This is a genomic window from Novosphingobium aquimarinum, from assembly GCF_009746585.1.
Taxonomy (GTDB): domain Bacteria; phylum Pseudomonadota; class Alphaproteobacteria; order Sphingomonadales; family Sphingomonadaceae; genus Novosphingobium; species Novosphingobium aquimarinum.
Window position 1 is genome coordinate 1 of record NZ_WRPO01000018.1, and the last position, 56,725, is coordinate 56,725.

Consider the following 56,725-nt stretch of genomic DNA (forward strand, 5'->3'; position numbering starts at 1 on the left):
CCCTGCCAGTTGACAGCAGGTCACCGCCGCTTGGGCTCATGCCCCCTCACAGCAGAGGGCAAGGCATTCGTTCAATTCCTCCTTTCTCCTTTGCATTCCAGTCATATGCGCGCGAGGCGCACTCTATGAAATATCTGACCGCCATTGCCTTGCTGGCGTTGCCCGGGCTCGCGCTGGCGCAAGACCTGCCGGCCGACGATGCCGCGCCGAAGCCCGCCGCGATCACGGCCGACGGCATACCGCCGGTGCCGGCCGAACTCGCGGCCGAAACGCGGCCCTACTTCGAATATCGCACTGCCTCGTTCTCGGGTTGGGACCCCAAGGACAAGTCGATGCTGATCGCGACGCGGTTTGCCGATACGGTGCAGCTGCACACGGTGGCGCGGCCCGGCGCGGCGCGCGAACAGATCACCTTCGAGGCCGAGCCGGTGCGCAGCGGCAGCTATTCGCCCGAGAAGGGCGACGTCCTGCTCGCCAGCAAGGACATCGGCGGCAACGAGTTCTACCAGATCTACCGCATCGACGGCGGCAAGCTGCAGCTGCTCACCGATGGCAAGAGCCGCAACGGCATGGGGGCCTGGACCGACGACGGCAGCCTGGTCGCCTTCAGCTCGACCAAGCGCAACGGCAAGGACACCGATCTCTACGTGATGGATCCGCGCGATCCTTCGACCACGCGCATGCTTGCCGAGCGCGAGGGTGGCGGCTGGTTCGTGGTCGACTTCCTGCCCGATGGCTCGAAGGCGCTGGTGGTCAATTACATCTCGGTGACCAACAGCGAGCTCTATCTCGCCGACGTCGCGACCGGCGCGATCACGCGGGTGACGCCCAAGGGCGAGACCGTCTCCTACGGCGCCATCGCGGTGGCGAAAGACGGCAAAGTCTGGGCGACGACCGACGCGGGCTCCGACTTCAAGCGGCTCGGCACGGTAAACATCAAGACCGGCAAGTTCACCCCGGTGGTCGAGGAACCCTGGGACGTCGACGAGTTCGACGTCTCCGAGGACGGCAAGACGATCGCCTATGTCGTCAATGCCGCCGGCCGTACCGAGCTCAAGCTCTACGACGTCGCCAGTGGGCAGACGCGCAAGGTCGATCTGCCGCCGGGCATCGCCAGCGGCGTCGAGATCGCGCCGTGGGGCGAAGTGGGCTTTACCTTCATTTCCAACCAGGCCGCGGCCGATGCCTACAGCGTCTACCCCGCGACGCTGAAAGTCACGCGCTGGACCACCAGCGAAATGGGCGGGCTCGATCCCGAGGACAATGTCCTGCCCGAACTGGTCGAAGTGACCAGCTTCGACGGCGAAAAGATGTCGGGCTTTCTTTATCGCCCCGACCCGAAGAAATTTCCCGGCAAGCGCCCGCTGATCGTCAGCATCCATGGCGGACCGGAGGGTCAGGCGAGCGCCAGCTTCATCGGGCGTTCGAACTACTACGTTAATGAACTGGGCATCGCGATGCTGCTGCCCAACGTGCGCGGCTCCTCCGGCTTCGGCAAGCGCTTCGTGGGTCTCGACAATGGGCCGTTCAAGCGCGAGGATTCGGTCAAGGACGTGGCCGCCTTCCTAGATGCGATGGACAACGACCCCGGCATCGACACGGCGCGGATGGGCGTCGCGGGCGGCTCCTATGGCGGCTACATGTGCTATGCGAGCGCGATCCGCTATGCCGCCCGGTTCAAAGGCGCGCAGTGCACGGTGGCGATCTCCAACTTCGTCACGTTCCTCGAGAATACCGAGGATTACCGCCGCGATCTGCGCCGTGTCGAATACGGCGACGAACGCGATCCGGCGCAGCGCAAGAAGCTGCTCGAGATCAGCCCGTTGACGCGCGCGAGCGAGATCCGCATGCCGCTGATGGTCGCGACCGGCGCCAACGATCCCCGCGTGCCTGCCTCCGAAGCCGATCAGGTGATCGCCGCGGTGCGTGGCACCGGCAACGAGGCCTGGCACTTCCTCGCCGCCAACGAAGGACACGGTTTCCAGAAGAAGGAAAACGCCGACTACTATACCTGGGCGGCGATCCTGTTCTGGGAGAAGGTGCTGCTCGGCAAATAGGATCGGGGCGGGGTCGACGTTCGTCGATCCCCGTCCGCGCTTCGTCGAACGCTGGGCCTGCAGACCGTCGCGGCGCTTGTGGCGCGGGTGGCCTGACTGCGTCATGCCTTGCGATCGCTGCGGACGACTGCGCGCTTGCATTCACTTGCGGTTCATGGTTACAAACGTAGTCGATTACACGCGTAAACGAAGGAGGGGTCCTTGGCGCATTCGAACAGCCAGCCCGAGCGGATCAGTGATGCCGAGCACGCCGTCATGGAAGTGCTCTGGACGAAGAGCCCGCTGACTGCGTCCGAAGTGTGCGAGCGTGTCTGCGGCGAACGCGACTGGAGTCTGGCGACGGTCAAGACGCTGCTCTCGCGCCTCGTCGCCAAGAACGCGCTGGCGACCAAGCCCGACGGCAAGCGCTTCCTCTATTCGCCCGCGATCGCCCGGTCCGACTATGTCGGCACCGAGAGCCGCCGGCTGGTCGATCGCCTGTTCGGGGGGCGGGCGGCACCGCTTTTCGCGCATCTGGCCCAATCGGAATCGCTGACCAATCAGGATATTGCCGAGATCGAGGCGCTCTTGCAGGAGCTCAAGCAATGACCGCGTGGCTGCTCGATACGCTGTTGATGACCGGGTTCCTGATGGGGCTGGTGCTGCTCGTCCGCAAGCCGGTCGGCCGCTGGTTCGGCCCCAAGGCGGCTTACGCGCTCTGGGCGCTGCCGATGATCCGGCTGTTCCTGCCGCCGCTGGTCCTGCCCGAAGCCGCTGTCGCACCGCGACCTTCGCTTCAGTTCGTGCCGATGCCGGACGAGAAGCTCATCCTCGTAAGCTTTCCGGCCGAACCTGCGACGCCGATGGCGATGCCGGTCGAGACCCAGCCTGCGGGCCTGCTCGAGTCGCTGCCTTGGAGCCAGATCCTGCTGACTGTGTGGCTGGCGGGCGCCGCGATCTTCCTGCTGCACCGTTTTGTCGCCTATCACGCCATGCGCGCCGAACTGCTGCGCGGATCGCGCCGCGTCGGCCATTCGGGCAATGTGCGCATCGTCGAGAGCCCGGCGGTCGCGGCACCGCTTGCCTTCGGCGTGTTCGATCGCGTCGTCGCGCTGCCCGCGGGATTTCTCGCGACGGCCGATTCCGACGTGTCCGATTTCGCCATCGCGCACGAGTTGGAGCATCACGCCGGCAACGACCTGGTCGCCAACTTCGCAGTGCAGCCGCTGTTCGCGCTGCACTGGTTCAATCCGATCGGCTGGATGGCCTGGCGGTCGCTGCGCAGCGATCAGGAAGCCGCTTGCGACGCGCGCGTGATGGCTGGCCGGGGCCGCGCCGAGCGGGAACGCTATGGCCGCCTGATCGCCGAATTCGCGGTCGGTCCGCGGCTTGCGCTTGCCGCGCCGATGGCGGGGCCGTTGCGTGGCGACAAGCCCATCATTCATCGGCTGAAGGCACTGGTCCGCAACGACGTTTCGGAGCGGCGCAAGCTGCTCGGCCGCAGCCTCTTCGCAATGGCGGTGATCGGCGTTCCGGCGACCGCGACTGTGACTTACGCGGCGGTCGAAAGCGACGAGGCCCCCGAAAGCATGGCGGCGCGCGATCCCCGGACCGAGCACGCGGCGCTGACCGGGCGCGGCATGCGCACGATCGTGAAAGGGAACTGGGCGGCCGACTGCCCCGAGGGTCGCCATGACACCGATTGCCTGGAACGCGCCGACCACGGCCCGACGTTCGAGCGGCACGTCGAGCACAACGACACGGTCTACCGTCTCCTCACGTCCGAACCGATGAGCGACGAACAGGCTCTCGCGGAAATCGATCGGGCCGAAAGCGAAAGCGCTCGGGCCGAGCGCGAGAGCGACTGGGCCGAGCGCGAAGCGGATCGAGCCGAGCAGGAAGCCGACCGTGCCGAACGCGATGCCGATCGGGCGGAACGCGACGCCGACCGCCTGGCTCGCCGACAGGAGCGGCTGGCCGCGCGCATGGAGAAAGAAGCCGACCGCGCCGAGCGCGATGCCGAACGGCGTGCCCGCGATATCGAGCGCGATGCCGAACGGCGTGCCCGCGATATCGAGCGCGAGGCCGACCGGATCGAACGCCGCGCCGAGGCCGCGGCCGCGATGGCGCCCACGGTCGAACATTCGATGTCCTCCGATGGGAAAGTGCAGACCATCCGGATCGCCAGCAAGGACAGCACGGGCAAGCACCGCCTGGTGCAGAAGATGGTGATCGACAGCTCGTGCGCGGCCGGAAGTCGCGCGCACGCTTCGGCCAGGGACTCGCACGGCACGATGGTCGCCTACATCTGCGCCGGGGCGCCGAATACCGCCGGCTACGTCCGCCAGGCGATGTCGCAGGCGCGCGCGCAGATCGTCGCCAACGGCGCCATTCCGGCAAGCGTGCGGGCTCAGGTCCTCAGCAATTTCGACCGCGAAATGGTCCGCGCCGAGGCCGAAGCCGACTGATCGACGATCTCGACCATGGAGTGGAGGGTCAGGGCCCGCAGGTCCAGGTGCCGGGGACGGGCTCGGGCTCTTCGGCGCCGCTGGTGAAGCGCAGCGAGGCATTGCGCGTGGCGGCTTCGCTTCGATCGGCGAGCGGCTCGCCTTGCGTTTCCACCCAGATGTTCGCGTCCTCGCCTCCCAGCGCTGCGCGGGTTTCGAGCGCTCCGAAGCCGCCGCGACCAAGCCCCATCAGCAGAATCGGTCCCTGGCCGGTGCGGGCGAGGCCCATCGACCGTTCCTGCGAACCGACGTTGGCACGTGCGATCAGCAAGGTGTGGCCCTTGAGATTGGTGAAGGCACAGGCAAGCTCGCCTTTGAGCTCGGCGTTCTCGATGTCCTCGGTCCGGATCGGCAGCAGCAGTCCGCGTCTCTCGATCCGCTCGCTGCCGTCGAGCGATGCGGCTGGGGTTGGGGCGGGGGCAGGCGTCGCGAGCGTAGCCGTGTCGTCGGACGCGTCGCGGTCGCTCGGTGCCGTGCAGGCGCTCAGCAGGAGCGTGGCGGCGAGCGTGAGGCCAGGTCCCTTCATCGCGCGCCGCCCATGCCGCGGTCAGTGCTTGATCGCCTTCGTTCAGGATAGGGCAACTTCCCGAGCCTGATGAGGGCGAAACGTTCTCCACGAGCGATGAACCGTTCGTGGGCCGAAAGATTGCCAAGTGGGAGGCGCGAAATGGAAACCGAAGCCGCAGACGTCCGTCGCGAACGCTCGCCCGGAGTGAAACTGCTCTTCGCCGCGCTGATCGGTGTGGCCCTGATGATACCGCTGCTCCTGGTCTATGCGCTCGTCTACGATCGGCAGGACCAGTCGAACACCGCGCAGGCCGCCATCAATGCCGGATGGGGCGGTCCGCAAGTGATCGCAGGGCCGCTGCTGGTCGTCCCCTATCGCACCACCGAGACCCAGGTCGAGACCATCGGCGGCAAGCCGGTGCCAAAAACGGTGGAAGTGGAACGCGAACTGTTCCTCTCGCCGGTTAGCAACGACGTCACCACCAAAGTGCGGCCGCAGGAACGGCGCAAGTCGATTTACCGTGCGGTGCTGTTCGAAGCCCAGATCGCGGGCCGCGCGCGGTTCGCCTTGCCGACCGACCTGCCGCGTTTCGGCGTCGAAGGCAGCAAGCTCGACTGGAATCGCGCGCAACTGCGCGTCGGCGCCTCTGATGCGCGCGGCCTGACGCGCGGGGGCCGGATCGTCGCCGACGGCAAGCCGCTGACCGTGCAGCCGGGCAAGGGGCCTGCTGCCACAGGTGGGCAGGGCTTCTTCGCGTTCGTGCCGTGGGACGGCGCGGGCCAGCTCGACGTCGCTTATGACTACGGCTTGCGGGGCAGCGGCTCGCTCAGCTTGGTCCCGCGCGGTGGCCGCACGCAGTGGCAAGTCGCCTCGTCATGGCCGAGCCCCGGCTTCAGCGGCGGCTTCCTGCCCGAGACACGCGAAGTCGGCGACCAGGGCTTCACCGCCAGCTACGCGGTCGACAAGCTGGCGCTGGGGCAGCCGCCCGTCTCGATCGGCGAAGAACCGGGCGCCGCCGAGCCAGCCAGCAGCTATCGCGGGAGGGCCGGTCTGAGCGACCAGACCACCACGATCACGGTCGGACTGGTCGAACCGGTCGATCTCTACGCGAAAGTCGATCGCGCGGTGAAGTACGGCTTCCTGTTCATCGGCTTCACTTTCGTCGCTTATCTGCTGTTCGACGTCGTCGGCGGAGCGCGTGTCGCGCCGGCGGAGTATCTGCTGACCGGGGCAGGGCTGGTGCTGTTCTTCGTGCTGCTGCTCGCCTTTGCCGAAGTGATCGGCTTTACCGGCGCTTACTTGCTGGCGAGCGGCGCGGTGATCGGACTGCTGACGGCCTACAGCGCTGCCGTGCTGCGCAGCTGGCGGCGCGCCGGGTTCATCGGCGCCTTGCTGGTGGGCCTCTATGCGACGCTGTTCGTGCTGCTCAATCTCGAGGCGCTCAGCCTGCTGATCGGCTCGGTGCTGCTGTTCGCGGCGCTGGCCGGGGTGATGTACGCCACGCGCAAGGTCGACTGGGGCCAGGTCGGCCGACACGTGCCGGCCGAAGCCTAGCGGGAGCGCGTGCTCAGCCGTTCGGCTTTTCGGCGGCGGCGGGCTCGAGCGTGGCCGAGGTGATGTGCCAGCCCTGCGAGCGGCCCATGCCGCGGTTGGGCTGGCGCAGCACGTACTTGCCGGTAAAGCGCTGCTTACGCCCGTTCTCTAGCGTGGCTTCGACCGTCACCGGCACTTCGACGTAAAGCGATCCCGCCGCGCCTTCGACCCGGCCGGGCTTGCCGGTCTTGACCGAAGTGCTCGCGGTCTGGGCGTAGCCCTTTTGGAATTCCTCGAAGGTCTGCTCGGGATTGCCGTCCGGCCCCCAGGCTTGCCATGCCGTGCCGAGGTCGTGCGCGCCGATTGCATCGTAATAGCGCTTTACCGCCGCCACGGCGGCAGCAGCGCTGCGCGGCGGCGGCGTGCAGGCATCGGGCAGGAGGCCCTCGCCATCGTCGAACACCGCGCAGGATCGCGCGATCTCGCCTTCGATCATCGCGCAGGAATTGAGCGGGTTGCAGGGTGGGTGAGTCGCCGGCGAGACCTCGCGGCACGTGCGCGCGAGTTGCCAGGCGGTGCCTTCGCCGCGCTGCGAGGAACACGTCAGCGTCTCACGTGCCGCCGGCTGCCCGTCTTCGGCGGGCGTGGTCGCGGCGGCATCGATGGCGCTCGCCTCGGTCGAAGCGATGCCCGCCGGATCCGCGGCTTCGCTCGCCATCATCGCGGTGTCCGGCGTCTCCGTCGCGGTGTCAGTCGGCGCCTCGCCCCCACAGGCGGACAGCGCAAGCGCAAGAATGGTCGCGAGCGTTGCCGCGCGGGGCGCTGTCGCATGGTTCGGGCTGCGTCGCATCGTGATCAATCTCCCTCGACGATCCAACGCGCATGACCGCAGACGGCTCCCGCACGCGGATCGATCTAGCGCCACCGCAAACGCTCCGGCGAAAGCTGGGCGACGCTGGTGACGCCCATCAGCTTCATCCCGCGCTCGATCTCATCCTTGAGGATCGCGATCGCCCGCTCGACCCCCGGCTGTCCCGCCGCCGCGAGTGCGTAGAGATAGAGCCGGCCACCGCTGGCACAATCCGCACCGGCGCACAGCGCTTTCAGCACGTGCGTGCCGCGTCGCACGCCGCCGTCGCAGATCACTTCGATGCGCCCATCCGCGGCGTCGACGATCTCGCGCAGCTGGTCGAACGGCGCGCGGCTGCCGTCGAGCTGGCGGCCGCCGTGGTTCGAGACCATCACCGCATCCGCACCGATCGCGATCGCGCGCTTGACGTCGCTGGCGCTCATCACCCCCTTGAGCACGAAGGTGCCGCCCCAGTCCTGCCGGATCTGCTCGGCGGTCTCCCAGGTCATCGAGGGATCGAGCATGGTGTTGAAGTAGCCCGCGATCGAGACCGCTTCGCCAGTGCCCGCATCGACGTGCGTATCGAGGTTGGGCAGCGCGAACTTCTCGCGAAACACATAATCGAGCGCCCAGCGCGGCTTTATCGCGTAGGACAGCGCCGACGACGGCGTGAACCGGGGCGGCGACGTGAAGCCGCTGCGCGCGCAGCGTTCGCGCTTGCCCGAGACGATCGTATCGACGGTGAGCGCGATGGCATCGAATTTCGCGGCCTGGCAGCGCTGGATCATCGAGGCGTTGAGGCCCTTGTCCTTGTGCACATAGAGCTGGAACATCTTGGGGCTGTCGCCCATCGCGCCGATTTCCTCGATCGAGACGGTCGCGAGACTGGAGATGCCGAACCACAGCCCGAATTTGCTCGCCGCACGCGCCACCGCGCGTTCGCCTTGCCAGTGAAACACCCGCTGCAAGGCGGTGGGCGAGAGGATCAGGGGAAGAGCGGAGCGGCGCCCGAGGATCTCGATCGAGGTGTCGATCTCGGCGACGCCCGCGAGCACGTCGGGCACCAGATCGGCATCGTCGAACGCGGCGGTGTTGCGGGCTTTGGTGGTTTCGTCGTCGGCGGCGCCGTCGATGTAATCGAACACCGGCCAGGGCAGGCGCTGTTTCGCAAGGCGGCGGAAGTCGGCAACGTTGTGGCAATCGGCGAGGCGCATCGCGTCGCTCTAGGGCGGCAAGGCCTTTTCGGCAATCGCGTGGGGGGGCGTGTTGTTGGGAGGACGCGCAGGGGGACGCATGGCGGATCGTCCGCGAGAGGCAACGAGCCATGCCCTCCAACACCGTCATGCTGAACTCGTTTCAGCATCCATGTCTCTGTCCGGCAAAGCGCTCGACGTGTGGCAAGATGGATGCTGAAACAAGTTCAGCATGACGGGTGATAGAGGATTATCGACGATCCGACTGTTCAGTCCGAACGACTCAGCCTCGTCCGGCGGTCGCCAGCATGGACCCACCACCAATGGCGTCAGTCGTTGTCTTTGTTTTTCTCAGCCTCTTTCTCGGCCTTTTCGCGCGCTTCCTCAGCGTCGAGTGCGGCCTTGTATTTCGCGACGACGGCGGGCGTGGCGGGTGAGGCGGGATATTTGCAGCCCTTGGCGCCGCCCACGCCTTTGAGATACCCGCGCCGCGCCAGCCCTGCCTGGATGGCGGCCCGGAACTTGCGCTCGTGATCGTTCGCGCCCGAAACCTCGCGGATCAGCCCGCGAAACGGAATGAACGAACTCACCACCCATTTGCCGACGCGGCCCGCGCTGATGCGCTTGCGCTCTTCTTCGGGCAGATCGATGTCGGGGCCCAGGATCGCATCGAGCTGCCGCACTTCCTTGGACAGGTTGCTGCACTTCGAAAGGCCCGCCAGCGAATAGGGGCGCTCCTGCGCCGCGACGAGCATGGCCGGGATCGGGTCCTTGCTGATGTTCAGATCGCTGATCGGGGTCTTGGCGATGTCCATCGCGTTCGGGTCACGATCGGTGACTCGCGCGTTCTGGTCCTGTGCAGCCCAGGCAGGCGCCGCCATCAAGCCGGCTCCTGCCAGGATCGTCAGCATTTCGCGTCGCATATCGGGTCTCCTGTTGCCCGGCGAGGTCAGGCCCCGCCGGCGAATGTGTCGCACTGGTCTTCGTCGCCCGTTTTCAGACCGCGCTCCAGCCACTGCATACGCTGTGCGCTTGAACCGTGGGTGAAGCTCTCGGGATTGGCGGCACGCCCGGCGTTGCGCATCAGCTTGTCGTCGCCGATGCTGCTCGCTGCGGTGAGGCCTTCCTCCATGTCGCCGGGCTCGATCCGGTCGCGGTTGAGACCCGCCCAGACACCCGCATAGCAATCCGCCTGCAGTTCCATGCGGACCTGCAGCGCATTGGCGCGGCTGCGGTCCTGCGCCTGCGCGCTGCGGACCTGATCGGCGAGGCCGGTGAGATACTGCACATGATGGCCGTACTCATGCGCGATGACGTAATAGCGTGCGAAATCGCCCGGCGCGCCGAGCTCGCGGTTGAGCTGATCGTAGAAGCTGGTGTCGATGTAGATGCCCTGGTCGGCGGGACAATAAAATGGGCCCATCGCGCTTTGCGCCGCGCCGCAGCCCGATTTGGTGCCGCCGGTGTAGAACATCAGCTTGGGCGGCGTGAACTGGATGTTCGCCTCGCGAAACAGCGGCTCCCAGGTGCGGTTGAGCGAATCGAGCGCGTTGCAGGCTTCGAGCGAATAGGCATTCTGCTCGCAGATCTCGGTGACGCTGCGATTGTCGGGCGCGGATTGCGGCGCGCTGCCGCCTTGCTGCTGCACCGATTCGATGGTGCCGATCATCTGCCCGGGATCGACCCCGAAGACGAGCGCGCCGATCAGCGCGATGACCAGCGTGCCGCAGCCCAGCTTGCCGCCGCCGCCGCCCGGAAAGCCGCGTCCACCGCTGCCGACATTGATATTGGAAGGATCGAACCGATTGAGTTTCACGCCGCGAGTGCCCCCGTATTTGCGCGCCAGCCCTTCGAAAAGTGCGGACGAGCCTCGCGCCAATCCCCGCGCGTCCGGTATCTAAATCGAGAAAGGGCGCGCGGGTTCCCCACCATTGCGCGCAGGCTCACCTTGCCGGAACCGCGGGTTAGTATAGAAAAACTCATAATGAACAGGGGCATCTCCGCTTTATTGCCGCGCCTTGCGGGCGTGTGTTTTGCGCTCGTCGCGCTGGCGGGCTGTGCCCACGCGGCGACGTCACGGGTGGACCGCGACATCGCGGACCGGCTGCGCACGCATATCGAAGTGCTCGCGGCGGACGATTTCGAAGGTCGCGAGCCCGGTACCGAGGGCGAGGCGCAAACCTTGCGCTATCTTGGCCGCCAGTGGTTCGACATCGGCCTCGTGTCCGGCACCAACGATCCGGGCAACGAGTGGTTCGCCCCGGTGGAACTGGTCGCGCGCGAGCCGGCGGGCTCCACCGTCCAGTTTTTTCGTCGCGGGCGTCCGTTGTTCGTCGATCCCAGCGAAGTGATGGTGCTCACCTCCGGCCGCCGCGCGCTGGTGCGCGATGCGCCGCTGCTGTTCGTGGGGCGGGCCGAGGATCTCGACTTTACCCGCACCGAACTGGCGGGCCGCGTCGCCGTGCTGCTCGACGGCGATATCGAAGGCGGCGAGCGGCAGAACGCGCTGCTCAAGCAAGGCGCCGCCGGCGTGCTCACCGTGCTCGACGGCGAACGCACGCTCGAGCAAGTGGAGGCGCGGCGCCGCCGGTCGGGCTATGCGCTCGCCGACGACAGCCTGGGCGGAGACCTGGAAGGGTTCGTCACCGGCGAGGCGATGACGTCGTTGCTCAGAGGATCGAAATACACGCTGGCCGGGCTCGAGAAGATGTCCCGAGAACCCGGGTTCTCGCCGATCGCGTTCGAATTGACTGCCTCGCTGGAGGCCACGACGCGCGAGACCACGATCCGCACCCACAATCTGATCGGCAAGATCCCGGGCCGTCGCCCCGATGCAGGCGCGGTGCTGTTCGTGGCGCACTGGGATCATTTCGGCGTCTGCGGCGAGGAAACCGCCGAGGACAGGATCTGCAACGGCGCGATCGACAATGCCAGCGGCGTCGCCGCGCTGACCGAAGTCGCGCGGCAACTGACCAAGGGGCGCCAGCCCGACCGCGACATCTATTTCCTCGCAACGACCGCCGAGGAGCTTGGGCTGCTCGGCGCCCACGCCTTCGCGGAAAATCCGCCGCTGCCGCTCGAATCGATCGTGGCCGCGTTCAACATCGATTCGATCGCGCTGGCACCGGCGCATACGCCGGTGGCGATCGTCGGGCGCGGGATGACCGGGCTCGACAGCGAGATCGAACGCGTCGCGCGCCGCGAGAAGGTGAAAGTCGTGCCCGGCGACGAGGCCAACGAATACGTCAAGCGGCAGGACGGCTGGGCGCTGCTGCAGCACGATGTCCCGACAGTGATGGTCACGACCTCCTATGGCGAAATCGACCGGATGCGCCGCTTCTTCGACGGCGACTACCATCGGCCGAGCGACGATCTGTCCCATCCGCTCGAATTGGGCGGCGCGGTGGAAGACGTGCGCATGCTGGTCGCGCTCGGCCGCTGGTTCGCCGATGTCCGCCGCGTTCCGAAGCCGCCGTCGACACCGGCCAACTGACCCCTAGCCCAATCCCCTCCGCTTGGTTACATGGGCCGCCACGATTCCAACCGGAGGGCCATAGTGGCGCATCTCGAAATTCCCCTGGGCCTCACTTTCGACGACGTGCTGCTGCGCCCGGCGCGATCGGACATCATTCCGACGCAGGCGGACACGCGCACGCGGCTGACGCGCACGATCGAGCTCAACATTCCGGTGCTCTCGGCGGCAATGGACACCGTCACCGAAGCGGACATGGCGATCGTCATGGCGCAGATGGGCGGGATCGGCGTGCTTCATCGCAATCTCACCATTGAGGAACAGTGCCTCGCAGTGCGGGCGGTCAAGCGCTTCGAAAGCGGCATGGTGGTGAACCCCATCACCATCGCTCCCGACGCGACGCTGGGCGATGCGCAGACACTGATGGCGCAGAACAAGATCAGCGGCATTCCCGTGGTCGAGCACACCGGCAAGCTGGTCGGCATCCTCACCAACCGCGACGTGCGGTTTGCCGACAATCCGCGCCAGCCGGTGTACGAGCTGATGACGCGCGACAATCTCGCGACCGTATCGGCCGCGGTCACGCAGGAAGAAGCGCGCCGCCTGCTGCACCAGCGCCGGATCGAAAAGCTGCTGGTGGTCGATGACGATTTCCGCTGCATCGGGCTGATCACTGTCAAGGACATCGAAAAGGCGGTGAACTATCCCGAGGCCACGAAGGACCCGGCGGGCCGGTTGCGCGTCGCCGCGGCGACAACCGTGGGCGAAAAGGGCTTCGAGCGGACCGAGGCGCTGCTCGATGCGGAGTGCGACGTGATCGTGATCGACACCGCGCACGGCCACAACAGCGATGTGGCGAGAGCCGTCGATCGGGTGAAGCGGATCTCGAACTCAGTGCAGGTCGTCGCGGGCAACGTCGCCACCGGCGAAGCGGCCAAGGCGCTGGCGGATGCCGGGGCGGACGGGATCAAGGTCGGCATCGGCCCGGGCTCGATCTGCACCACGCGGATCGTCGCGGGCGTGGGCGTGCCACAGCTCACCGCGGTAATGGATGCAGCCGAGGCGGCGGAGAAGGCGGGCGTGCCGGTGATCGCCGACGGCGGTCTGCGCACTTCGGGCGATGCCGCCAAGGCGCTCGCCGCCGGGGCCTCGACGATCATGGTCGGCTCGATGCTGGCGGGCACGGCCGAAGCACCGGGCGAGACGTTCCTTTATCAGGGCCGCGCCTACAAGTCGTATCGCGGGATGGGCTCGGTCGGCGCGATGGGGCGCGGGTCGGCGGACCGCTATTTCCAGGGCGACATCAAGGACGCGATGAAGCTGGTGCCCGAAGGCATCGAGGGGCAAGTCGCGTTCAAGGGGCCGGCCAAGGACGTGATCCACCAGCTCGTCGGCGGCATCAAGGCGGCGATGGGCTACACCGGCTCAGCGACGATCGAAGACTTGCGCAGCAATGCGCAGTTCGTGCGCATCACCAATGCAGGCCTGAGCGAGAGCCACGTCCACGACGTGACGATCACGCGCGAGGCGCCGAACTATCCGACAAGGTAAGGCTTCATGGGCTTCGCAAACCGCATCCGCGGTTTGCGGCGGCACCAGCCCACGCCCCCACCCGACCTCCCATACAGTGTATCCTGCCGATGGGAGGTCGGGTGGGGGCGTGGGCTGGTGCCGCAAAGGTTCGGACGGATGTCCGGAACCTACAAAGAGATGACTCCCGCCGCGCGCATCCAGGCCGCGATCGAGATTCTCGATCTCGTGATCGCCGCCGCGCACAGCGATGGTGCGCCCGCCGACCGCATTGTCTCGGACTGGTTCCGTACGCGCCGCTTTGCAGGCAGCAAGGATCGGCGCGCCGTGCGCGAGCTGGTCTATCAGGCGATCCGCAGCTGCGGCGAGATCCCGGACACTGGCCGCGCGGCGCTGTTGCGGCTGGCCGAGACCGATCCGCAATTGCTCGCGCTGTTCGATGGCTCGACGCACGGCCCGGCGCCGGTGAGCGAAGAGGATCATGCCGCGGCCGGCGGCATCGCGCCGTCCTGGCTGATGCAGCGGCTCGCAGCGAGCGGCGTCGATGAGGACGAGGCAGCGCATCTGCTCGATCGCGCCCCACTCGACGTGCGGATCAATGCATTGCGGGCCGGCCTCGCCGAACCGCCCGAAGGCGGCGAACCGCTGCCGCTGACCGGCGGGCTGCGCTATCCGCCGGGCGCCGCGATCGACCAGAGCGAGGCGTTCCGCACAGGCGCGATCGAGGTTCAGGACGCCGGCTCGCAGCTCGCCTGCCTCGCGGCGGGCGTGCGCGCAGGCGAGCGCGTGATCGATCTGTGCGCGGGGGCAGGGGGCAAGTCGCTCGCGCTCGCCGCCACGGTGGGTGAGAGCGGCACAGTGATCGCCAGCGACACCGATCGCTCCCGGCTCTCCCGACTGATGCCGCGCGCGGTGCGGGCCGGAGCCGATGCGATCATCGAAACCGCGCTGCTCGATCCCGGCCGCGAACTCGAGGCGCTGAGCGCCTGGCGCGGCGCCGCCGACGCGGTCCTGGTCGATGCGCCATGCTCGGGGACAGGAACCTGGCGGCGCAATCCCGAAGCGCGTTGGCGGCTCAATCCGCAGCGTCTGGCGCGCTACGCGGCGCTGCAATCGCGCGTGCTCGATGTGGCGGCGGACCTGGTCAAGCCAGGTGGCTCGCTGACCTATATCGTCTGTTCGCTGCTCGACGAGGAAGGCGCCGCCCAGGCCGCCGCGTTCCTCGCGCGCCATCCCCGGTTCCGCACCGCCAACATCGAAACCGGGGCCGGCACCGTCCACGGAGACGGGGTCCGGCTGACACCCCATCGCGACGGAACGGATGGGTTTTTCATCGCACGTTTCGCTTTGCTGTGATAGCGTGACGCCATCATGACCAGGACCCAGCTCTCGGCCAAGGATCTGTTAATGCGCTTCACTCCCTTCGCTCTGGCGCTGTCTTTAGTTGCCGTTTCCACGTCCAGCGTTCTTCATTCCTCTTCCGGCCCGGACCTCGATCCGCGCGCCGCGGCGCTCGTTTCGCAAAGCCATGCGTTGATCGCGGCGGGCAACGTCAACGAGGCGATCGGCGCGCTCGAATCGGCGCTGACTCTTGCGCCCGCGAATGTCGAAGTGCTGCTGGCGCTGGCCGCCGCCAATCGCCTGAACGGCATGCAGGGCAAGGCTCTGCACTACTATCGCGAAGCGCTGCAGGGCGATCCGCGGAATCTCGCCGCGATCGCGGGTGAGGGCGAGGCGCTCGCCGAAAAGGGCGCGACCGAGAAAGCGAACCGCAATCTGGCGCGGCTCAAGGGCCTGTGCGGCACAAGCTGCGACGAAACCCAGCAGCTTTCTGCGGCGATCCAACGCGGCCCCGCCAAGCGCATGGTGAGCGCCGAGGCCGTGACCCCCAAGCCGGTCGTTCAGGAGAATTGACGATCGCGTTGCCCTCGCTCCGGCGGGCAGAGGCGGGCGATGCGGCTGCCATAGCGCACCTGCTGCGGACCTCGATCGAGGTGCTTTGCACTGCGGACCATCAGGGCGATCCGGCGCACCTTTCGGAGTGGCTCGCCAACAAGACCCCCGAGGAAGTGAGCAGCTGGATCGCCGATGCGCGCAACCAGATCTTCGTGGCCGTGGACGGACACGGCGTCGCCGGGGTCGGCGCTATCCGCGACGCCTCGATGATCATGCTCAACTATGTCTCGCCCCGCGCGCGATTCTCGGGAATCAGCAGTGCTTTGATGGCCGCGCTGGAGGCCGTCGCTCGCGAGGCCGGCAGTGCGCAAGTCCGGCTGGAGAGCACGATCACGGCGCGCGAATTCTATCAGGCGCGCGGCTATCGCTTGCTGGTCGGAGCGGACGCCGGTTGCGGCTCGCGCTGCCTCGCGATGGGCAAGGATATCGCTGCCGCCCCTCAGATCAGCGGGCGGAATTCATCGAGCACCGTGCGGTAGATCCGCTTCTTGAACGGCACGATCAGGTCGGGCAGCAACTCGGGATCGATCCAGCGAAATTCGCAGAACTCGGGCGACTTGTGGGCCTTGAGGTCGATGTCCTCATCGGTGCCGATGAAGCGCGCGAGGAACCAGTGCTGGCGCTGGCCGCGGTATTTGCCGCCCCACAGCTTGCCCATCAGCTCTTCGGGCAGGTCGTAGAACACTTCTTCGCGAGTCTGCGCCAGGATCTGGACGTTGTCGTCCTTCACGCCGGTCTCTTCCCACAGTTCGCGCAGCACCGCTTCGCGCAAGTCTTCGCCATCGTCGACCCCGCCTTGCGGCATCTGCCACCAATCGCCTTCGCGATTGTCGATCCGCTTGCCGACGAAGGCCTTGCCCGCCGCATTGACCAGCATGATGCCCACGCAAGGGCGGTACTGCATTTTCGAAATGTCCATCATCGGCAGGCCCTATGCTTGACCGGCGTGGAGCTTGCAACGATTTGGGGTGGAGATCGAGCTGATCCAAGTCCGCTTCATGGAGGAAACCATGGCGCATGGGACCGCGCTTGACTAGCGTCTTGCCGGCACATTCACCGAACTTCGCTTTGACCCCAGAAGGTTTTTCTAGGTTGCGCGAAGGGTTGAACCCAATATCGGGGAAGCCGACATAGCTTGTATTCGGAGCAGAATGCGCTTCGCGGGCACCGCCCCGGGCAAGGTAAGGAAGACAATGGCTACGATTATCGCCGAAAGAGATACCGCAAAGACCGACGGCACGGATTCGCCCGAGGCGGTTGTCGTCCGCTTCGCGGGCGATTCGGGTGACGGGATGCAGCTCACGGGCGGGCAGTTCACGCTTTCGACCGCGCTTGCCGGCAACGATCTTGCCACCTTCCCGGACTTTCCTGCCGAGATCCGCGCTCCGCAAGGCACGCTGTTCGGCGTCTCGGCGTTCCAGATCAATTTCGGTTCGAGCGAGATCACGACCGCGGGCGACGCACCCGACGTTCTGGTGGCGATGAACCCGGCGGCGCTGAAAACCAATGTGCAGGCGCTCAAGCCCGGCGGTCTGGTCATCGCCGACACCGGCGAATTCACCAAGCGCAACCTCGACAAGGCCAAGTACGAAACCAGCCCGATCGACGATGGCAGCCTCGCCAAGTGGGACGTGCTGGCGTTCGACATCAGCGCGCTGACGCTCGAATCGGTGAAGGAGTTCGGCCTCGGCAACAAGGAGGCGCTGCGCTGCAAGAACATGTGGACGCTGGGTCTGGCGCTCTGGATGTTCGATCGTGATCGCGCCCCGCTGATCGATTGGCTGCGCACCAAATTCGCCAAGAACCCCGTGCTCGCCGACGCCAACATCGCCGCGCTGAACGCGGGCCATGCTTATGGCGAGACCGCCGAGATTTCCGGGCCGCTGCGCAAGCTGCACGTCGATCCGGTCGCTGCCGAAGCCGGGGTCTACCGCACGATTACCGGCGCCGAGGCGGTGTCGCTCGGGCTGGTGGCCGGCGCGCAGCTGGCGGGCCTGCCGATGTTCTTCGGCGGCTATCCGATCACGCCCGCTTCGGCGATCCTGCACCACTTGGTGAAGATGAAGGAATTCGGTGTCACCACCTTCCAGGCCGAGGACGAGATCGCCGCGATCTGTGCCGCGATCGGCGCGTCCTATGCGGGAAGCCTGGGCGTGACTTCGTCCTCCGGCCCAGGCATCGCGCTCAAGGGTGAGGCGATGGGTCTCGCGGTGATGACCGAGCTGCCGCTGGTGATCGTCAATTCGCAGCGCGGCGGGCCATCGACGGGTCTGCCCACCAAGACCGAGCAATCCGATCTCTATCAGGCGGTCTACGGCCGCAATGGCGACGCTTCGCTGCCGGTGGTCGCGGCGCGCTCGCCGTCCGATGCCTTCGAATGCGCGATCGAGGCCTGCCGGATCGCCACTCAGTTCATGACGCCAGTGATGCTGCTGACCGACGGCTACATCGCCAATGCGGCCGAGCCCTGGAAAGTCCCGGATCCCGCCAACTACGCGCCGTTCCCGGTCGAGTTCCTCGAGGAAGCCAACGGTCCCGACGGCAAGCCGCTGCCGTACAAGCGCGACGAGAACGGCGTGCGCCCGTGGATCAAGCCCGGCACCGCGGGCCTGATGCACCGGATCGGCGGCATCGAGAAGGGCATCGACACCGGCAACATCGACTATGCGCCCGACGTCCACCAGACGCAGACCGATGCCCGCAAGGACAAGGTCGATCGCGTGGCGAAGGCTGTTCCTGCGCAGGAGGTTTCGCTGGGCGACGAGACCGGCAAGCTGGCCGTGGTCGGCTGGGGCTCGACGTACGGCCCGATCAACCAGGCCGTGCGTCGCGCCCGGCGCAAGGGGATGGCCGTCAGCCATATCCACGTCCGCCACGTCTGGCCGCTGCCCGCCAACCTCGGCGAGCTGCTCACCGGGTTCGACAAGGTGCTCGTGCCGGAGATGAACACCGGCCAATTCAAGACGGTGCTGCGCGACCAGTTCCTCGTCGACGCAGTGCCGCTCAACAAGACCAGCGGCCAGCCTTTTGCCATTGCCGAACTCGAACATGCCATCGGCACGTTCTTCGACGGCATTCCCGGCCACGACGAAGGCGAAGTCCCCGTCAACGACACCCAGCTTCCGAGCCCCGAGGCCTGACATGAACGACATGACCCCCATCACCACGACGCTCAAGGACTGGGAAACCGACCAGGAGGTCCGCTGGTGCCCCGGCTGCGGTGACTACGCGATCCTGAAGGCGGTGCAGCGCACGCTGCCGCAGATCGGCGCGGATCCCAAGAACACCGTGTTCGTCTCGGGCATCGGCTGTTCCAGCCGCTTTCCGTACTATGTCGAAAGCTACGGCTTCCACACCATTCACGGCCGCGCGCCGGCGTTCGCGACGGGCATCAAGCTCGCCAACCCGGACCTCGACGTGTGGCTGGTGACGGGCGACGGCGACGGCATGTCGATCGGCGGCAATCACACGATGCACGTGTTGCGCCGCAATCTCGATTGTCAGATCCTGCTGTTCAACAACGAGATCTACGGCCTCACCAAGGGTCAGTTCTCGCCGACCAGCCGCCTCGGCACGCCGAGCCCGTCGAGCCCGCTCGGTTCGGTCGACCGGCCCGCGAGCCCCTGCGCTTTCGCGCTGGGATCGGGCGCGCGGTTCGTGGCGCGGGGCTTCGACGTTTCGAAGAAGCTGCCCGACGTGCTCGTCGCGGCGCACAAGCACAAGGGCGCGGCGTTCATCGAGATTTTCCAGAACTGCATCGTCTACAACAAGGACCGCTTCGACGACTTCGCCAAGGCCAAAGGCGTCGATTCCGAACAGCTGTGGTGCGAGGACGGAGAGCCGCTGCTGTTCGACGGCGGCACCAAGGGTCTGGCGCTGTGCGTCGAGACGCTGACGCTCAAGATCGTCGACGTAATCGACGGCGACTGGAAGGCAGCGGGCGTGGTCGTGCACAACGTCAAGAACCGCGGCCTCGCGCATATGCTGGTCGACTTGCGCGTCTCGCCCGCCTTTGCCGACTTCCCCATGGCGCTCGGCGTGCTTTACGACGATCCGCGCCCGACTTTCGAAGGCGCCATCGCCGAGGAGAAGGCCAGGGCCAGCCAAGGCAAAGTCGCCGATCTCGGCAAGCTGCTCGCCAAGGGCCAGACCTGGACCGTCGAGGAAAAGGACGCGTCGCACGGCCTGATGGAGTAATGGCCGGGGCGACCCGAACTTGGACAATCTGACTCACAGCCTCGCCGGCTGGGTTCTGGCCGAAACCGGGCTCAAGCGCCGGACGAGGAAGGGCCTCGCCGCGCTGGTGCTCGCCGCGAACATGCCGGACATCGACGTGTTCCTCGGTTGGGTGCCGTGGCTGCCGCTCGCCACGCATCGCGGCTTCACGCATGGCCTGCTGGGCGGAGTCGTGGTGATGCCGCCGATCCTGGCCGGGCTGTTGTGGCTGCTCGATCGCTGGCAGCTCTCGCGCGGCACCAGTTTTCGCAGTGGCTTGTCCATGCATTTCGGCTGGCTGCTGGCGCTGTGCTATCTCGGCGCGATCACCCATCCGCTGCTCGACTGGCAGAACACTTACGCGGTGCAGCTGATGTCGCCGTGGAACGCGCGTTGGTATCACAACGACGCGCTGTTCATCATCGATCCGTGGATCTGGCTGACGCTGGGCCTCGGCATCTGGCTGTCGCGAAGGCGGGCGAAGCGGAGCGGGCCGCATGACGGAAGGCCCGCGATCCTGGCAGCCCTGGTGGTCGTGATCTACATCGCTGGCAACGGCGTGATCTCGCAATGGGCCCGCCAAGCGCCCGCGGCGGGGCCGCCATTCGCAAATCCCGAACGGGCCTTCGCGTCTCCGCCGCCGCTGGCTTTCTGGAAGCGCGATGTGGTCTGGCTGGAGAAAGGCCGGGTCGGGCGCGCTCAGTACAACGTCTTCGCCGATCATTCCGAATTGGCGCGTCAGGCCTCGCTCATGCCCAACAATCTTGCGGACCCGATCGTGCGCCAAGCGATGCACGGCGATCCGGAGGTCGAGAAGTTTCTGCGCTGGTCGGTGATGACCACCGCGAACGTCGAGCCGGAGGCTTGCAGTGCGATCGTCACCTTCGGCGATGCGCGCTTCTCGGTCCTCCCAACGCGCGGCAACTTTACGGAAAGCACGCGCGTGCCGCTCCGGCGACCCGGCTGCCCCTAGCCGGCGCGCGCTTCGGCGACATCGACGGTGGCGCGCGCCGGGCTGTAGAGCAGGGCGCTCGCGAGAAACGCCCAGCCGGCCCCGCCGAGCCAACCAGCGATAACGTCGCTCGGCCAGTGGACGCCCAGCCACACGCGGCTCCAGGCGATCAGCGCGCTGATCACGAGCGCGGTGGCGACCACCGTGATCCGGACCGACTGGCGCGGGCTGATCGCGGCGAAGGCCAGTGCGATCGCGATGTAGACCACCGCCGCGTTGAAGCTGTGTCCGCTCGGGAAGCTGTTGCCGCCCGCGTCCATCAGATGCGGCACGATCTCGGGGCGCGGGCGACCGACCAGCAGCTTTGCGCCGCTATTGACCAGCCAGCCCCCCGCCACGGTGAGCGCAAGCAAGGTCGCCTCGCGGCGCAGCTTCATGAACAAGAGCGCGACCACCGCCATGATCGCGAACAGGTTGCGCAGCAGTACGCCGCCGAGCGCGGTCGTGTCGCGCACTGCCTCGAGCACCCATTTCGGGCCGAGCGGCTTGAGGTCGGCATTGCGCCAGAACAGCAGGCCCGCTTTGTCGATAGTGTCGGTGTGGCCCGTCGAGACGGCCCAGACCATCGCCGCGAACCCGGCCCAGCACAGGCAGGCCACCACCAGCGCGCGGCGCGGATCGATGCGATAGCCGCGTTCGGGCAGCGTTACCTGTTCGGCGGGTACGGTCATAAGGGAAAGGAACAGGGCAGGGGGGACAGCGTTCCCGATGGATGTCCGATACGTCCGAAAACGTCCAGATCGTCTGGTTCCGCCGGGATCTGCGCCTCGCCGACCAGCCCGCCCTGCATGCCGCCGCTGCCGCGGGACCCGTCGTTCCGGTGTTCGTGCTCGATGACGAGCGCGCGGGGGATCGCAAGCTGGGCGGTGCCTCTCGCTGGTATTTGCACGGCAGCCTCGAATCGCTGGGATCGAGCCTCGCCCGGCACCGCTCGCGGCTGATTTTGCGCAAAGGCGATGTGGTCCAGGAACTGATGGCGATCGCGCGGGCGACGGGGGCGACGCGCATTCACGCGATCCGGCACTACGAACCCTGGTGGCGCGAGGCCGAGTCCGAACTCGGCAGCGAAATCGAGCTGTGCCTCTACGATGGCAATTACCTGATGCCGCCCGGAAGCGTCACCACCGGATCGGGCGATCCCTACAAGATCTATACGCCGTTCGCGAAAGCTCTGGCGCAGGAATTGCCCGCACGCGACGTGCTCGAAGAGCCTTCGCTGTCCTTGCCCGACAGCTGGCCCGATAGCGACGCTCTGGACGACTGGGACCTGCTGCCGACCAAGCCGGACTGGGCGGGCGGCATGCGCGGGTTCTGGGCACCCGGCGAAGCGGCGGCGCACGAGACGCTCGCGGGGTTCAAGGACCGGGTGTCCGACTATGAGGACGATCGCAATCTTCCGTCGATCGACGGCTCCTCGCGGCTCTCACCCCATCTGCATTTAGGCGAGATTTCGCCGGCGCAGGTGTGGGACGCGCTTTCGCGGCACAGCGGCAAGGGCGCGGATACCTTCCGCGGCGAAGTGATGTGGCGCGATTACACGCAGAACGTGATCTACCAGTTCCCGAAATACCCCGAGAGCAGTTACCGCGACACCTTCGGCTCGGGCTTTCGCTGGCGCGATCCCAAGCAGACCAAGGGCGCCGCCGAAGACCTCGAGGCCTGGCAGAAGGGCATGACCGGCTATCCGATCGTCGATGCCGGCATGCGCCAGCTCTGGGCACTGGGCTGGATGCACAACCGCGTGCGGATGATCGCCGCGAGCTTTCTGATCAAGCACTTGCTGATCGACTGGCGATATGGCGAACGCTGGTTCTGGGATACGCTGGTCGATGCCGATTACGCCAACAACGGGGTGAACTGGCAATGGGTCTCGGGCAGCGGCGTCGATTCCAACATGTTTCCGCGAATCATGGCGCCGCTGACTCAGTCGGACAAATTCGATGCCGCCGATTACATCCGCGAATGGGTGCCCGAATTGAAGCAATTGCCCGACGACGAGATTCATGATCCGGACGATGCCAAGCGCGGCGATTATCCGGCGAAAAGGATCGGGCATAAAGAGGCCCGCGAGCGCGCTCTGGAGGCGTATCACGCATCAAAGGACTAGGCAGGCCGATTGCCACAGCTTCGTTAATCGCGCATACGTAACATCATGAATGCGCAGCTTCCGGGACGTGGGGACAAGCTGGTTGCTGGCGGTCGTGGCCTTGGATTCGGCTCCTCGTGGGTCGGACGGCTCTGGGCCGGCGGAGCCAACCGTCTGATCGACCGCATCGATAGCGGCCTCGATCGTGGATCGATCGAGGCGACTTTGCCGGATGGCACGACGCGGTTGCTCGGCGGGCGCGCGCCGGGCTTCGACGCCGTCGTCCATCTCAAGAGTTACCGGGCGCTGGTGCGGCTCGCCACCGGCGGTTCGGTCGGCTGGTATCAGGCCTGGGAAGCGGGCGAGTGGTCGAGCCCCGATCCGGTGCCGCTGTTCGCGCTGTTCATGGATTGCGCGGAACCGCTCGGTAACGCGGCGCGCGCGACCGGACCGTGGCGTTGGCTGGCGAAGCTCGCCCACCGCTTGAATCGCAACACCCGCGAGGGCTCGCAGCGCAACATCCATGCGCACTACGATCTCGGCAACGATTTCTACCAGCAGTGGCTGGGCGAGACGATGATCTATTCGAGCGCAATCTATGCGCCCGTCGCGCCCGGTCCCAGTGCCGCCTCGCAGTTTTTCGAGACGCTCGATCTTGCCCAGTCGGCCAAGGTCAGCGCGATCCTGAAGCGGCTCGATCTGCAGCCGGGCGACAAGGCGCTGGAAATCGGCTGCGGCTGGGGCACGCTCGCGGCTTTCATGGCCGAAGCGCACGGTGCGCATGTCGATGCGATCAGCTTGTCCGACGAACAGCTCGCTTACGCCCGCAAGCGCTGGTCGGTGGCCTCGGGCAGCGTCGACTTTCGCCGCCAGGACTATCGCGATGTCGCAGGGCGCTACGACGCGATCGCCAGCGTCGAAATGGTCGAGGCGGTCGGCCGCGAATACTGGGGCGAGTTTCTCGACTGCCTGGTGCGCAACCTCAAGCCGGGCGGGCGCGCGGCGTTGCAGTACATCGCCATTCGCGACGAACTGTTCGAAAACTACGCGCGCAGTCCGGATTTCATCCAGTCCTACGTTTTCCCCGGCGGCATGCTGCTCAACGAGCCGGAATTCCGGGCGCTGGCGCACGAACGGGGGTTGTCTTGGGAGGACAAGCTCAGCTTCGGTCAGGACTACGCCCGCACGCTAAAGGAATGGCGCGCGAATTTCGATGTCGCCGTCGAAGAGGGCCGGTTGCCCGCGGGCTTCGACCGGCGTTTCGTCGAGCTATGGCGCTATTATCTGATGTATTGCGAAGGCGGATTCGCGGGCGGCGGCATCGATGTCGCGCAAGTGACGCTGGTCAAGCAAGCCTGACCGATCGGTCGCGCCGGGCAAAGCCGGCGCGGGGCCCCTCAACGGCGGTAGGTGCCGTCGCCACGCCAGCGCGAGAGCAGGTTGTCGTGGATGATCGGGCTCAGCAAGTGATCGAAGGCGCATCCGACCAGTCCGTTGTCCCACCAGACCACCGTGGCCTGCAGCGATTCCATGCCCGGCAGCGTCAGCCAGACGAGAGTGCCCTTGTTGAGCCTGTTCAACGCGGTGGCCGAGAAGCCCGACAGCGAAAGATCGCGCACCACCGTCTGGTAGCTCTTCGAGCCGGAAGGCCTGAGCCCCGCCGGGATCGAGAGGCGGGTTCGCGGCGCGCTGCGGTCTTCCTGGGCGGCCGTGGAATAAGAGTCGCTGTTCTGGTTTTCTGTCATCACCGCACTGCTCATCGTTCGAACGTCTGGCACGCTCCGCCCTCAAAATGCGCGCCTTGCCGAAAGATGTCAGTCGAAAGTTAACGCGAGCTTACGTCGGTTGGTTAATCGTCTCGCGATGCCCGGTCTCGAACGGTTCGCCGAGCAATGCCAGAATGCGCTCCGCAACGGCCTCGGGAGGCTTGAGCGAAGCGGCGTCCTCTCCTGGAAAGGCGCGGGCCCGCATCGCGGTGCGCGTGGCACCCGGATTGACCAGCGCGACTCGCAGCTTCGCGAGCTTGGCGGTTTCCTGCGCGTAGCACTGCAGCAGCGTGTCGAAGGCGGCCTTGGTCGAGCCATAGGCGCCCCAGAAGGCGCGCGGATTGGCGCCGACGCTGCTGGTCACGCCGATCACGCGGCCATCGGCGCTTTGCCGCAACATCCGGTCGAAATTGGCGATCAGCGCCTGCGTCGCGAGCACGTTGACGGTCAGCGCCTTGTTGAACGATGCCTGGTCGATATCCGCGACCGAGGTGAGTTCGGGCAGGAACGCAGCGTTGATGACGAGAATGTCGAGCTTGTCCCAGCGCTGTCCGACCGCGGTGGCGAGCCGCGCGATGCCGTCGGGCTCGGTCAGATCTACCGGAGCGATCGTCGCCGATCCACCCGCTTCGAAAATGGCCTCCTCGACCTTCTCGAGCGATGCGGTATCGCGCGCGGTCAGCACGACATGCGCGCCGGCCCCGGCCAGCGCCCGCGCCGTCGCGGCGCCGATGCCGCGGCTGGCGCCGGTGACCAGCGCGATCTGTCCCGAAAGGTCGGTCATTCAGGCAACCTTGTTGATCGGCAGCGTCAGCAGGTCGTGCCGCTCGCGCTCGGCAAGATCGGTGAGGCTGGTCGGGTATTCACCCGAGAAGCAGGCATCGCAGAATTGCGGGCTCTTGTTGTTGCGGTTCTGCTCGCCGACGGCCCGATAAAGACCGTCGATCGAGACGAAGGCCAGACTGTCGGCCTTGATGAACTCCGCCATGGCCGCCGTGTCCATCGTCGCGGCGAGCAGCTTGGAGCGTTCGGGCGTGTCGACGCCATAGAAGCAGGAATTGCTGGTCGGCGGGCTGGCGACGCGGAAATGCACTTCGGCGGCGCCGGCATCGCGCATCATCTCGACGATCTTTTTCGACGTCGTGCCGCGCACGATCGAATCGTCTATGAGGACGATGCGTTTTCCCTCGACGATGGCCCGGTTGGCATTGTGCTTGCGCTTCACGTCGGCGTGGCGCGCGCCTTCCGACGGCTGGATGAAGGTGCGCCCGACATAGTGCGAGCGGATGATGCCGAGTTCGAACGGTATGCCCGATTGCTGGGCATAGCCGATCGCGGCGGGCATGCCGCTGTCGGGAACCGGGATCACGGCATCGGCCGCGACGACCGATTCCTTGGCCAGCTCCACCCCGATCTGCTTGCGCACGGCGTAGACCGAGCGGCCGTCCATCACCGAATCGGGACGGCTGAAGTAGACGTGCTCGAAGATGCACGGCCGCGGCTTGGGATTGCCGAACGGGCGATGGCTCGAGATCGTGCCTTGCTGGTCGACCTGGACCAGTTCGCCGGGCTCGATCGAGCGAATGAATTCGGCACCGATCACGTCGAACGCGACGCTCTCGCTCGAAAAGACGATGGCGTCGCCCAGCCGGCCCATCACCAGCGGGCGGATGCCCAGCGGATCGCGGCAGGCGATGATCCCGTCCGGGGTCATGCAAATCAGCGAATAGGCGCCCTCGACCATCCGCAAGGCATCGACGAAGCGGTCGAGCAGGGTCGGGTACCGGCTCGTGGCGACGAGGTGGATGATGACTTCGGTGTCGGACGTCGACTGGAAGATCGCGCCGCGCTGCACGAGTTCGCGCTTGAGGCTGGCGGCGTTCGAGATGTTGCCGTTGTGTGCGATCGAGAACCCGCCCGAGGCGAGGTCGGCGAATAGCGGCTGCACGTTGCGCAGTCCCGCGCCGCCGGTCGTCGAATAGCGCACGTGGCCAGACGCCATCGAACCGGGCTGGACATGGTGGAGATCGCCGCCTTCGAACACCGAAGCGACATGGCCGATGCCGCGCTGGGCATAGAATTCCTTGCCGTCGTACGTGACGATCCCGCAGGCTTCCTGGCCCCGGTGTTGCAGGGCGTGCAGCCCCAGCGCGGTCACCGCAACGGCGTGTTCGGCGCCGATCACGCCGAAAATGCCGCATTCCTCGCGCAGCTTGTCGCCGTCGAGGTCACAGAAAGGATTGGTGAAATTCATAGACTCGTCCGGCCCGGGAGCGCTTCTCACGACGCGCATGTGCCGCCTGGCACCCGCGAAAGCAAGGGCCAGTTGTTACGGATTGATGGCAGTCGCATTCCCGAGACGCCCCGGCGCGGTACGCGATGCCCGCGTGCGACCGCTTGCCAGCCTCGCGCCGGGGCCCTAATCGCGAGGCTCAACGACGCCGAACCGGCATTAACGACGGGCCCCCCGCTTGCTTCTCTCTCCCTTCGAATGGACCATCGCCAAGCGCTACATGCTTCCCGGCAGGGGCGAGGCGTTCATCGCGCTCGTCGCGGGCATCAGCCTGTTCGCGGTGATGCTCGGCGTTGCCGCGCTTGTCATCGTGATGAGCGTGATGAACGGGTTCCGCGCCGAACTGTTCGACAAGATCACCGGGCTCAACGGCCATGCCATCATCCAGGCCTATGGTGGCCGGCTCGACGACTGGAAATCGGTGCTGCAGGACGTGCGCGAGACGCCCGGCGTCACGCACGCCTCGCCGCTGATCGAGCAGCCGCTCCTGGCGAGCTTCAATGGCCGCGTCGAGGCGATCCTGGTCCGCGGCAACACCAGGCAAGACATCGACGAACTGCGCCCCAAAGTCCTTTCCGGCGACATCGGCGCGCTCGGTCCGGGACGCGACAACGTGGCGATCGGCTCGCAGCTGGCGCAAAACCTCGGCGCGCGCGTGGGCGACACGATCACGGTGATCAACCCGGCGGGTCGAGCCACCCCGTTCGGCACCGTGCCACGACAAATCGCCTATACGATCTCGGCGATCTTCGAGATCGGCGTCTACGATTACGATCAGGCCTACGTCATAATGCCGGTGCAGGACGCACAGACTTTGCTGCTGACCGGCGACACCATCAGCATGATCGAAGTGACGACCGACGATCCCGATCGGGTCGACACGATCCTCGCCCCGCTCGAACAGAAGCTGGCTGGCCGTGCGGTGGTGAGCGACTGGAAGAAGATCAACGCTTCGCTGTTCGAGGCGCTCGCGGTGGAGCGCGTGGCGATGTTCGTGGTGCTCTCGATCATCGTCCTGGTCGCGGTGTTCAATATCCTGTCTTCGCTGATCATGCTGGTGCGTGCGAAAACGCGGGACATCGCAATCCTGCGCACGATGGGCGCGACGCGACGCTCGCTGCTGAAGATCTTCGTGACGACCGGCTTCCTGATCGGCGCACTCGGCACTGTGGCGGGCGTGGCGCTGGGCTTCGTGTTTCTCTATTTCCGCCAGCCGATCGTGCACGGGGTGGAAATCCTCACCGGGCAGAACTTGTGGGACCCTTCGATCCGTTTCCTCACCGAACTGCCCAGCCGCCCCGACCCGGTCGAGATCGTGGTGATCTGCGTCATGGCACTGGTCTTCAGCTTCGTTGCGACGCTCTATCCCGCAATGAAGGCGGCGAGCACCGATCCTGTGCAGGTTCTCCGCTATGAGTAATCCCGTCGTCCGCATTGCCGGCCTCACGCGCAGTTTCGAGCAGGGCGGCGTCACCATCGACGTGTTGCGCGGTGTCGATCTCGTCATCGAGCCCGGCGAGATCGTCGCGCTGCTCGGGCCCTCCGGTTCGGGCAAGTCGACGATGCTGCAGGCGCTCGGACTGCTCGAGGGCGGTTTCGGCGGAAGGATCGAGATCGCGGGCACCGATGCCTCGAAGCTGGGCAAGGACCAGCGGGCGGCGATGCGGCGCGATCACATCGGCTTCGTCTACCAGTTCCACCACCTGCTGCCCGATTTCAACGCGATCGAGAACGTCGTTCTGCCGCAATTGGTGACGGGCAAGCCGCGCGGCGAAGCGGACGAGCGCGCGCGCGAGCTGCTCAGCGCATTGGGCCTCGCGCAGCGGCTTGACCATCGCCCCAGCCAACTCTCGGGCGGCGAGCAGCAGCGCGTCGCGGTCGCCCGCGCGCTGGCCAATCGCCCGCGGCTGGTGCTGGCGGACGAGCCCACCGGCAATCTCGACGAAGCCACCGCCAACAAAGTCTTTGCCCAATTCCTCGAACTAGTGCGCGGGGAGGGCAGCGCTGCGCTGGTCGCCACCCACAACGAACGGCTGGGTGGCTTGATGGACCGGGTGGTGCGGCTGCATGAGGGCGTACTCGACTAGGAACCGGCACCCGGGGTCGCGTGTTCCTTGCACAAGTGACCATTAAAGGAGCCGGATCATGAGCAGCAACCCGACCACATACCAGGGCGAGCCCGGCGACATCGAGTTCGACTGGGACGATGCTGCAGACCTGCAAAAGGCCGAAGACAGCGGCATGCTGCGGCGCTTTCAAAGCGTCCGCCGAGGCACCGTTGCGGAGCTGGTGCGCTTCGTGATGGATCTGCCCGAGGACGAGCAGCAGAACTACGCCATCCAGAAGAGCGGTGATGCCCGCTTCGAGATCGGCGCGATCCGCGCCCTCGCGCGCCGCTCCGGCTTTCCGGGTCGGTGAGGGAGACAGCGCAGATCCATCGCGCCCACGCCCGCGCTCACGTTCGCGCGTCACTATGACGACGATCGGCGATTACACCGTCGCGCGCCCGGACGGGACGCCGCTCGACTTGTCGGAAAAGGCGGGCAAGGTTCTGCTGATCGTCAACACCGCGAGCAAGTGCGGCTTCACGCCGCAGTACGAGGGGCTCGAGGCGCTGTGGCGCAAGTATCGGGATCGCGGCTTCGAGATCCTGGCATTTCCGTGCAACCAGTTCGGGCATCAGGAGCCCGGGACCGCCGAAGAGATCGCGAGCTTTTGCGACGCGAACTTCGGCGTGACCTTTCCCTTGCTGGCCAAGATCGAGGTCAACGGGGCGGGCGCCGATCCGCTCTATCGCTGGCTCAAGTCCGAAGCCCCCGGGCTGCTGGGAAGCAAGGCGGTCAAGTGGAACTTCACCAAGTTCCTCGTCGATCGCGAAGGCCGGGTCGTGCGACGCTATGCACCGACCGACAAGCCGGCCTCGCTCGAACAGGACATCGAAAAGCTGCTGTAGGGTCTGGCTGGCAGTTGGAGAGCCATGGCATTGTGCCGCCTCTAACCCTCGTCATGCTGAACTCGTTTCAGCATCCATACTGCCTCCCGGGCAAGTCTTGCTGATCGAGAGATGGATGCTGAAACGAGTTCAGCATGACGGGGCAGGGCTGATGGCTCGGTGGAGGCGCAAGCGATTCTAGCTGACCAGATCCTCGAGTTCGTCGGGGTCGACCGAAGCGACGGCGGCTTTCAGCTCGTCGATGTTCTGCGCATAGCCATTCGCTTCGACCAGAAATCGATCGGCGACGATGCGGCCGAACTTGCCGCGCGAAGTCGTGTTGCTCCATTGCTCGGTCTGCATGGCGCCGTCGACGGTTCCGGTCCGCTCGTAGCCGTCGGCATCCTCGCGCGACTGCTCGACACCGAGCGCGGAGCCCAGCCCGGCGAGCGCGCCGATCCCGTGCATGTCGGTGATCTTGAGATCGAAGCTGCGTTCCTCGGCAGTGTAGGTGCCTTCGACCGAAGTGCCCATCGAGCCAGCGCCCATCGTTTCGACGGCCGTGCGTTCGTAGGCGCCGAGTTTGGCGGGGAGCAGGCCCTTGAGGCTGTCGACCGCCACCGGCTTGGGCTTGCCAGAGGCCGCGTCTTCCATGCGCTGGCTCATCTTCTCGACCTCGCCGACGTCGATCGAGCCCATGCCGGGAATCGCGACGGTCCCGCTGACTTCGCCGTCGTCGCTGCTGGACGAGATCATGGCCGCCGGTCCGCCGAAGCTCGCCATCGTGATCAGCCCGACGATGGGCGCGATGATCAGCGACAGCACGATCGCGCAGATGATCGTGACCGCGACGTAACCGCCAGCCTTGGCTTCGGGGACTTTCATCAGCAGCGGCGCGCCGGTGTAGAACAGGTAGATGCTGTAGAGCCCCAGCAGCCCGAACACGCCGAGCGCGGGGACGAGACTGAAAATGCCCGCCAGAAAGCTCGCCGTCGCCCCGAAGGCAACGAGTTTGAGCGCGTTCAGGCGATTGCTCTGCCCGTCGAACTTGGGCGCGAGCCAATCGGCGATCAGCGCCAGAACGAAGACGCCGATCACTGTCAGCACGTAGCTCAGCACCGCGCTGGTGATCGCGCTCATCAGTGAGGGGCGGAAGCTGAAACCGAAGCCGCCATAGCCGAAAACCTGGCCGCCGATGAAGCTGGCGACCGGTCCGATCGCGGCGAGCGGCAGCACCCAACTCTTGAAGATATGGCCCTGGCTCATCGGCTCTGCGGCGATGACCGGCCATTCCTCCTTAGGCTTCAGAATGATGGCCTTGGCTCTGTCCACGAGCGACTTGTGCCCGCTCGTCGCTGGATTTTCCATGATCAACCCTCCTAGCTCCTGCCGCCGAAGATAGACCCAATTCTCTGGCAAGTTGCAAGCTTGGCGAGTCCCTGTCCCCAACTTGCGGGGCCGCTGCGCTTGATCGGAAGGCCGCCACGGGAGTAACTATGGGCGATGGCTTTCGTCCCTTTCGTGCCCCTTCGGATCTTCTCCTGCTACACGATGCTCGACGGCGCGATCGATCCCAAAGCGATCGCCAAAGTGGCCAAGGAGCGCGGCTTTCCCGCGGCCGCACTGTGCGATCGCAACGGCCTCTATGCGTCGAGCGCTTATGCCGGCGCGGCGCGCGGAAGCGGCATCCAGCCGATCATCGGCACCTTCCTGGCGGTCGCGCGCGACGAGAAGTCGGGGCTCGGCGAACCGCTGATCGACTGGCTCGGTCTCTATGCGCAGGACGAGACCGGCTGGAACAACTTGTGCCACCTCGTCAGCCTCGCGCATCTCGCGCGCCCGGTCGAGTTCGATCCGCATGTCACGCGTGATGCCTTCGAAGGCCACGCGGACGGGCTGATCTGCCTCACCGGGGGAGCGGAAGGCGCGTTGGCGCGGCACTTTGCCGCGGGCGAGACCGAGGCCGCCGAGGCGGAAGCGACCTGGCTGCAGCGTTGTTTCGGCGATCGGCTCTACATCGAGATTTCGCGCACCGGCGATCCGGTGGAGGACGCCAGCGAAGACGCGCTGATCGATCTGGCGTACGCGCGCGGCCTTCCGCTGGTCGCGACCAACCCCGCGCAGTTCGCCGAGCCGGGGTTCCACAAAGCGCACGACGCGATGCTGTGCATCGCCAATTCGACCCACATCGATGCCGCGGATCGGCCGCGCTCGGAGCGCGAGCGCTGGGTGAAGTCGCACCCGATGATGAAGGAGCTGTTCGCCGATCTGCCCGAGGCGATCGCCAACACGCTGGTCGTCGCGCAGCGCTGCGCCTTTGCGCCGCCCAAGCGCAAGCCGCTGCTGCCCAGCCTGGCGGGCGACCGCGAGGGCGAGGCGAAGATGCTGGCCGCCGACGCGCGGATGGGCCTGGCGCGCCGCCTTGCTCCCTATTGGCCGGAGACCACCGTCGAGGATCTCGACGCCGTGATGGTCTTGCCCGAAGACGAGCGCGCGTCCGCCTTCGCTGAGCGGCTCGCGCCGCAAGGCGTCGAGGACGTGTTTCTGGAATACGCCAAGCGCCTCGATTTCGAAGTCAAGATCATCATCGGGATGGGGTTTCCGGGCTACTTCCTGATCGTGGCCGACTTCATCAAGTGGGCCAAGGACAACGGCATTCCGGTGGGGCCGGGGCGCGGTTCGGGCGCGGGCTCGGTGGTCGCCTGGGCGCTGACCATCACCGATCTCGATCCGCTCAAGCTGGGCCTGCTGTTCGAACGCTTCCTCAATCCCGAGCGCGTCTCGATGCCGGACTTCGACATCGACTTTTGCGAAACCCGGCGCGGTGAAGTGATCCGCTATGTCCAGGCCAAGTACGGCCACGATCACGTCGCGCAGATCATCACGTTCGGCAAGATGAAGGCGCGCGCAGTGCTGCGCGATTGCGGCCGCATCCTGCAGATGAGCTACGGACGAGTCGATGGGCTGACCAAGATGGTGCCCAACCACCCGACCGACCCGTGGACGCTCGAACGTGCGCTCAACGGCGCCGCCGATTTCCGTCGCGAGTACGAGAACGACAACGAGGTGAAGCGCCTCGTCGATCTCGCCAAGCAACTGGAAGGCCTGCCGCGCAACTCCTCTACCCACGCGGCGGGTGTGGTTATTGGTGACCGACCGCTCTCGCAGCTCGTCCCGCTCTACCGTGATCCGCGGTCGGACATGCCCGTCACCCAGTTCGACATGAAATATGTCGAGGATTCGGGTCTGGTGAAGTTCGACTTTCTCGGCCTCAAAACGCTGTCGGTGCTACGCAAGGCGACCGATCTGCTCGAACGGCGCGGCATCACTGTCGATCTGTCCACGCTGCCCTGGGACGATCCACAGGTCTACGAACTGCTCAAGCGTGGCGACACCGTCGGCGTGTTCCAGCTCGAATCGGAAGGCATGCGGCGGACGCTGGCGGCGGTGAAGCCGACCAATTTCGGTGACATCATCGCGCTCGTCTCGCTCTACCGGCCGGGTCCGATGGACAACATTCCACTGTTCGGCCAGCGCAAGAACGGCCTCGCCGAAATCGAGTATCCGCACGAGAAGCTCTCGCTGATCCTCGCCGAGACGTATGGCATCTTCGTTTACCAGGAACAGGTCATGCAGGCCGCGCAGATCCTGGCGGGCTATTCGCTGGGCGATGCCGACTTGCTGCGCCGCGCGATGGGCAAGAAGATCCAGGCCGAAATGGACATCCAGCGCCAGCGTTTTGTCGCCGGCTGCAAGGAAGTCTCCGGCATCGACGCGCCCAAGGCCAACGAGCTGTTCGACTTGATCGACAAGTTCGCGGGCTACGGCTTCAACAAGTCGCACGCCGCCGCCTACGCGCTGCTCGCGTATCATACCGCCTGGCTCAAGGCCCATTACCCGCATGAATTCTACGCGGCCTCGATGTGCTTCGACATGCACCAGTCGGAAAAGCTGGCGATCTTCGTCGACGACATGCGCCGCAACGGCTTCGAACTCGCGCCGCCCGACATCAACGCCTCGGAAGCCGAGTTCATGGTCGACGTCACCGAGGAAGGCCACGCGGTGCGCTATGCGCTCGCGGGCATTCGCAACGTCGGCGAAAAGGCGATGGAGGCGGTGGTCGCCGAGCGGCAGGCGAACGGCCGCTTCGCCGATCTCGACGACGTGTTCCGCCGCGCGCCCGCCGGATCGATGAACCGCCGCCAGCTGGAAAGCCTGGCCGCCGCCGGCGCCTTTGACGGTCTCGAACCCAATCGAGCCCGCGTGCTTGCCAATGCCGATACGCTGCTTGCCGAAGCGGACCGCTCCGCGCGCGAACGCACCAGCAATCAGCATGGGTTGTTCGGTGGCGACGACCACGAGGAACAGTCGCTGCGGCTGATCGATTGCGCGCCGTGGGACCGCGTCGAGCAGATGGAAAAGGAGCGCGAGGTGTTCGGCTTCTATTTCGCCGCGCATCCGGTCGAACAATGGCGCGCGATCGCTTCGGCCAACGGCGCGCGGACTTACGCGAGCTTGATGACCGGCGGCGGCGACGGGCGCTCGGGCGCGGTCATGGCCGCGCTGGTCGAGAACGTGCAGCGGCGCAAGACCAAGCGCGGCAAGGACTATGTCCTGGCCGACTTTTCCGACCAGTCGGGCCAGTTCTCCGCCTCATGCTTCGAGGAAAGCATGGTCGAGAGCTTCGTGCGCTGGGCGAAGGAGGGCACTTGCGTGCTGCTGACGGTCGAACTCGACAGCCCGAGCCCCGACGAGCCCCCACGCGTCACCGTGCGCGGTGCGCGTCCGCTCGCCGAAGTGCGCACCGATGCACGAATGCTGCTCAAGCTCGACGTGCATCGCGTCGAAGCGCTGCGCGAACTGGCGCTGCTATTGCGTCCGGGCGAAAAGAACTGCGGCGAAGTGATCGCCCGCCTGCATCTCGAGGATGGGCAAGTGCAGAACGTCCGTCTCGGTCGCAGCTTCGCGCTCGACGGGGATTTCGCCGAGCAACTGGCGCAAGTCGAGGGGCTGGCCAATGTGGCGCTGACGGCGCGGCGCAGCGGCGATCACTTGCGGCTGGTGGCCTGAACGGGCTCGGCGGGCCGCCTCGAGGCAATCTGCTAGGTTCGAAATCGGACGAAGGCCCCGCTCCCCCAACGGAACGAGGCCTCCAATCTGCGCAAAACGCGTGATTCGCTTACTTGTTGGTCACCTTGTCGGCCGCCGAATCGACAGCTTCGCCGACCGAACTGGCCGCATCGCCGACTTCGTTGGCGGCGCTGGCGATCGCGTTGTCCTTGGCGACCTCGCTCGAGTTGGACTGGCTGAACAGGTAGATCCCCCCCACGACCGCGACCAGAAGCACGAGCGCCATGATGATGCCGGCGCCACCGCCGCTCTTGGTGGGCTCCCCGTCGCGGATGACGGTGGTATGCGCCGACGGAGTGCCTTCCCCTTCGACAGTAGTGATGCGTTCTTCAACCATGACGGGCTCCTTTATGGACCACTTTGTTGTGAGGGGGGTAACGCGCTCGGCCCGAACCGGTTTCAGAAAAATCGTGCTTAATATGAATTTTGGGATGGGAACGTTCATCGCCTCTTTGGTGAGGCGCAGGCCCATCGGCGCATTGGCGAGCATTTCCCCGGCAAGTGCCAGGCCCTTGTCGAGGTCATCGCAAAAGCCCGGCTAGAGCAGCGTGAGTTGCCCGCCGGGGCCGGGTTTGCGGAACTGCGCGCAATCGAGCCGCGCATTCGGCCCGGTCATGCCTTGGCGCTTCATCGCCAGGCGGAAGCGACTGCGGAACAGATCCGCCCAGACGCCTTCGGGGCGCATCCGGTTGACGAAGCGCGGATCGTTGTCGCGTCCGCCGCGGATCGAGCGGATCGTCGCCATCACTTTGCCGGCGCGGTCCGGGAAATGGGTTTCGAGCCATTCGCGAAACAGCGGTGCCACTTCGTGCGGCAGCCGCACGATGATCCAGGTTGCGGCGCGCACGCCGTGAGCGGCCGCCGCTTCGAGGATGGCCTCGATGTATTGGTCAGTGATCGAGGGGATCACCGGCGCGACCGAGACGTGGCAGGGCACTCCGGCTTCGACCAGCGCGCCGAGCGCGGCGATCCGCTTGCCGGGCGCGGCGGCGCGCGGTTCGAGCAGCCGTGACAGGCGCGGCTCCATGCTCGTAACCGAAATCCCGACCGAGACGAGATGCAGCCGCGCCATTGCGGTCAGCACGTCGAGATCACGCAGGATGCGGTCGGACTTGGTGGTGATCGTCACCGGATGGCGCGTCTCGAGGCACAATTCGAGCACCTCGCGCATGATCCGGTATTCCGCCTCGATCGGCTGGTAGGGGTCGGTGTTGGTGCCCATCGCGATCGGGGCAGGGCGATAGCCGCGCTTGGCCAGCGTCTCGCGCAGCAGCCGCGCGGCAGCAGGCTTGGCGAAGAGCTTCGTCTCGAAATCGAGCCCGGGCGACAAGTCGTGATAAGCATGCGTCGGGCGCGCGAAGCAGTAGATGCAGCCGTGCTCGCAGCCGCGATAGGCATTGACCGAACGGTCGAACGGGATATCCGGCGACGCGTTGAAGCTGAGGATCGACCGAGGATGTTCCTCGGTCACAGTTGTCCGCAGCTTGTCCACAGGGCCATCGACAGAGTCCTGCACATCCAACCAGTCGCCATCGGCTTCGCGTTGGTCGAGACCGAAGCGGCGTGATGCCTCACCCGATTGAGCCCCACGGCCCTTGCTCTGCTCCATGCGCAGAACATAATACGAACATTGCGCGAGCGCGAGTCCGAATTCAGCGCCAGTCGAGCATCAATTCCGTGAGCGCACCGACGTTGCCGGCGCGGTAACGCGGGCGACTCCCTGGCGCGATCCGGAAGGTGGGGATGGCGGCAAGCCATTCCTCGAGGAACACGATGCCTTCCATTCGCGCCAGCCCCGCGCCGACGCAGCGATGCGCGCCACTGCCCAACGTCGTATGCCGGATCGGCGGCAGCTTGCGGTCGAAATCGACCTGGCGCGCGCGCTCGAAGCAGCTTTCGTCGAGGTTGTGCATCGAGGCGTTGAGATAGACGAGGTCGCCTTCACGCATGGTCACGCCATCGATCGCGATGTCCTCGGTGCAGCCCCGCGTTACCGAGACCATCGGATAACGGCGCATGAGTTCGTCGGTCGCCGCCGGGATAAGATCGGGTTCGGCGCGCAGCCTTGCCTGGTCCTCGGGATGGCGCGCGAGGTGCAGCGCGAACTGGCCGAACATGGAAACCACCGTGTCGAGCCCGCCGAACAGGAGATTTCGGCACATCCGCATCGCTTCGTCCATCGTCCAGGCGCGCCCTTCGATCGGCACGGCGAGAATGCGGCTGAACAAGTCCTCGCCCGGATCGGCGAGCCGTTCTCGCACGTAGGGCGCGAGATACTCGTCGGCCGCATCGCGCAACTGCTCGACGGTCATCGAGCCGTCGGGGCGCGTCAGCTGCTGGCCGAGCGGTCGCAGCTTCGGGCGGTCCTGCGTGGGTACGCCGATCAGTGTGAGGAAGATGTGAATCGGCAGAACCTCGGCGAAACGCGTCATGAATTCGCAGCTGCCCGCCGGCTTGAGCTCGGCGATCAGTTCGCGCGCGACCTCGCGCACCAGCGGTTCCATCGCGGCGACATGGTGATTGGCAAAGCCCTTCATCACCGCGGTGCGAAACGGCTTGTGCTCGGGAGGGTCCTGCTGGAGCGGGATGAAGCGCATCACTTCGGCGAGGCCTGGCACGACGGCCAGCGGCTCGCTCGAAAGGCGCTCGCTATCTCCCCAGAGCGCGCGGGTGGTGGCCCCATCGGCGGCAATCCAGTGCCCGCCGTTGGCCGTGGTCCAGACGACGGCGGGTCCGCCGCGCAAGCTGTCCCACGCGGCGAAATAGTCGACTTCGGCGCCGGGCGGCGCGAACACGTCGAAATCGACGACGCGATCGGCAGGGACGTGCTCGGGGATTGCTGCAGCGCTGGTCGCCATGACCTGCCTCTCCTTATTATTTTAAGGAGGAAGCTATCCGGAGCGACGGCGCTAACAACTCGCTCTTTGACCAGCCGGTGCCTGTTTTCAGCCTCCGGCCGGTCGTCGCTCAGCTCTCGCGCAGGCGGGGCAGCAGTTCGACGAAGTTGCAGGGCCGGTTGCGGCTGTCGAGCTGTTCGGCGAGGATACCGTCCCAGCCGTCCTTCACCGCGCCGTTCGAGCCGGGCAGGGCGAAGATGTAGGTTCCCCGGCTGACCACGGCGTGCGCGCGCGACTGGACGGTCGAGGTGCCGATGGTCTTGTAGCTCAGCCAGCGGAACAGCTCGCCGAAGCCGGGAATGTCCTTTTCCTTCACGCGGTCGAGCGCTTCCGGCGTGACGTCGCGGCCGGTAAGACCGGTGCCGCCGGTGCTGACCACAACGTCGATCTCCTGGTCGTCGATCCAGTTGTTGAAGCGGCTGGCGACTCGCGCCGCATCGTCGCGCTCGATCGCGCGTGCGGCGAGGCGGTGCCCCGCGGCCTTGATTCGCTCGGCGAGGATATCGCCCGAAGTGTCGTTTTCGGCAGTGCGCGTGTCCGAAATCGTCAGCAGCGCAATCGCGACCGGCTTGAACTCGCGGCTCTCGTCAACGGGCATTCGCGATGGTCCCGTTGGCCGCCATGCGCACGGCCCGCGAGCCGGTGAGCCCCGGGAAAGTCGGCCACATACCTTGTGCGAGCGCGATGCGGCTTTCGGAATCGCCGCCCGCCTGCCGCTCGTACATCCAGTAATTACGCATGACGATGTTCACGTAGCCGCGCGTTTCCCAATAGGGGATCGACTCCATCCACAGCAGCGGATCGCCGCCGTCGTGCACTTCGCTGTTCCAGCGCATCACCGGCGAAAGCCCGGCGTTGTAGGCCGCCATCACCTTGGGCAGCAGTCCTTGCGTGCCCGAGGAGGTCTGGAGCACTTGCATGTGCCGCTGGCCGAACGCGAGATTGACTTCGGGGCGATTGAGATCGCTTTCGTTGCCGGTGTAGCCGAGCGTGCCCGAATGGTCCTTCGCGGCGGCTGGCATGATCTGCATCAGCCCGCGCGCGCCGGCCGGACTGACGACGCTGGTGCGGAACACCGATTCCTGCAGCGCGTGCGCGTAGACCAGCGCCGGATCGACCGTCCAGCCGCCCACCGGCGTCCACTTCGGGGTGGGGAAGCGAGTCGCCGGTTCGGGCTTGCCGCCATTGGGCGCGTTGTACGCCATCCACAGCTGGGTGGAGGGCAGGCCCATGTCGCGCGCCAGCCGGCTGAGCGGCTCGTACTGCGAGGGGCTGCCGATGCGAGCCTGATGCCGCAAGACTTCGTCCGCGAGCGATGCCTGGCCGATCTCGTTGAGCGCGACCGCGGTGCGCACGTTGTCGATACCGCGCAACTGCTGCCAGTCGGCTTGCGCGAAGTCGGCTCCGGCGTGTTGCTCGGGCACCTTGAGGCCCAGGCTCTCGAAGGCGAGCATGCCATAAAGCGTCTCGTCGCGCTTCGCCGCCATCCGCAGCACGTCGGCAGCCGCTTCGGGCTTGCGACAGCGGACCAGCGCGCGGCTCTGCCAGTAGTAGGATGCGGACGTCAGCTCGTCGTTGGTCGAGCGCGCGGCGGCGTTGCGGAATGCGTCGGCGGCGCCGTCGCAGTCGCCCAGGCGCCAGGCCGCGAGCCCCGCGGTCCACCAGGCTTCGCCGACCCAGTCGCCCGTGCCTTGCGCGGCGCGCTGCGCCAGTTCGTAAGCCGGGGCATCCTGATTCTCGATGTAGAAGCTCCAGGCGATCCGCTGGCGCCATTCGGCCAGCGCCGAAGGGCTGAGCGATGTCTCGATCCCGTCGAGCAAAATGCGCGCGCCGAGCGGATCGTCGTTCTTGATGCGATCGAGGATCCCGTCGGAAATGGCGGCGGGCATCGTCCCGTCGTTGATCGCGGCAGGTTTGATGCGCTTGGCAAACGTGGGAAGCCGCACGAACGGCTGCTCGGCGGGGAGGGGGGGCAGCGTTTCCGCGCCACGCTTCAGCGCGAGCCGACCGATCTGGTCTGCCCCGGGAAGGCTGGTGCCTTGCGCGAGCCAGTTCTGCAGTTCGGGCAGCTCGATCCTCGGCGAGCCGGCGGCGAGATAGTATTCGGCGCGGGCCTGCTGGTGCAGCGGGCCGTCGGGCCGCTCGGCGAACATCTGCTGGACTTTCGCCCAGTCCTTGCTTTCGATCGCGGCGAAGACCTGCTTGTAATACTCACGGTCATCGTGGCTGAGCAGCGAAGGCACCGCTGAACGGTCCGCGCGATTGCGGAAGTAATCGACCGCAGCGCTGTTGGCCAAGGCCGGCACTGGCGCGGCGAGGGCGGCGCAACAGGCGGCAAGCAGAACTGTCTTGATAGCAGATTGCAACGTTCGAGTTCCCCGGTTCATCCCCAGCGATTTCCGATCAGGCTCGGTTCCATTCGAGCCATGCTTTCCAAAGAGCCGCTTTCCAGAAGGGACGCTGGTCCATCCCGGCAAGAGCTCTTGCAGCGAGCATCGGTATCGTCACGCCTTCATGCTTAAGAATTGCTAAACTTGCAGGGCCTTGCGGTGGCTCGTTGCCAAGCAGCGGCAGGACGTTGAAACCCAAGACGAGCAAGCGCCTGGGCTCTGCCAATGCGATGTGCCTGAGCACGGCAGGCGCCAATACCGCGGGTTCCGCGCCGTGCCAGTCCGTGCCGGGGCTGTGCCGAGGCAGGAAGCTGGCATGATAGACCGAATCCGCATTGAACTTCGCTGCCTGAAGGAAGCCTTCGAGCAGACGCCCTTGCGGACCTGACAACAACCGCTCGCGGTCGCCGACTTCGGGTTCGGGCACCAGCACCATCAGCTCGGCGCCGTGGGGACCGCGCGGCGGGATCCGCTGCCCGGTCCGGCCTTCGTCGAGCGCGGGCTCTTGCATCCACCACTGCTGAAAGGCCGCCAGATCGGTGGGCAGGCTTTCCGGAGGAATGGTGTGAGCACTTGGGGCAAGCGCCGAGGTCGACGCAATCTGGCGGGGGGCGCTCACCGCTTCGCGAGAGCTTGGGGGGGCCTGGTCGTTCGCCGGGGCCATGGATCCGCGATCCGTCGGTGCCTGGTTGGCCGACGATTCGGCAGCGCCGGACGCGTCGATCCAGCTCTTCGGCTCGTCGACGAAGTCGCAATCCACGCCGGCTTCGCGCCACCAGTCGAGGACGGCAGCGAACTCACGCGCGAAATCGGGATTTGACCCAGTGGGCATGCCACGGGTCTTGACCTGCCGCACTCCACCAATCAAGGCTCTTTAAATGGCTAATCGCCCGGTAAAACAAAAGACGACAGGACACGGAGCCCCATGAGCGAACGCGAATCGATGCCTTATGACGTGGTCGTTGTCGGCGGCGGACCCGCCGGCCTATCCACCGCGATCCGGTTGAAGCAGATCGATCCCGAGCTCAGCGTGGTGGTGCTCGAAAAGGGCTCAGAGATCGGCGCGCACATCCTTTCGGGTGCGGTGGTCGATCCCAAGGCGCTCGACGAATTGCTGCCCGAATGGCGCGAGATGGACTGCCCGCTGGCCGAAACGCCGGTGACCGACAACTGGCACTGGTACATGACCAAGGGCAAGAAGCTCTCGATGCCGCATATCCTGATGCCGCCGTTCATGTCGAACGACGGCAACTACACCGGCTCGCTCGGCAATCTGTGTCGCTGGCTGGCGGAAAAGGCCGAGGAAATGGAGATCGAGATCTTCCCCGGCTTCCCCGCCGCGGAAGTTCTCTATGACGATCAGGGCCGCGTGACCGGCGTTGCCACCGGCGACATGGGTGTGGCGCGCGACGGCAGCCACAAGGGCGACTACCAGCCCGGCATGGAACTGCTCGGCAAGTACACCGTGTTCTGCGAAGGCGCGCGAGGTCAACTGACCAAGCTGCTGAAAGTGCAGTACGATCTGGAGGCCGATTGCGAGCCTCAGGTCTATGGTCTCGGCATCAAGGAGCTGTGGGACATCGATCCCGACAAGCACGTCCCCGGCCGCGTGATCCACACCCAGGGCTGGCCGCTCTCGGAGAGTGATAGCTGGGGTGGCGGGTTCCTCTACCACCAGGCCAACAATCAGGTGGCGATCGGGTTCGTCACCGCGCTCGATTACAAGAATCCCTACGTCTATCCGTTCGAGGAATTCCAGCGCTGGAAGCAGCACCCGGAGATTCGCGCGATTCTCGAAGGTGGCAAGCGCGTTGCGTACGGTGCGCGTGCGATCAACGAGGGCGGCTGGCAGTCGGTGCCCAAGCTGGCGTTCCCCGGCGGTGTGCTTGCGGGCTGTTCGGCGGGCTTCGTCAACGTGCCGCGTATCAAGGGCACGCACACCGCGATGAAGAGCGGCATGCTTGCCGCCGAAGCGATTGCCGCTGCGATCAAGGCGGGCCGCGAGCAGGACAGCCTCGACGAATACGATGCCGCGGTGCGCGACAGCTGGATCGCAACGGAGCTCAAGCTCGTCCAGAACGCCGAGCCGCTTGTCGCCAAGTGGGGCGGCGAGATGGGCACCGTGCTGGCCGGCGCCGATATGTGGCTGCGCACGCTGTTCGGCTTCGGCGTCGCCAAGCCGATGAAGCACCACCCGGACTACCGCGCCACCGGCCGCGCCGATCTGTATAAGCCGATCGCCTATCCCAAGCCCGATGGCCAGATCACCTTCGACCGGCTCACCAGCGTGTCGTTCTCGTTCACCAACCACGAGGAAGACCAGCCGTGCCACTTGAAGCTCAAGGACCCGGACTATCCGACCGCGGTGGAACTGCCGGTCTATGGCGGCCCTTCGACCCGGTACTGCCCGGCGGGCGTCTATGAGTACGTGACCAACGAGGACACTGGCGAAAAGCGTTTCCAGATCAACGCGCAGAACTGCGTCCACTGCAAGACGTGCGATATCAAGGATCCGGGTCAGCAGATCGTCTGGACCGCGCCAGAGGGCGGCGGCGGGCCGAATTACCCGAATATGTGATGGGCGATGAGGGGCGTTGGTTGGCTTTTTGATCGTCGCCGCCGCGCTTTGTTGATCGCCCATCATGATAAATGGTAGCCGTAAACACGCGTCACCCTGAACTCGTTTCAGGGTCCATTTCTCGTAACGCAATGCCGGTCCGGGAGGCGGAATGGATGCTGAAACGAGTTCAGCATGACGGGGTTTCTAGGATGAGGCTCGGTTTCAGGTGACGTGATGTGAGCGCAGAGACCGCCTACGCCAAGATCAACCTCGCGCTGCATGTCCGCAGGCGGCGCGAGGATGAGTATCATGAACTCGAAACGGTGTTCGCCTTCGTCGATCAGGGCGATCGGCTGACGGCGCGCGTGGCGGCGCAGGACGAGCTCCGAACGCATGGTGAGTTCGCCGGGCAACTCACGGATCCGTTTGGCAATATCGTCGCGCAGGCCTTGTCCGGACTGCCGCATGGCAAGGGCTGGGCGGTCGAACTGGAGAAGCGCTTGCCGGTCGCAGCCGGGCTGGGCGGTGGCTCGGCGGACGCGGGGGCGGTGTTCCGGATGGTGGAGACCGAACACGGCTTGCCCGAAGACTGGCATGCGCGCGCGGCGAAGCTGGGCGCGGATGTGCCGGCCTGCGTGCGCAGCGAGGCTTGCATCGGTAGGGGGACCGGCACCGAGCTCGAACCCGTGCCGAACGATCTGGCCGGTTGTCCGGTCCTGCTGGTCAATCCGCGCGTGGCACTGGCGACGGGGCCGGTGTTCAAGGGCTGGGACGGCAAGGATCGCGGCGCTCTGCCCGAGGGCGACTTGCGCGCGATCGCGCTCGCCGGCCGCAATGACCTCGAAGCGCCGGCTATCGTGATCGCGCCGGTGATCGCCGACGTGCTGGAAGCCCTGCGCAGGACTGCGCCATGGCTCGCGCGCATGTCGGGCTCGGGCGCGACCTGTTTCGCGCTCTACGATACCCCGCAAGCGCGCGACGCGTCGGCTGCAGCGATCGCTTCCGAGCATGCCGACTGGTGGCAGATGAGCGGAGCCTTGCGATAATGTCCGAAGCTTATCGCCTTCTCGGTACACCCAGCGCGGGTGGCATCCTCATCGTCGCCGATCACGCCTCGAATCGTGTGCCCGACGACATTGCGCTGGGCATCGATCCCGCGCTCATGAGCGAGCACATCGCCATCGACATCGGCGTCGCCGGGATCGCTGAGCACATGGTCCGCCACGACGGCGTCGCCGCGATGCTGGGCAACGTCAGCCGCCTCGTGTGCGACACCAACCGCACCGAAACCGATCCCGCCGCGATCCCTGAAGCCAGCGACGGCCACCCGATCCCCGGCAACATCGGCATCGACCGCGAGGCGCGACTGGCGCGCTTTCATCGCCCGTTTCACCACCGCCTGACGCGGCTGCTCGCAGACACGCCGCCCGCGCTGACGCTGATCCTGCACAGCTACACACCGCGCCTCGCCAGCAGGCCCGACGAACTTCGCCCCTGGCACTGCGGGCTCCTCTACGACAACGACGATCGCGGCGCGCGCCTCGCGCAGCCGCTGCTCGAGGCCGATGGCCTCGTGGTCGGCGACCAACTGCCGTATTCGGGCAAAGTCTATAACGCCGCGATCGAGCGGCACGTCGAAAGCGCGGGGCGGGCCTATCTCTACATCGAGGTCCGGCAGGATCTGATCGAGGATCGGGCCGGGCAGGCCGAGTGGGCCGAGCGGCTGGAGCGGATCTGCCGGCAGATAGGCGCGCAGCTTGCTCGATGACGGCGGCGCCTATTGCTCGGCCGGCTGCGCGATGAGGGGAGGGAGTACTCGATGCAGTCCTTGCTGATCGATCTGGCACACGCCACTCGGGCCGGGTTCGAGGCGGTGGGGATCCTCGCGATCATTATCGGCGCGGTCTGGTCCGCGCTTCAGGCGCTGATCGACCGGGTTCGCGCGGGTCGTTGGGACGTGCGCTGTTTCCGCTCACGCCTGGGCCGCTCGATCCTGCTCGGGCTGGAATTCCTGGTCGCCGGGGACATCATCAACACCGTGGCGCTCGAACCGAGCCTCGAGAGCGTGGGCATTCTCGGCGCGGTCGTGGTGATCCGGACGTTCCTGAGCTGGTCGCTCGAAGTCGAGATCGAGGGCAGATGGCCGTGGCAAAGCAAGCGGTCACCGAACGAAAACGGCGCTTCCGGCTGAGCCGTCGCCTGGTTTTCGCGGCATAGATCCCCCATTTTTGCATCGCCAGGCGCTGCGGATTCCTTTAGGGCCGGCCCCCGCACCCGTGGTTTTCCACCGCGTTCCACCGGAGTTTGACTGACATGCCCGCCTATCGTTCCCGCACCACCACTCACGGCCGCAACATGGCAGGCGCGCGCGGGCTGTGGCGCGCGACCGGCATGAAGGACAGCGATTTCGGCAAGCCGATCATCGCGGTGGTGAACTCGTTCACCCAGTTTGTGCCGGGCCACGTCCACCTCAAGGATCTTGGCCAGCTGGTCGCGCGCGAGATTGAGGCGTCGGGCGGCGTCGCCAAGGAGTTCAACACCATCGCGGTCGATGACGGCATCGCCATGGGCCACGACGGCATGCTCTATTCCTTGCCGAGCCGTGATCTTATCGCCGACAGCGTGGAGTACATGGTCAATGCGCATTGCGCCGATGCGATGGTGTGCATCTCGAACTGCGACAAGATTACGCCGGGCATGCTGATGGCGGCGATGCGGATCAACATTCCTTGCGTGTTCGTCTCGGGCGGGCCGATGGAGGCGGGCAAGGTCGTGCTCAAGGGCAAGGAGCGCGCGCTGGACCTGGTCGATGCGATGGTTGCGGCCGCCGACGAAAGCTATTCGGACGAGGACGTGACGGCCATCGAACGTTCGGCCTGCCCGACCTGCGGTTCGTGCTCCGGCATGTTCACGGCCAATTCGATGAATTGCCTGACCGAGGCGCTGGGCCTCTCGCTGCCCGGCAACGGCTCGACCCTCGCCACCCACGGCGATCGCGAACGGCTGTTCCGTGAAGCGGGGCGGCTCGTGGTCGATCTTTGTCATCGCTATTACGAGAACGACGACGAAGCCGCGCTGCCGCGCAATATCGCCACGTTCGAAGCGTTCGAGAACGCGATGAGCCTCGATATCGCGATGGGCGGATCGACCAACACCGTGCTCCACTTGCTGGCCGCCGCGCACGAGGCCGGGGTCGACTTCACGATGAACGACATCGACCGGCTTTCGCGCCAGGTTCCGTGCCTTTCGAAAGTCGCGCCGGCCAAGGCGGATGTGCACATGGAAGACGTGCACCGGGCCGGCGGGATCATGGCGATCCTGGGCGAGCTGGACCGTGCCGGGCTGCTTCATGCCGAGTGCCCGACGGTCCATGCGCGCACGTTGGGCGACGCGCTCAAGCGCTGGGACATCGCGCAGACCAACGAACCGAGCGTGCAGGAATTCTACCGCGCCGCGCCTGGCGGGGTGCCGACGCAAGTCGCCTTCAGCCAGTCGCGCCGCTGGAGCGAACTCGATCTCGACCGCGAGGGGGGCGTGATCCGGTCCAAGGAGCACGCCTTCTCGCAGGACGGCGGACTTGCGGTGCTTTACGGCAATATCGCGCGCGATGGCTGCATCGTGAAGACGGCCGGCGTCGACGAATCGATCCTAAAATTCACCGGGAAGGCAAGGGTCTACGAAAGTCAGGACGCGGCAGTCGCCGGCATCCTGGGCGGGCAGGTCGAAGCAGGCGATGTGGTGGTGATCCGTTATGAAGGCCCGCGTGGCGGTCCCGGCATGCAGGAAATGCTGTACCCCACCAGTTATTTGAAATCGAAGGGCCTTGGCGCCGAATGCGCGCTGCTGACGGACGGGCGCTTCTCGGGCGGCACCTCCGGCCTTTCCATCGGCCACGTCTCGCCGGAAGCGGCCGAAGGCGGCGCGATCGGACTGGTCGAGAACGGCGACATCATCGAGATCGACATTCCGGGGCGCACGATCAATCTCGACGTCACCGACGCTGAACTGGCGCAGCGCCGCGCGAACCACGAAACGAAGGGTGACGACGCTTGGCAGCCGGTCCATCCGCGCCAGCGCAAGGTCTCGCCCGCGTTGCAGGCCTACGCGGCCATGACCACGAGCGCGGCGCGCGGCGCGGTGCGTGACGTCACGCAGCTGAAGCGGGGCTGAGGCGATGCGGGTTCTGCTGGCCGGATTGCCGTTGTCGCTGCTTGCCGCCTGCTCTTCGGGCGATACGCCGCCGCCCGTCGCGGAAGGCGAGGAGCATGTTGCCTGCGCCGTCGGCGGCGAGACGGAGATGAAGGAAGTCTGTGCGGTCGAACGGTCCGAAGCCGACGGGAAGCTTACGCTGGTGGTGCGCCATCCGGACGGCGCGTTCCGGCGCTTCGACGTGTTGACCGACGGCCGCGGCCTGGCGGTCAGCGACGGTGCCGAGGAGGCGGTTACGCGCCTCGAGGATGGCAAGTTCGCAGTCACGGTGGGCGAGGACCGCTATCTCTTTCCGATGACGGCGAAGCATGCAGGGCAGTGAGCAAGTCCTGACAGTCGCGCAGATGCGCGCGGCCGAGCAAGCCCTGATCGAGGCTGGGTCGAGCGTCGAGGCGCTGATGGACACCGCCGGTCGCGGGGCCGCCGAATGGATCTGGCGGATCGCCGGTCGTGGCCGGGTGACGGTGTTGTGCGGGCCCGGCAACAATGGCGGCGACGGCTATGTGATCGCGGAAAGCCTGCGCACGCGCGGCGCCGATGTCGCGGTGATTGCGGCGATGCCGCCGACGTCCCAAGCCGCCGAGAAGGCGCGCAGCGCCTATCGGGGCGACGTGCTGGGCCCGGACGCCGCCCGCTCGGGCGAAGTCTTCGTCGATTGCCTGTTCGGAAGCGGGCTGACCCGCGCGCTGAGCGCCGAACATGTCCAGCTGCTGACGAGTCTCGTGGCCGGACATGGCCAGTCGATCGCGATCGACGTGCCGAGCGGGATCGACAGCGATCGCGGCCTCGCGCTCAACGAGGACTTGCCGACTTACGATCTCACGCTGGCTCTGGGCGCCTGGAAGTTCGCGCATATGCTGATGCCGGCGGCTTCGATGATGGGCACGCTGCGCTTCGTGCCGATCGGCGTGGAGCCGGTCGCGGGTGCGGCCAGCATGATCTCGCAGCCCCGGATCGCTGCGCCCGATGCGCAGGCGCACAAGTACAAGCGCGGCCTGCTCGCAGTCGTCGGGGGCGAGATGCAGGGCGCCGCGATGCTGGCGGCGCACGCCGCTCAAGGTGCCGGGGCCGGCTATATCAAGGTGTTCGCCGATAGCGCGGCGCGCGCGCCGCACGACATCGTGGTCGATACCGGGCGCTTGTCCGATGTTCTGGTCGACGATCGCAACACGGCGGTGCTGGTCGGGCCGGGTCTGGGGCGGCGCGGCGAAGCGCGCGAGCGGCTGGCGATCGCGTTGGGCGATCCGGTGCCGGTGGTGGCCGATGCCGATGCGCTCGTGCTGCTTGGCCCGCGCAGCCTTGCCGGACGTGAAGCGCCGACCATCGCGACGCCGCACGAGGGCGAACTGGTCGCGCTCGAACGCGCTTTCGATCTCGACGGCACCGGCTCGAAGCCGGACCGCGCCGTAGCCCTGGCAGCGGCCTCGGGCATGATCGTGGTCGCCAAGGGGCCGGATACGCTGGTCGCCGCGCCCGATGGCCGCCTCGCCTGCGCCCCGCGCGCGACGAGCTGGCTGTCGACGGCAGGGACCGGCGATGTGCTGGCAGGCGTGATCGCCAGTCGCGCCGCGACCGGGGTGGACGCGTTCACCGCGGCTTGCGAGGGCGTGTGGCTGCATGGCGCGGCTGCGCGGCTGTGTCCGCCGGCATTTTCCGCGAACCAGCTTGCCGCTGCGGTTCCCAAGGCGCTTGCCGCCTGCCTGTGAGCGAGATGCCTGTAAACGAACCGGGCACGATCCTGCGCGTCGCCGCCAAGGGCGATGGCGTCACGGCGGATGGACGCCACGTCCCGCTCTCGGCACCGGGCGACGTCTTGCTCGCCGACGGCACGCTGCAACCCGGTCCGCACCACGCCGCGCCGCCGTGCCGCCACTTCGGCACGTGTGGCGGCTGCCAGCTTCAGCATCTCGACGAGGAGGCGCTGGCGGCCTTCGTTGGTGAGCGTGTCGCCAATGCGGCCGAGGGGCAGGGGCTCGAACCGGCGATGGTGGCGCCGCCGCATCTCTCGCCGCCGAGGAGCCGCCGCCGCGCCACGCTTCATGCCCAGCGCAGCGCGGGGCGGATCGTCATCGGGTTTCGCGAGGCGGGCTCGCACAAGATCGTCGACATGGCCGAATGCCATGTGCTCGACCCCGCGTTGTTCGCGCTGGTCGCACCGCTGCGCAAGCTGCTCGCGCGCCAGCAAGGCAAGCGCCTTGCCGCCGACATCGAACTGGCGCTTTGCGATCAGGGCGTCGACATCGCCATCAAGGGCCTCGCGGTCGAAGGGCTCGCCGCCACCGAAGCCATGCTGGATTTCGCTCGCGATCAGAGCCTTGCGCGGCTGACACTCGATCAGGGCTATGGCCCCGAAGCGCTGTGGGAGCCTGAACCCGCGACCGTGACTTTGGCCGGCGCGCCGGTGTCGCTGCCGCCCGGCGCCTTTCTCCAGGCCACCGCGGACGGCGAAGCGGCGCTCTTGGCGGCCGCGCGCGAATGGCTGGACGGAACCGCGACGGTCGCGGACTTGTTTTCGGGCCTCGGTACTTTCGCGTTTGGTCTGGCCGGGCCGGGCCGCAAGGTGCTCGCCGCCGAAGCCGCGCGCGAGCCGCATCTGGCGTGCAAGGCGGCCGCGGGCCGGGCACAGCGTCCGGTTCATGCGCTGCACCGCGACTTGTTCCGCAATCCCTTGCAGGTCGAAGAGCTCGATCGCTTCGAGGCGGTGCTGCTCGATCCGCCACGCGCCGGCGCACGCGATCAGGTCGATCGGATTGCGGCCAGTCAGGTGGCCCGCGTCGTCTATATCAGTTGCAACCCGGCGAGCTGGGCACGCGACGGAGCGCGGCTGCGCGAAGGCGGCTACCGGCTGGAGGCGCTGCGCCCGGTCGGCCAGTTCCGCTGGTCCACCCATGTCGAACTCGCAAGTTACTGGACCCGTTAGGCGCACCGTCGACACCGACCAGTGCGAGCCGATCGGCAGCACTTGTCCTTGCCGCCTCTCCGTCGCGCCGGATGGCGACACCGCACCTCTTGCGCAGACCTTCACGTTCGTCGCCCGGCCGCGACGGACAGGGGTGGCGCGCAACAATGTTTCCGGTCTAGGACAGATGAAACGAGCACGGCGCAACAGGCCTTGTTCGAAACGACAACGCTAGCGGAGAGAATACCCATGCGCGCCACCCCCGATTTCGACTTCGCGCTCGGCGAAAGTGCGGAGATGATTCGCGAAACCACCGCGCGTTTCGCCGATGAGCAAATCGCGCCGCTGGCCGCAAAGATCGATGCGGAAGACTGGTTCCCGCGCGAGGAACTGTGGCCCGCTATGGGTGAATTGGGGCTCCACGGCATCACGGTCGAAGAGGACTGGGGCGGCGTCGGCCTCGGCTATCTCGAGCATGTGATCGCGGTCGAGGAAGTGAGCCGCGCCTCAGCCTCGATCGGGCTGTCCTATGGCGCGCATTCCAACTTGTGCGTCAATCAGATCCGCCGCTGGGGCTCGGAAGAGCAGAAGGCCAAGTACCTTCCCAAGCTGATCTCGGGCGAGCACGTCGGCAGCCTCGCCATGTCCGAGGCCGGGGCAGGGTCCGACGTGGTTTCGATGAAGCTGCGCGCGGCGGCGGTTTCGGGCGGCTTCCGGCTGAACGGAACCAAGTTCTGGATCACCAACGGGACTTATGCCGATACTCTGGTGGTCTATGCCAAGACCGGCGAGGGCTCAAAGGGCATCACCGCGTTCCTGATCGAAAAGGGTATGGAAGGCTTCTCGATCGGTCAGAAGATAGACAAGCTGGGCATGCGCGGCTCGCCCACGTGCGAGCTGGTGTTCGACGACTGCTTCGTGCCCGAAGAGAACGTGATGGGTCCGCTCAATGGCGGGGTCGGCGTGCTGATGAGCGGACTGGATTACGAGCGGGTCGTGCTTGCGGGGCTCCAGCTCGGGATCATGCAGGCTTGCCTCGATACCGTCATTCCGTTCGTTCGTGAAAGGAAGCAGTTCGGCAAGCCGATCGGCACGTTCCAGCTGATGCAGGCCAAAGTCGCGGACATGTACGTCGCGCTGCAGTCGGCGCGGGCATACGTCTACGCCGTCGCAAAGGCTTGCGATGCGGGCCGTACGACGCGTTTCGATGCGGCGGGAGCGATCCTGCTTGCCAGCGAAAGCGCGTTTCGCGTGTCGGGAGAGGCCGTGCAGGCGCTGGGCGGAGCGGGCTACACGAAGGATTGGCCGGTCGAGCGCTATCTGCGCGACGCCAAGCTGCTCGATATCGGCGCGGGCACCAACGAAGTGCGGCGCATGCTCATCGGTCGCGAACTGATCGGCTCGGGAGCCTAGACGCCCGAGCTACGCCGCCATCAGGCTGCGGACCTCGCGGGTCGGCAGCGTTTCGAATGGGGGTTGGAAGCCGAGCAGCTCGTACATCGATTTCTCGAGGTATGGCGCTGCATCGCCGGCGCGCATATCCACTCTGGCGCATTGGCCGATGCCGGGCAGTTCGGTGCGAAAGATACCCTTGCGAACCATGTGTTCCATGCTCCTGAGCTCTGCGCGCTCGATACGCTGTCTCGATGCCGCGAGTCAAACGTATGCGGCACACCGGGCCACCCGACTTTTCCACCTGGTTCTCCACAGGATGACCGGGAATAATTGCAAAAACCGGCGCTTGGGACCTGCAAATTTCATCGAGTGGGCCGCTGCAACAGGGGTCCGCAGTTGCGAAGAGATGATCCTGCCGCAAAGTCAGCAAATCGGGTGAAGTCGCGGCAACTGGCTGAAAGCGCCGCAAGTTTCGTTCGTAGCGCGAAACGGCCCGTCATTGTGCGCTGCAACACGGGAAGCTCCTATGCCCGCGCGTTGCTTCCTGGTGCCCGGTTTCATTGTGTTTTAAGACTTTTTCCTTTAAAATGAACAGGTCGAAAAAGGGAACGAATGCGGGAATTATTCGTTTTCTAATCGCGTTCGAGGCCTGTCGCGAGATGTTCTCAGTGGCTCGCCTGGAGGGTGAGGATAAGAAACACATGGAAGCCACGAACAACTTCGCCGTGTTCGAGAGGGGGGCAAGTCCTTCTCGGGTCATCCCGATCAATGGTCGCTCGGGTGTGTGGCGAACCCAATCAGAAGAGAAGCGCGAACCCAGATCTGTCGCAGGACTGGTCGTCGCAGTGGGACTGAGCTTGTCCGTCTGGGTTGGCGTGGGGTTAGCCGTCCTGAGCTGAACCGGTAGGCGCGACTTGCGCCAACCCGTGTCTGGCTCGCGATGAGAGAGCGAACCGTGATACATTATCGCGCGTTTGCAACACCATGGCGAACCCTGAGGATAATCCAGATGAATGCTGCCGCAATTGCGCGACGCATTTCGTCATGCCGGGTGTTCTCGCAATTCTCCTGGCGTTCTTCGCCCTGTTCATCGCGCCGTTCGCAGCCGATGATCCGGTGATCTCGAAAGAAGCCAATGCCGCCTCGGTCATTGAGCGCGACTGATCGGTTTCAGCCGGGTCCGGTGCTCGGTTCTTCCACCGCCTGATCTTCCAGCAGCCAGCCACCGGCCGTGGCGACACAGAGGCGTGCGATATTCTGCGCCTGGCGCGGGCGCGCTTCGATCAAGGACAGCTGCGCGCGCTGCGACGTCCGCCTGACGTCGAGCACTTGCGGAACCCCGAAGCTGCGCCGCGATAGATGCAGCGATCGCGCCGCGACATCCTCCGCAATCGGGCTGCGAGTTCGCGATCATCGAATTCGGCTTTCCTCTTGCGCTTCGATCGAGATCGGACTTTCGGCGTTCATCATTATTTTTGATAACGGACAGGAAATCGGAGATACTAAGCACGGCTAGTATCGGCAAAAGGGAAGCCATAGATGCCCACGAAGGCGCAGAATGATCGTGTCCTCATGCTGGAGGGCGTGCACAACTTCAGAGACTACGGCGGCTATCGAATTGCGGGTGGCGGCCGCCTCCGGCGTGGCTGGTTATGGCGTTCGGGCCAGCATTACGGCGCGACCGATGCCGATCTGGTGGCGATCGACGCCCTCGGCATCACCGCCGTGTTCGACTTGCGCACCGATGACGAGCGTGCGCACCACCCTTGCCGCCGCCCCGCGGAGTTCTCGGCCACGATCAACTATGCGGATTCGCCCGACCGGGGAAATGCGCCGCATCTGGTCGCCGCGCGCTCCGTGCCGAAGCGCACTCCCGAAGCGACACGAGCCATGCTTCGCAAGACCTACGAAACGATTGCTTTTCGCCCCGAGCTGCAGGCTGCGATCAAGGGTTATCTGGCCGAATTGACTGAAGGTCGCGGGCCGAGCCTGATCAATTGCATGGCCGGAAAGGATCGCACGGGTATCGCGGTGGCGATGCTCCACCTTGCCACCGGCGTCCATCGCGACGACATCATGGCGGACTACCTGCTGACCAAGACGGCAGGCGATCCGGAAGCCCGGATCCTGTCGGGGCTCGAGATCATCCGGCAGAAGGCCTGCGAGATCGACGAGGCTTCCGCGCGCACCCTGATGGACGTCGACGCGGACTATCTGGAAACCGCGCTGGCAGCGATCGAGGATCGCTACGGCACGACCGACGCATTCCTCGAAGAAGCGTTCGGTCTCGACGATCCGAAGCGCGAACGGCTGAGGGATGCACTGGTCGAAAGCTGACGCCAGACTTAGGCTCAGCCGAGAAAGGCCCTGACGTCCTGCATGAAGCGATCGAACTGGTCGTGGTGCAGCCAGTGCCCGGCATCCTCGTACTCGACAAGCTCCGCATTGCGGAAATGGTCGAGTCGCCCATCCGAGGCCGGGCTCGCGGCGAAGCTGTCGGTGCCCCACAGCATCAGCACCGGGCAGGTGATCTCCTGCCACAAGGCCGCCTTGTCTTCATAAGGGATGTCGGTCGCGTTCCAGACGTTGAGGTAGTTGTCGAACTTCCACGACCAGGTGCCGTCCTCGTTGCGGCTGGCACCATGGATCGTGAGATGCCGCGCCTGCTCTTCGCTGAGGAAAGGATTTTCGCTGGTCATGCGCTGATAGGCCGTGCGCAGCGATTCGTAGCGGCGCGGGACGCGGGCGGAGGCGGCGCGCTTAGCCTCGATCCACTCGCGCAAGCGCTTTGCCGCCCCGATCGTTTCGCTTGCGTGATCGGGGGCGGGGCCGAGACCTTCGATGTTGACTAGCTTCGCCACCTTTTCGGGATAGAGCCCGGCAAACCGCGTCGCGATATTGCCGCCCAGCGAATGCGCGATGATCGTGACCGTTTCGTAGCTTAACGTCTGCACCAGTTGCGCGAAATCGTAGACGAAAGCGTCCATGGCGTAGTTGCCCTCGGGCGACCACTGGCTGTCGCCGTGGCCGCGCAGATCGGGCGCGATGACGTGCCAGTCCTTCCGCAATTCCTCGGCCACCCAATCCCAACTGCGGCAATGGTCGCGCCCGCCGTGCTGGAGGATGAGCGGTGGAGCATCGCGATTGCCCCAGTCGACATAATGCAGATTGAGTCTCTGCGAGACGAAGCGGTTGGATGTGGGGCCGGCGAGGTTCTTCATGCCGAAAGCAGTGAACCCGTGCAGCGTGAATTTCAATCGGGCTTGGCTTCAGAGCGCTCGCTTCCGCCCAAGCCGCCGATCGTCATTGCAATCGCAATATTCTTCCTCGAAAGCGCTGATTTGCGGGGACGAAAAAATTCCACGCTGGTCTGTTCCTTGGCAAACGGCCCCCTCCGTCGCTATCTCGCCTATCGGAAGGAACGCGAACCATGGCCACACATACCACCCGCATGCTCATCATCGGTTCGGGCCCAGCCGGGCTCACCGCGGCGATCTACGGAGCGCGCGCCGGGATGGAACCCATCGTGGTGCAAGGGCTGCAACCCGGCGGACAGCTCACCATCACCACCGATGTCGAAAACTATCCGGGCTTCCGGGACGTCATCCAGGGCCCCTGGCTGATGGAGGAAATGCAGGCCCAGGCCGAGCATGTCGGCACCCGGATGTTGTGGGACACGATCGTCGAAGTCGACCTCAGCGGACCGATGTTCCGCGCCATCGGCGACGGCGGCGACGTCTACGAAGGCGAAACGCTGGTGATCGCGACTGGCGCGCAAGCCAAATGGCTGCATGTGCCGGGCGAACAGGAATTGTCGGGCAAAGGCGTTTCGGCCTGCGCGACTTGCGACGGCTTCTTCTATCGCGGCAAGAAAGTGGTGGTGATCGGCGGCGGCAACACCGCGGTCGAGGAAGCGCTGTACCTCACCAACCATTCTGAAGACGTGACCCTGATCCATCGCCGCGATTCGCTGCGGTCGGAAAAGATCCTGCAGGATCGGCTGATGGCCAACCCGCGCATCTCGGTGTTGTGGAACAAGCGCGTCGAGCGCTTCGTCGCGCATCCCGAGGCCGGCGACTTGCGGGCGCTGGAGTTGATCGACACCGAAACGGGCGAAAAGAGCGAATTCGAAACCGAGGGCGCCTTCGTTGCCATCGGCCACGCGCCCTCGACCGAACTGTTCAAGGGCAAGCTGGAGATGGATTCGTCCGGCTACCTGATCGTCGAGCCGGGCACCCCGCGCACTGCGATCCCCGGCGTGTTCGCTTGCGGCGACGTCATGGATCACACGTATCGGCAGGCGGTCACCGCGGCGGGCGTGGGCTGCATGGCCGCGCTCGATGCCGAGCGCTATCTTGCCGAAAAGGCGTTCGCCGAAAAAGTGACCGAAGCGGCCGAGTGAGTCAGTCGCGCAGCGCCGCAAGCGCGCGTTCGACCAGCCAGTCCTGCGCGTGCGGCTCGACATAGCTGTGCGTCGCGCCGGGGCAGCGGTGGACTTCGGCTCCGCTCAAGTCCCAGGCCGAGAGGAAGGCCTGTCCGGTCCGGTCGCGTTCGGCGACCAGCCAGGTGACGGGGCCGCCAAAGCGGGACAGCCCCGCCTTCATCTCCTCGACCAGCGTGCTCGGCGGCGGCGCCGGTCGCAGCGCGCTGATAAGGCTGCCGACGAGGCCGGAGATCGATACCTTGCCGGTCAGGAGCCGGCGGATCGCGGCGGGATCGGCGAGGCGCTGCCGGTAATGACGGCGCACTTCATCCGAGGCCGGCGGGGCATCGTCCTCGACGGCGTCGTACGTCCAGGTGTTGGATAGGATCAGCGCATCGCAGCCGGCGCCGCTCGCGAGAAGCAGCGCGCTCGCCGCATCGCAATTGCCCATGCCGACCACGCGCGAGACTTGCGGACATTGTTCGCGCAATGTCTGTAAGGCGGCTTCTATGTCCTTGTCACTGTTCCGAAATTCTAGGTTCTCGCCTTCGCTGTCACCGGTGCCGCGCCGATCGAAGCGCAGGACCGAGTATCCGGCCGCCGCAATCCGCGCGGCGAAGCGCGCTTGGCCGCCCCAGGCGCCCGAGCGCAGTTCGTTGCCGCCGGTGACCAACAGCAGCGCCGTCTTCCCCGCGGCCTCGTCGAGGGTGCCGACCAGCATGTCGCCAGCACAGTCGAAGGTCAGGAACCGGCGAGTCATGGTTTCATGGCCTCAGCAATGATCGCGGCCAGAGCATCGGCCTGCGCTGCATTTTCGCCCGGCTCGGCTCGCAGCCACAACCCGCTACCGCCGACGCGATCCTGCGCGATGATCTCGGCGTCGGGTGAGGTCTCAAGTGTGTCGAATGCGCATAGAAACGCGGCGCCGAGACG

The 56,725-nt window shown here is 65.9% G+C and carries 52 protein-coding genes (1 of these 52 cut by a window edge); 30 read left to right on the forward strand and 22 right to left on the reverse strand.

Annotated elements, in window-relative coordinates; translation table 11 throughout:
* The first annotated feature begins 125 nt into the window (after positions 1-125).
* The 3 genes from GQO94_RS15565 (at position 126) to GQO94_RS15575 (ending at position 4,504) form a co-directional block, all read left to right on the forward strand.
* Entirely contained in the window at positions 126-2,057 is a 1,932-nt protein-coding gene (locus tag GQO94_RS15565) for a S9 family peptidase (protein WP_156842358.1), read from the forward strand.
* 201 nt (positions 2,058-2,258) lie between these two features.
* Positions 2,259-2,645: a BlaI/MecI/CopY family transcriptional regulator gene (locus tag GQO94_RS15570; protein WP_156842359.1), complete on the forward strand. Its 387-nt coding sequence runs from the start codon at positions 2,259-2,261 to the stop codon at positions 2,643-2,645.
* Complete coding sequence (locus tag GQO94_RS15575) at positions 2,642-4,504, forward strand: M56 family metallopeptidase (RefSeq protein ID WP_156842360.1); 1,863 nt, start codon at positions 2,642-2,644, stop codon at positions 4,502-4,504. The genes GQO94_RS15570 and GQO94_RS15575 overlap by 4 nt, the downstream gene beginning before the upstream one ends.
* 28 nt (positions 4,505-4,532) lie before the next feature.
* Here the strand turns inward: GQO94_RS15575 and GQO94_RS15580 are convergent, their stop codons facing one another.
* Positions 4,533-5,069 (reverse strand): hypothetical protein, encoded by a 537-nt coding sequence (locus GQO94_RS15580; protein WP_156842361.1) that lies wholly within the window; start codon positions 5,067-5,069, stop codon positions 4,533-4,535.
* 141 nt (positions 5,070-5,210) lie between these two features.
* On the opposite strand from GQO94_RS15580, the gene creD reads away from it, so the two are divergent.
* Positions 5,211-6,605 (forward strand): cell envelope integrity protein CreD, encoded by a 1,395-nt coding sequence (gene creD / locus GQO94_RS15585; protein ID WP_156842362.1) that lies wholly within the window; start codon positions 5,211-5,213, stop codon positions 6,603-6,605.
* Positions 6,606-6,618: 13 nt separating this feature from the next.
* Here the strand turns inward: creD and GQO94_RS15590 are convergent, their stop codons facing one another.
* The 4 genes from GQO94_RS15590 to ypfJ form a co-directional block, all read right to left on the reverse strand.
* Positions 6,619-7,434 (reverse strand): hypothetical protein, encoded by an 816-nt coding sequence (locus GQO94_RS15590; RefSeq protein WP_156842363.1) that lies wholly within the window; start codon positions 7,432-7,434, stop codon positions 6,619-6,621.
* A 65-nt stretch (positions 7,435-7,499) separates the two neighbouring features.
* Entirely contained in the window at positions 7,500-8,648 is a 1,149-nt protein-coding gene (locus GQO94_RS15595) for an alpha-hydroxy acid oxidase (RefSeq protein WP_156842364.1), read from the reverse strand.
* A 308-nt stretch (positions 8,649-8,956) separates the two neighbouring features.
* A complete protein-coding gene (locus tag GQO94_RS15600) occupies positions 8,957-9,550 on the reverse strand; it encodes a hypothetical protein (RefSeq protein ID WP_232332962.1) in 594 nt (197 codons plus the stop codon).
* A gap of 26 nt (positions 9,551-9,576) precedes the next feature.
* On the reverse strand, positions 9,577-10,443 hold the full coding sequence (gene ypfJ, locus GQO94_RS15605) for a KPN_02809 family neutral zinc metallopeptidase (RefSeq protein ID WP_156842365.1): 867 nt from the start codon (positions 10,441-10,443) through the stop codon (positions 9,577-9,579).
* Positions 10,444-10,611: 168 nt separating this feature from the next.
* Between ypfJ and GQO94_RS15610 the strand changes: the two genes are divergently transcribed.
* From GQO94_RS15610 to GQO94_RS15630, 5 genes are all read left to right on the forward strand, one after another.
* Entirely contained in the window at positions 10,612-12,120 is a 1,509-nt protein-coding gene (locus GQO94_RS15610) for a M28 family peptidase (protein ID WP_156842366.1), read from the forward strand.
* Positions 12,121-12,150: 30 nt separating this feature from the next.
* A complete protein-coding gene (gene guaB / locus GQO94_RS15615) occupies positions 12,151-13,650 on the forward strand; it encodes an IMP dehydrogenase (protein WP_156842367.1) in 1,500 nt (499 codons plus the stop codon).
* A gap of 159 nt (positions 13,651-13,809) precedes the next feature.
* Positions 13,810-14,985 (forward strand): RsmB/NOP family class I SAM-dependent RNA methyltransferase, encoded by a 1,176-nt coding sequence (locus GQO94_RS15620; protein WP_156842419.1) that lies wholly within the window; start codon positions 13,810-13,812, stop codon positions 14,983-14,985.
* Positions 14,986-15,000: 15 nt separating this feature from the next.
* Positions 15,001-15,543 carry a tetratricopeptide repeat protein gene (locus GQO94_RS15625; protein WP_156842368.1) on the forward strand — a complete coding sequence of 181 codons (543 nt, stop codon included), beginning with the start codon at positions 15,001-15,003 and terminating at the stop codon, positions 15,541-15,543.
* A complete protein-coding gene (locus GQO94_RS15630; protein ID WP_198045993.1) occupies positions 15,540-16,064 on the forward strand; it encodes a GNAT family N-acetyltransferase in 525 nt (174 codons plus the stop codon). The genes GQO94_RS15625 and GQO94_RS15630 overlap by 4 nt, the downstream gene beginning before the upstream one ends.
* Here GQO94_RS15630 and GQO94_RS15635 read toward each other — a convergent pair.
* Positions 16,025-16,507, reverse strand: a complete 483-nt coding sequence (locus GQO94_RS15635) for an RNA pyrophosphohydrolase (RefSeq protein WP_156842370.1) — start codon at positions 16,505-16,507, stop codon at positions 16,025-16,027. The genes GQO94_RS15630 and GQO94_RS15635 overlap by 40 nt on opposite strands.
* 271 nt (positions 16,508-16,778) lie before the next feature.
* Here GQO94_RS15635 and GQO94_RS15640 point away from each other — a divergent pair, with 271 nt between their 5' ends.
* From GQO94_RS15640 to GQO94_RS15650, 3 genes are read left to right on the forward strand one after another with little or no spacing between them, the layout of a single operon-like run.
* The gene (locus GQO94_RS15640; RefSeq protein WP_156842371.1) at positions 16,779-18,725 is read left to right on the forward strand and encodes a 2-oxoacid:acceptor oxidoreductase subunit alpha; all 1,947 of its coding nucleotides are present in this window, start codon (positions 16,779-16,781) and stop codon (positions 18,723-18,725) included.
* 1 nt (position 18,726) lies between these two features.
* Positions 18,727-19,782: a 2-oxoacid:ferredoxin oxidoreductase subunit beta gene (locus GQO94_RS15645; protein WP_156842372.1), complete on the forward strand. Its 1,056-nt coding sequence runs from the start codon at positions 18,727-18,729 to the stop codon at positions 19,780-19,782.
* A gap of 19 nt (positions 19,783-19,801) precedes the next feature.
* Positions 19,802-20,773, forward strand: a complete 972-nt coding sequence (locus GQO94_RS15650; RefSeq protein ID WP_156842373.1) for a metal-dependent hydrolase — start codon at positions 19,802-19,804, stop codon at positions 20,771-20,773.
* Here the strand turns inward: GQO94_RS15650 and GQO94_RS15655 are convergent.
* On the reverse strand, positions 20,770-21,483 hold the full coding sequence (locus GQO94_RS15655; protein WP_156842374.1) for a phosphatase PAP2 family protein: 714 nt from the start codon (positions 21,481-21,483) through the stop codon (positions 20,770-20,772). The genes GQO94_RS15650 and GQO94_RS15655 overlap by 4 nt on opposite strands.
* A 41-nt stretch (positions 21,484-21,524) precedes the next feature.
* On the opposite strand from GQO94_RS15655, the gene GQO94_RS15660 reads away from it, so the two are divergent.
* Entirely contained in the window at positions 21,525-22,919 is a 1,395-nt protein-coding gene (locus tag GQO94_RS15660; RefSeq protein WP_156842375.1) for a cryptochrome/photolyase family protein, read from the forward strand.
* A gap of 45 nt (positions 22,920-22,964) precedes the next feature.
* Positions 22,965-24,257 carry an SAM-dependent methyltransferase gene (locus GQO94_RS15665; protein WP_156842376.1) on the forward strand — a complete coding sequence of 431 codons (1,293 nt, stop codon included), beginning with the start codon at positions 22,965-22,967 and terminating at the stop codon, positions 24,255-24,257.
* A gap of 38 nt (positions 24,258-24,295) precedes the next feature.
* Here the strand turns inward: GQO94_RS15665 and GQO94_RS15670 are convergent, their stop codons facing one another.
* From GQO94_RS15670 to purF, 3 genes are all read right to left on the reverse strand, one after another.
* Positions 24,296-24,643 carry a PilZ domain-containing protein gene (locus GQO94_RS15670; protein ID WP_156842377.1) on the reverse strand — a complete coding sequence of 116 codons (348 nt, stop codon included), beginning with the start codon at positions 24,641-24,643 and terminating at the stop codon, positions 24,296-24,298.
* A 91-nt stretch (positions 24,644-24,734) separates the two neighbouring features.
* Positions 24,735-25,448, reverse strand: coding sequence for an SDR family NAD(P)-dependent oxidoreductase (locus GQO94_RS15675; protein WP_156842378.1), 714 nt, complete (start codon positions 25,446-25,448; stop codon positions 24,735-24,737).
* Complete coding sequence (purF, locus tag GQO94_RS15680) at positions 25,449-26,918, reverse strand: amidophosphoribosyltransferase (RefSeq protein WP_156842379.1); 1,470 nt, start codon at positions 26,916-26,918, stop codon at positions 25,449-25,451.
* A 217-nt stretch (positions 26,919-27,135) separates the two neighbouring features.
* Between purF and GQO94_RS15685 the strand changes: the two genes are divergently transcribed.
* The 4 genes from GQO94_RS15685 to GQO94_RS15700 are packed head-to-tail and all read left to right on the forward strand — an operon-like array spanning position 27,136 to position 29,910.
* Entirely contained in the window at positions 27,136-28,377 is a 1,242-nt protein-coding gene (locus GQO94_RS15685) for a lipoprotein-releasing ABC transporter permease subunit (RefSeq protein ID WP_156842380.1), read from the forward strand.
* Positions 28,370-29,044 (forward strand): ABC transporter ATP-binding protein, encoded by a 675-nt coding sequence (locus GQO94_RS15690; protein WP_156842381.1) that lies wholly within the window; start codon positions 28,370-28,372, stop codon positions 29,042-29,044. Before GQO94_RS15685 ends, GQO94_RS15690 begins: the two co-directional genes overlap by 8 nt.
* 58 nt (positions 29,045-29,102) lie before the next feature.
* A complete protein-coding gene (locus GQO94_RS15695) occupies positions 29,103-29,375 on the forward strand; it encodes a hypothetical protein (RefSeq protein WP_156842382.1) in 273 nt (90 codons plus the stop codon).
* A gap of 55 nt (positions 29,376-29,430) precedes the next feature.
* Entirely contained in the window at positions 29,431-29,910 is a 480-nt protein-coding gene (locus tag GQO94_RS15700; RefSeq protein WP_156842383.1) for a glutathione peroxidase, read from the forward strand.
* 177 nt (positions 29,911-30,087) lie between these two features.
* Here the strand turns inward: GQO94_RS15700 and GQO94_RS15705 are convergent, their stop codons facing one another.
* Entirely contained in the window at positions 30,088-31,257 is a 1,170-nt protein-coding gene (locus GQO94_RS15705) for a Yip1 family protein (RefSeq protein WP_156842384.1), read from the reverse strand.
* A 135-nt stretch (positions 31,258-31,392) separates the two neighbouring features.
* Between GQO94_RS15705 and dnaE the strand changes: the two genes are divergently transcribed.
* The gene (gene dnaE, locus GQO94_RS15710) at positions 31,393-34,959 is read left to right on the forward strand and encodes a DNA polymerase III subunit alpha (RefSeq protein ID WP_156842385.1); all 3,567 of its coding nucleotides are present in this window, start codon (positions 31,393-31,395) and stop codon (positions 34,957-34,959) included.
* A 109-nt stretch (positions 34,960-35,068) separates the two neighbouring features.
* Here the strand turns inward: dnaE and GQO94_RS15715 are convergent, their stop codons facing one another.
* From GQO94_RS15715 to GQO94_RS15740, 6 genes are all read right to left on the reverse strand, one after another.
* Complete coding sequence (locus GQO94_RS15715) at positions 35,069-35,356, reverse strand: hypothetical protein (RefSeq protein ID WP_156842386.1); 288 nt, start codon at positions 35,354-35,356, stop codon at positions 35,069-35,071.
* Positions 35,357-35,557: 201 nt separating this feature from the next.
* On the reverse strand, positions 35,558-36,628 hold the full coding sequence (locus tag GQO94_RS15720; protein WP_156842387.1) for a PA0069 family radical SAM protein: 1,071 nt from the start codon (positions 36,626-36,628) through the stop codon (positions 35,558-35,560).
* Positions 36,629-36,671: 43 nt separating this feature from the next.
* Positions 36,672-37,877, reverse strand: a complete 1,206-nt coding sequence (locus tag GQO94_RS15725) for a cytochrome P450 (protein ID WP_156842388.1) — start codon at positions 37,875-37,877, stop codon at positions 36,672-36,674.
* Between the two features lie 109 nt (positions 37,878-37,986).
* On the reverse strand, positions 37,987-38,514 hold the full coding sequence (gene moaB / locus GQO94_RS15730) for a molybdenum cofactor biosynthesis protein B (protein WP_156842389.1): 528 nt from the start codon (positions 38,512-38,514) through the stop codon (positions 37,987-37,989).
* On the reverse strand, positions 38,504-40,303 hold the full coding sequence (locus GQO94_RS15735; RefSeq protein WP_156842390.1) for a lytic transglycosylase domain-containing protein: 1,800 nt from the start codon (positions 40,301-40,303) through the stop codon (positions 38,504-38,506). The genes moaB and GQO94_RS15735 overlap by 11 nt, the downstream gene beginning before the upstream one ends.
* A gap of 16 nt (positions 40,304-40,319) precedes the next feature.
* Positions 40,320-41,138, reverse strand: coding sequence for a uracil-DNA glycosylase family protein (locus tag GQO94_RS15740; RefSeq protein WP_156842391.1), 819 nt, complete (start codon positions 41,136-41,138; stop codon positions 40,320-40,322).
* A gap of 93 nt (positions 41,139-41,231) precedes the next feature.
* On the opposite strand from GQO94_RS15740, the gene GQO94_RS15745 reads away from it, so the two are divergent.
* The 9 genes from GQO94_RS15745 to GQO94_RS15785 all read left to right on the forward strand — a co-directional run bounded on the left by GQO94_RS15745 (position 41,232) and on the right by GQO94_RS15785 (position 51,387).
* Entirely contained in the window at positions 41,232-42,884 is a 1,653-nt protein-coding gene (locus GQO94_RS15745; protein WP_156842392.1) for an electron transfer flavoprotein-ubiquinone oxidoreductase, read from the forward strand.
* 218 nt (positions 42,885-43,102) lie between these two features.
* Positions 43,103-43,912 (forward strand): 4-(cytidine 5'-diphospho)-2-C-methyl-D-erythritol kinase, encoded by an 810-nt coding sequence (locus GQO94_RS15750; RefSeq protein ID WP_156842393.1) that lies wholly within the window; start codon positions 43,103-43,105, stop codon positions 43,910-43,912.
* Positions 43,909-44,634 (forward strand): N-formylglutamate amidohydrolase, encoded by a 726-nt coding sequence (locus GQO94_RS15755; RefSeq protein ID WP_156842420.1) that lies wholly within the window; start codon positions 43,909-43,911, stop codon positions 44,632-44,634. Before GQO94_RS15750 ends, GQO94_RS15755 begins: the two co-directional genes overlap by 4 nt.
* Before the next feature lie 51 nt (positions 44,635-44,685).
* Entirely contained in the window at positions 44,686-45,057 is a 372-nt protein-coding gene (locus GQO94_RS15760) for a DUF1622 domain-containing protein (RefSeq protein WP_156842394.1), read from the forward strand.
* Positions 45,058-45,179: 122 nt separating this feature from the next.
* Positions 45,180-47,036 carry a dihydroxy-acid dehydratase gene (ilvD, locus tag GQO94_RS15765; RefSeq protein WP_156842395.1) on the forward strand — a complete coding sequence of 619 codons (1,857 nt, stop codon included), beginning with the start codon at positions 45,180-45,182 and terminating at the stop codon, positions 47,034-47,036.
* 4 nt (positions 47,037-47,040) lie between these two features.
* Positions 47,041-47,397 carry a hypothetical protein gene (locus GQO94_RS15770; RefSeq protein WP_156842396.1) on the forward strand — a complete coding sequence of 119 codons (357 nt, stop codon included), beginning with the start codon at positions 47,041-47,043 and terminating at the stop codon, positions 47,395-47,397.
* The gene (locus GQO94_RS15775) at positions 47,384-48,781 is read left to right on the forward strand and encodes an NAD(P)H-hydrate epimerase (protein ID WP_156842397.1); all 1,398 of its coding nucleotides are present in this window, start codon (positions 47,384-47,386) and stop codon (positions 48,779-48,781) included. Before GQO94_RS15770 ends, GQO94_RS15775 begins: the two co-directional genes overlap by 14 nt.
* Before the next feature lie 5 nt (positions 48,782-48,786).
* Entirely contained in the window at positions 48,787-49,995 is a 1,209-nt protein-coding gene (locus tag GQO94_RS15780) for a class I SAM-dependent RNA methyltransferase (RefSeq protein WP_156842398.1), read from the forward strand.
* 228 nt (positions 49,996-50,223) lie between these two features.
* Complete coding sequence (locus GQO94_RS15785) at positions 50,224-51,387, forward strand: isovaleryl-CoA dehydrogenase (protein WP_156842399.1); 1,164 nt, start codon at positions 50,224-50,226, stop codon at positions 51,385-51,387.
* A gap of 9 nt (positions 51,388-51,396) precedes the next feature.
* Here GQO94_RS15785 and GQO94_RS15790 read toward each other — a convergent pair whose 3' ends face one another.
* Both GQO94_RS15790 and GQO94_RS15795 read right to left on the reverse strand, forming a co-directional pair.
* Positions 51,397-51,576 (reverse strand): hypothetical protein, encoded by a 180-nt coding sequence (locus tag GQO94_RS15790; RefSeq protein ID WP_156842400.1) that lies wholly within the window; start codon positions 51,574-51,576, stop codon positions 51,397-51,399.
* Between the two features lie 963 nt (positions 51,577-52,539).
* Entirely contained in the window at positions 52,540-52,698 is a 159-nt protein-coding gene (locus tag GQO94_RS15795) for a hypothetical protein (protein WP_198045994.1), read from the reverse strand.
* 210 nt (positions 52,699-52,908) lie between these two features.
* On the opposite strand from GQO94_RS15795, the gene GQO94_RS15800 reads away from it, so the two are divergent.
* Positions 52,909-53,706 carry a tyrosine-protein phosphatase gene (locus tag GQO94_RS15800; protein ID WP_156842401.1) on the forward strand — a complete coding sequence of 266 codons (798 nt, stop codon included), beginning with the start codon at positions 52,909-52,911 and terminating at the stop codon, positions 53,704-53,706.
* 14 nt (positions 53,707-53,720) lie between these two features.
* Here GQO94_RS15800 and GQO94_RS15805 read toward each other — a convergent pair whose 3' ends face one another.
* Positions 53,721-54,590, reverse strand: a complete 870-nt coding sequence (locus tag GQO94_RS15805; protein ID WP_156842421.1) for an alpha/beta fold hydrolase — start codon at positions 54,588-54,590, stop codon at positions 53,721-53,723.
* Between the two features lie 209 nt (positions 54,591-54,799).
* On the opposite strand from GQO94_RS15805, the gene trxB reads away from it, so the two are divergent.
* Positions 54,800-55,771: a thioredoxin-disulfide reductase gene (gene trxB / locus GQO94_RS15810; protein ID WP_156842402.1), complete on the forward strand. Its 972-nt coding sequence runs from the start codon at positions 54,800-54,802 to the stop codon at positions 55,769-55,771.
* A gap of 1 nt (position 55,772) precedes the next feature.
* On the opposite strand, the gene GQO94_RS15815 is transcribed toward trxB, so the two are convergent.
* Positions 55,773-56,552 carry a hydrolase 1, exosortase A system-associated gene (locus GQO94_RS15815; RefSeq protein ID WP_156842403.1) on the reverse strand — a complete coding sequence of 260 codons (780 nt, stop codon included), beginning with the start codon at positions 56,550-56,552 and terminating at the stop codon, positions 55,773-55,775.
* Positions 56,549-56,725: the 3' end of an alpha/beta hydrolase family protein gene (locus GQO94_RS15820; RefSeq protein ID WP_156842404.1), read on the reverse strand. 498 nt of this gene lie beyond the right edge of the window; 177 of the gene's 675 nt are visible here — the last part of the coding sequence; its start codon lies beyond the right edge, outside the window — the gene reads right to left on this strand; its stop codon occupies positions 56,549-56,551. Before GQO94_RS15820 ends, GQO94_RS15815 begins: the two co-directional genes overlap by 4 nt.

Bases quoted from the DNA above. Each gene is read 5' to 3' on its own strand.
- GQO94_RS15565 (WP_156842358.1), top strand. From the start codon at position 126: ATGAAATATCTGACCGCCATTGCCTTGCTGGCGTTGCCCGGGCTCGCG.
- GQO94_RS15575 (WP_156842360.1), top strand. From the start codon at position 2,642: ATGACCGCGTGGCTGCTCGATACGCTGTTGATGACCGGGTTCCTGATG.
- GQO94_RS15580 (WP_156842361.1), bottom strand. From the start codon at position 5,069: ATGAAGGGACCTGGCCTCACGCTCGCCGCCACGCTCCTGCTGAGCGCC.
- creD (WP_156842362.1), top strand. From the start codon at position 5,211: ATGGAAACCGAAGCCGCAGACGTCCGTCGCGAACGCTCGCCCGGAGTG.
- GQO94_RS15590 (WP_156842363.1), bottom strand. From the start codon at position 7,434: ATGCGACGCAGCCCGAACCATGCGACAGCGCCCCGCGCGGCAACGCTC.
- GQO94_RS15595 (WP_156842364.1), bottom strand. From the start codon at position 8,648: ATGCGCCTCGCCGATTGCCACAACGTTGCCGACTTCCGCCGCCTTGCG.
- GQO94_RS15600 (WP_232332962.1), bottom strand. From the start codon at position 9,550: ATGCGACGCGAAATGCTGACGATCCTGGCAGGAGCCGGCTTGATGGCG.
- GQO94_RS15610 (WP_156842366.1), top strand. From the start codon at position 10,612: ATGAACAGGGGCATCTCCGCTTTATTGCCGCGCCTTGCGGGCGTGTGT.
- guaB (WP_156842367.1), top strand. From the start codon at position 12,151: ATGGGCCGCCACGATTCCAACCGGAGGGCCATAGTGGCGCATCTCGAA.
- GQO94_RS15620 (WP_156842419.1), top strand. From the start codon at position 13,810: ATGACTCCCGCCGCGCGCATCCAGGCCGCGATCGAGATTCTCGATCTC.
- GQO94_RS15625 (WP_156842368.1), top strand. From the start codon at position 15,001: ATGACCAGGACCCAGCTCTCGGCCAAGGATCTGTTAATGCGCTTCACT.
- GQO94_RS15635 (WP_156842370.1), bottom strand. From the start codon at position 16,507: ATGATGGACATTTCGAAAATGCAGTACCGCCCTTGCGTGGGCATCATG.
- GQO94_RS15640 (WP_156842371.1), top strand. From the start codon at position 16,779: ATGGCTACGATTATCGCCGAAAGAGATACCGCAAAGACCGACGGCACG.
- GQO94_RS15645 (WP_156842372.1), top strand. From the start codon at position 18,727: ATGAACGACATGACCCCCATCACCACGACGCTCAAGGACTGGGAAACC.
- GQO94_RS15655 (WP_156842374.1), bottom strand. From the start codon at position 21,483: ATGACCGTACCCGCCGAACAGGTAACGCTGCCCGAACGCGGCTATCGC.
- GQO94_RS15660 (WP_156842375.1), top strand. From the start codon at position 21,525: ATGTCCGATACGTCCGAAAACGTCCAGATCGTCTGGTTCCGCCGGGAT.
- GQO94_RS15665 (WP_156842376.1), top strand. From the start codon at position 22,965: ATGAATGCGCAGCTTCCGGGACGTGGGGACAAGCTGGTTGCTGGCGGT.
- GQO94_RS15670 (WP_156842377.1), bottom strand. From the start codon at position 24,643: ATGACAGAAAACCAGAACAGCGACTCTTATTCCACGGCCGCCCAGGAA.
- GQO94_RS15675 (WP_156842378.1), bottom strand. From the start codon at position 25,448: ATGACCGACCTTTCGGGACAGATCGCGCTGGTCACCGGCGCCAGCCGC.
- purF (WP_156842379.1), bottom strand. From the start codon at position 26,918: ATGAATTTCACCAATCCTTTCTGTGACCTCGACGGCGACAAGCTGCGC.
- GQO94_RS15690 (WP_156842381.1), top strand. From the start codon at position 28,370: ATGAGTAATCCCGTCGTCCGCATTGCCGGCCTCACGCGCAGTTTCGAG.
- GQO94_RS15695 (WP_156842382.1), top strand. From the start codon at position 29,103: ATGAGCAGCAACCCGACCACATACCAGGGCGAGCCCGGCGACATCGAG.
- GQO94_RS15700 (WP_156842383.1), top strand. From the start codon at position 29,431: ATGACGACGATCGGCGATTACACCGTCGCGCGCCCGGACGGGACGCCG.
- GQO94_RS15705 (WP_156842384.1), bottom strand. From the start codon at position 31,257: ATGGAAAATCCAGCGACGAGCGGGCACAAGTCGCTCGTGGACAGAGCC.
- dnaE (WP_156842385.1), top strand. From the start codon at position 31,393: ATGGCTTTCGTCCCTTTCGTGCCCCTTCGGATCTTCTCCTGCTACACG.
- GQO94_RS15715 (WP_156842386.1), bottom strand. From the start codon at position 35,356: ATGGTTGAAGAACGCATCACTACTGTCGAAGGGGAAGGCACTCCGTCG.
- GQO94_RS15720 (WP_156842387.1), bottom strand. From the start codon at position 36,628: ATGGAGCAGAGCAAGGGCCGTGGGGCTCAATCGGGTGAGGCATCACGC.
- GQO94_RS15725 (WP_156842388.1), bottom strand. From the start codon at position 37,877: ATGGCGACCAGCGCTGCAGCAATCCCCGAGCACGTCCCTGCCGATCGC.
- moaB (WP_156842389.1), bottom strand. From the start codon at position 38,514: ATGCCCGTTGACGAGAGCCGCGAGTTCAAGCCGGTCGCGATTGCGCTG.
- GQO94_RS15735 (WP_156842390.1), bottom strand. From the start codon at position 40,303: ATGAACCGGGGAACTCGAACGTTGCAATCTGCTATCAAGACAGTTCTG.
- GQO94_RS15740 (WP_156842391.1), bottom strand. From the start codon at position 41,138: ATGCCCACTGGGTCAAATCCCGATTTCGCGCGTGAGTTCGCTGCCGTC.
- GQO94_RS15745 (WP_156842392.1), top strand. From the start codon at position 41,232: ATGAGCGAACGCGAATCGATGCCTTATGACGTGGTCGTTGTCGGCGGC.
- GQO94_RS15760 (WP_156842394.1), top strand. From the start codon at position 44,686: ATGCAGTCCTTGCTGATCGATCTGGCACACGCCACTCGGGCCGGGTTC.
- ilvD (WP_156842395.1), top strand. From the start codon at position 45,180: ATGCCCGCCTATCGTTCCCGCACCACCACTCACGGCCGCAACATGGCA.
- GQO94_RS15770 (WP_156842396.1), top strand. From the start codon at position 47,041: ATGCGGGTTCTGCTGGCCGGATTGCCGTTGTCGCTGCTTGCCGCCTGC.
- GQO94_RS15775 (WP_156842397.1), top strand. From the start codon at position 47,384: ATGCAGGGCAGTGAGCAAGTCCTGACAGTCGCGCAGATGCGCGCGGCC.
- GQO94_RS15780 (WP_156842398.1), top strand. From the start codon at position 48,787: ATGCCTGTAAACGAACCGGGCACGATCCTGCGCGTCGCCGCCAAGGGC.
- GQO94_RS15785 (WP_156842399.1), top strand. From the start codon at position 50,224: ATGCGCGCCACCCCCGATTTCGACTTCGCGCTCGGCGAAAGTGCGGAG.
- GQO94_RS15790 (WP_156842400.1), bottom strand. From the start codon at position 51,576: ATGGTTCGCAAGGGTATCTTTCGCACCGAACTGCCCGGCATCGGCCAA.
- GQO94_RS15800 (WP_156842401.1), top strand. From the start codon at position 52,909: ATGCCCACGAAGGCGCAGAATGATCGTGTCCTCATGCTGGAGGGCGTG.
- GQO94_RS15805 (WP_156842421.1), bottom strand. From the start codon at position 54,590: ATGAAGAACCTCGCCGGCCCCACATCCAACCGCTTCGTCTCGCAGAGA.
- trxB (WP_156842402.1), top strand. From the start codon at position 54,800: ATGGCCACACATACCACCCGCATGCTCATCATCGGTTCGGGCCCAGCC.
- GQO94_RS15815 (WP_156842403.1), bottom strand. From the start codon at position 56,552: ATGACTCGCCGGTTCCTGACCTTCGACTGTGCTGGCGACATGCTGGTC.